This is a genomic window from Limosilactobacillus antri DSM 16041 (assembly GCF_000160835.1).
In the GTDB taxonomy this organism is placed as follows: domain Bacteria; phylum Bacillota; class Bacilli; order Lactobacillales; family Lactobacillaceae; genus Limosilactobacillus; species Limosilactobacillus antri.
Window position 1 is genome coordinate 325,409 of sequence record NZ_GG700732.1, and the last position, 44,135, is coordinate 369,543.

At 50.7% G+C, this 44,135-nt stretch carries 38 protein-coding genes, 2 tRNA genes and 1 riboswitch; of the genes, 26 read left to right on the top strand and 14 right to left on the bottom strand.

Going from position 1 to position 44,135, the window contains the following annotated elements; translation table 11 throughout:
• Window positions 1-66: 66 nt before the first annotated feature.
• From HMPREF0494_RS01550 to HMPREF0494_RS01565, 4 genes are all read right to left on the bottom strand, one after another.
• Window positions 67-864, bottom strand: a complete 798-nt coding sequence (locus HMPREF0494_RS01550; RefSeq protein ID WP_007123156.1) for an HAD-IIB family hydrolase — start codon at window positions 862-864, stop codon at window positions 67-69.
• A 39-nt stretch (window positions 865-903) separates the two neighbouring features.
• On the bottom strand, window positions 904-1,257 hold the full coding sequence (locus HMPREF0494_RS01555; protein ID WP_007123157.1) for a zinc-ribbon domain-containing protein: 354 nt from the start codon (window positions 1,255-1,257) through the stop codon (window positions 904-906).
• A 306-nt stretch (window positions 1,258-1,563) separates the two neighbouring features.
• The gene (locus HMPREF0494_RS01560) at window positions 1,564-2,463 is read right to left on the bottom strand and encodes an Abi family protein (protein WP_007123158.1); all 900 of its coding nucleotides are present in this window, start codon (window positions 2,461-2,463) and stop codon (window positions 1,564-1,566) included.
• 150 nt (window positions 2,464-2,613) lie between these two features.
• On the bottom strand, window positions 2,614-3,093 hold the full coding sequence (locus tag HMPREF0494_RS01565) for a hypothetical protein (RefSeq protein WP_007123159.1): 480 nt from the start codon (window positions 3,091-3,093) through the stop codon (window positions 2,614-2,616).
• A 131-nt stretch (window positions 3,094-3,224) separates the two neighbouring features.
• On the opposite strand from HMPREF0494_RS01565, the gene HMPREF0494_RS11440 reads away from it, so the two are divergent.
• Together HMPREF0494_RS11440 and HMPREF0494_RS01575 are read left to right on the top strand one after the other, a co-directional pair.
• Window positions 3,225-3,773 (top strand): hypothetical protein, encoded by a 549-nt coding sequence (locus HMPREF0494_RS11440; protein ID WP_007123160.1) that lies wholly within the window; start codon window positions 3,225-3,227, stop codon window positions 3,771-3,773.
• A gap of 205 nt (window positions 3,774-3,978) precedes the next feature.
• Entirely contained in the window at window positions 3,979-4,671 is a 693-nt protein-coding gene (locus HMPREF0494_RS01575; RefSeq protein WP_040458649.1) for a DUF3800 domain-containing protein, read from the top strand.
• Window positions 4,672-5,036: 365 nt separating this feature from the next.
• On the opposite strand, the gene HMPREF0494_RS01580 is transcribed toward HMPREF0494_RS01575, so the two are convergent.
• Window positions 5,037-5,109 (bottom strand) — tRNA-Arg (locus tag HMPREF0494_RS01580).
• Between the two features lie 134 nt (window positions 5,110-5,243).
• Here HMPREF0494_RS01580 and HMPREF0494_RS01585 point away from each other — a divergent pair.
• From HMPREF0494_RS01585 to HMPREF0494_RS01610, 6 genes are all read left to right on the top strand, one after another.
• Window positions 5,244-5,816 carry a TIGR01440 family protein gene (locus tag HMPREF0494_RS01585; protein WP_040458748.1) on the top strand — a complete coding sequence of 191 codons (573 nt, stop codon included), beginning with the start codon at window positions 5,244-5,246 and terminating at the stop codon, window positions 5,814-5,816.
• An 8-nt stretch (window positions 5,817-5,824) separates the two neighbouring features.
• Entirely contained in the window at window positions 5,825-6,520 is a 696-nt protein-coding gene (locus HMPREF0494_RS01590) for a hypothetical protein (RefSeq protein ID WP_007123163.1), read from the top strand.
• A gap of 452 nt (window positions 6,521-6,972) precedes the next feature.
• Window positions 6,973-12,270, top strand: coding sequence for a mucin-binding protein (locus HMPREF0494_RS01595; RefSeq protein ID WP_007123164.1), 5,298 nt, complete (start codon window positions 6,973-6,975; stop codon window positions 12,268-12,270).
• A gap of 187 nt (window positions 12,271-12,457) precedes the next feature.
• The gene (locus tag HMPREF0494_RS01600) at window positions 12,458-13,141 is read left to right on the top strand and encodes a DUF554 domain-containing protein (protein WP_040458650.1); all 684 of its coding nucleotides are present in this window, start codon (window positions 12,458-12,460) and stop codon (window positions 13,139-13,141) included.
• Window positions 13,142-13,165: 24 nt separating this feature from the next.
• Window positions 13,166-13,819, top strand: a complete 654-nt coding sequence (locus HMPREF0494_RS01605; RefSeq protein WP_007123166.1) for a nitroreductase — start codon at window positions 13,166-13,168, stop codon at window positions 13,817-13,819.
• A gap of 96 nt (window positions 13,820-13,915) precedes the next feature.
• Window positions 13,916-15,061, top strand: a complete 1,146-nt coding sequence (locus HMPREF0494_RS01610) for an ArgE/DapE family deacylase (RefSeq protein WP_007123167.1) — start codon at window positions 13,916-13,918, stop codon at window positions 15,059-15,061.
• Between the two features lie 141 nt (window positions 15,062-15,202).
• On the opposite strand, the gene HMPREF0494_RS01615 is transcribed toward HMPREF0494_RS01610, so the two are convergent.
• A complete protein-coding gene (locus tag HMPREF0494_RS01615) occupies window positions 15,203-16,144 on the bottom strand; it encodes a diacylglycerol/lipid kinase family protein (protein WP_007123168.1) in 942 nt (313 codons plus the stop codon).
• Window positions 16,145-16,312: 168 nt separating this feature from the next.
• On the opposite strand from HMPREF0494_RS01615, the gene HMPREF0494_RS01620 reads away from it, so the two are divergent.
• The 5 genes from HMPREF0494_RS01620 (at window position 16,313) to HMPREF0494_RS01640 (ending at window position 21,764) form a co-directional block, all read left to right on the top strand.
• Window positions 16,313-18,247: an amidase family protein gene (locus HMPREF0494_RS01620; RefSeq protein WP_007123169.1), complete on the top strand. Its 1,935-nt coding sequence runs from the start codon at window positions 16,313-16,315 to the stop codon at window positions 18,245-18,247.
• A 178-nt stretch (window positions 18,248-18,425) separates the two neighbouring features.
• Window positions 18,426-19,100, top strand: a complete 675-nt coding sequence (locus HMPREF0494_RS01625; RefSeq protein ID WP_244858919.1) for a Crp/Fnr family transcriptional regulator — start codon at window positions 18,426-18,428, stop codon at window positions 19,098-19,100.
• Window positions 19,101-19,105: 5 nt separating this feature from the next.
• Complete coding sequence (locus HMPREF0494_RS01630; RefSeq protein ID WP_007123171.1) at window positions 19,106-19,843, top strand: nucleoside phosphorylase; 738 nt, start codon at window positions 19,106-19,108, stop codon at window positions 19,841-19,843.
• Between the two features lie 2 nt (window positions 19,844-19,845).
• Complete coding sequence (gene pnuC / locus HMPREF0494_RS01635; RefSeq protein ID WP_007123172.1) at window positions 19,846-20,568, top strand: nicotinamide riboside transporter PnuC; 723 nt, start codon at window positions 19,846-19,848, stop codon at window positions 20,566-20,568.
• Window positions 20,568-21,764, top strand: a complete 1,197-nt coding sequence (locus HMPREF0494_RS01640; protein ID WP_007123173.1) for a phosphopentomutase — start codon at window positions 20,568-20,570, stop codon at window positions 21,762-21,764. Before pnuC ends, HMPREF0494_RS01640 begins: the two co-directional genes overlap by 1 nt.
• Before the next feature lie 253 nt (window positions 21,765-22,017).
• On the opposite strand, the gene HMPREF0494_RS01650 is transcribed toward HMPREF0494_RS01640, so the two are convergent.
• Window positions 22,018-22,326 carry a hypothetical protein gene (locus HMPREF0494_RS01650; protein ID WP_007123175.1) on the bottom strand — a complete coding sequence of 103 codons (309 nt, stop codon included), beginning with the start codon at window positions 22,324-22,326 and terminating at the stop codon, window positions 22,018-22,020.
• Between the two features lie 156 nt (window positions 22,327-22,482).
• Between HMPREF0494_RS01650 and HMPREF0494_RS01655 the strand changes: the two genes are divergently transcribed.
• Both HMPREF0494_RS01655 and HMPREF0494_RS01660 read left to right on the top strand, forming a co-directional pair.
• Complete coding sequence (locus HMPREF0494_RS01655; protein ID WP_007123176.1) at window positions 22,483-23,256, top strand: (S)-acetoin forming diacetyl reductase; 774 nt, start codon at window positions 22,483-22,485, stop codon at window positions 23,254-23,256.
• 80 nt (window positions 23,257-23,336) lie between these two features.
• Window positions 23,337-23,924, top strand: coding sequence for an MBL fold metallo-hydrolase (locus HMPREF0494_RS01660; RefSeq protein WP_007123177.1), 588 nt, complete (start codon window positions 23,337-23,339; stop codon window positions 23,922-23,924).
• A gap of 227 nt (window positions 23,925-24,151) precedes the next feature.
• On the opposite strand, the gene HMPREF0494_RS01665 is transcribed toward HMPREF0494_RS01660, so the two are convergent.
• The gene (locus HMPREF0494_RS01665) at window positions 24,152-24,685 is read right to left on the bottom strand and encodes a GNAT family N-acetyltransferase (RefSeq protein ID WP_007123178.1); all 534 of its coding nucleotides are present in this window, start codon (window positions 24,683-24,685) and stop codon (window positions 24,152-24,154) included.
• 157 nt (window positions 24,686-24,842) lie between these two features.
• Between HMPREF0494_RS01665 and HMPREF0494_RS01670 the strand changes: the two genes are divergently transcribed.
• The 3 genes from HMPREF0494_RS01670 (at window position 24,843) to HMPREF0494_RS01680 (ending at window position 29,184) form a co-directional block, all read left to right on the top strand.
• Complete coding sequence (locus tag HMPREF0494_RS01670) at window positions 24,843-27,764, top strand: YfhO family protein (RefSeq protein WP_007123179.1); 2,922 nt, start codon at window positions 24,843-24,845, stop codon at window positions 27,762-27,764.
• A 251-nt stretch (window positions 27,765-28,015) separates the two neighbouring features.
• Entirely contained in the window at window positions 28,016-28,873 is an 858-nt protein-coding gene (locus HMPREF0494_RS01675) for a 5'-nucleotidase, lipoprotein e(P4) family (RefSeq protein WP_007123180.1), read from the top strand.
• Between the two features lie 237 nt (window positions 28,874-29,110).
• Window positions 29,111-29,184: transfer RNA gene (locus tag HMPREF0494_RS01680), tRNA-Pro, on the top strand.
• A gap of 62 nt (window positions 29,185-29,246) precedes the next feature.
• Here HMPREF0494_RS01680 and HMPREF0494_RS01685 read toward each other — a convergent pair.
• Complete coding sequence (locus tag HMPREF0494_RS01685; protein ID WP_007123181.1) at window positions 29,247-29,645, bottom strand: ASCH domain-containing protein; 399 nt, start codon at window positions 29,643-29,645, stop codon at window positions 29,247-29,249.
• Window positions 29,646-29,888, bottom strand: coding sequence for a hypothetical protein (locus tag HMPREF0494_RS01690; RefSeq protein ID WP_007123182.1), 243 nt, complete (start codon window positions 29,886-29,888; stop codon window positions 29,646-29,648).
• A gap of 92 nt (window positions 29,889-29,980) precedes the next feature.
• On the opposite strand from HMPREF0494_RS01690, the gene xerS reads away from it, so the two are divergent.
• From xerS to HMPREF0494_RS01705, 3 genes are all read left to right on the top strand, one after another.
• Window positions 29,981-31,045 (top strand): tyrosine recombinase XerS, encoded by a 1,065-nt coding sequence (gene xerS / locus HMPREF0494_RS01695; protein WP_040458652.1) that lies wholly within the window; start codon window positions 29,981-29,983, stop codon window positions 31,043-31,045.
• 315 nt (window positions 31,046-31,360) lie between these two features.
• Entirely contained in the window at window positions 31,361-32,215 is an 855-nt protein-coding gene (locus HMPREF0494_RS01700; protein WP_007123184.1) for a patatin-like phospholipase family protein, read from the top strand.
• Window positions 32,216-32,232: 17 nt separating this feature from the next.
• Entirely contained in the window at window positions 32,233-32,880 is a 648-nt protein-coding gene (locus HMPREF0494_RS01705) for a site-specific integrase (RefSeq protein ID WP_007123185.1), read from the top strand.
• 74 nt (window positions 32,881-32,954) lie between these two features.
• Here HMPREF0494_RS01705 and HMPREF0494_RS01710 read toward each other — a convergent pair whose 3' ends face one another.
• Window positions 32,955-33,641, bottom strand: coding sequence for a zinc ribbon domain-containing protein (locus tag HMPREF0494_RS01710; protein WP_040458653.1), 687 nt, complete (start codon window positions 33,639-33,641; stop codon window positions 32,955-32,957).
• Between the two features lie 223 nt (window positions 33,642-33,864).
• Window positions 33,865-33,970: riboswitch (TPP riboswitch) on the top strand.
• Between the two features lie 55 nt (window positions 33,971-34,025).
• On the opposite strand from HMPREF0494_RS01710, the gene thiM reads away from it, so the two are divergent.
• The 3 genes from thiM to thiE are packed head-to-tail and all read left to right on the top strand — an operon-like array spanning window position 34,026 to window position 36,269.
• A complete protein-coding gene (gene thiM / locus HMPREF0494_RS01715) occupies window positions 34,026-34,790 on the top strand; it encodes a hydroxyethylthiazole kinase (protein ID WP_007123187.1) in 765 nt (254 codons plus the stop codon).
• 14 nt (window positions 34,791-34,804) lie between these two features.
• The gene (gene thiD, locus HMPREF0494_RS01720; RefSeq protein ID WP_040458654.1) at window positions 34,805-35,626 is read left to right on the top strand and encodes a bifunctional hydroxymethylpyrimidine kinase/phosphomethylpyrimidine kinase; all 822 of its coding nucleotides are present in this window, start codon (window positions 34,805-34,807) and stop codon (window positions 35,624-35,626) included.
• Window positions 35,616-36,269: a thiamine phosphate synthase gene (gene thiE / locus HMPREF0494_RS01725; protein WP_007123189.1), complete on the top strand. Its 654-nt coding sequence runs from the start codon at window positions 35,616-35,618 to the stop codon at window positions 36,267-36,269. Before thiD ends, thiE begins: the two co-directional genes overlap by 11 nt.
• A gap of 124 nt (window positions 36,270-36,393) precedes the next feature.
• Here the strand turns inward: thiE and HMPREF0494_RS01730 are convergent, their stop codons facing one another.
• From HMPREF0494_RS01730 to HMPREF0494_RS01740, 3 genes are all read right to left on the bottom strand, one after another.
• Entirely contained in the window at window positions 36,394-40,377 is a 3,984-nt protein-coding gene (locus tag HMPREF0494_RS01730; RefSeq protein WP_007123190.1) for a mucin-binding protein, read from the bottom strand.
• Between the two features lie 293 nt (window positions 40,378-40,670).
• A complete protein-coding gene (locus tag HMPREF0494_RS01735) occupies window positions 40,671-41,342 on the bottom strand; it encodes a hypothetical protein (protein ID WP_007123191.1) in 672 nt (223 codons plus the stop codon).
• Between the two features lie 157 nt (window positions 41,343-41,499).
• Window positions 41,500-42,750, bottom strand: a complete 1,251-nt coding sequence (locus HMPREF0494_RS01740) for a chloride channel protein (protein WP_007123192.1) — start codon at window positions 42,748-42,750, stop codon at window positions 41,500-41,502.
• A gap of 120 nt (window positions 42,751-42,870) precedes the next feature.
• Between HMPREF0494_RS01740 and HMPREF0494_RS01745 the strand changes: the two genes are divergently transcribed.
• Together HMPREF0494_RS01745 and HMPREF0494_RS01750 are read left to right on the top strand one after the other, a co-directional pair.
• Window positions 42,871-43,521, top strand: a complete 651-nt coding sequence (locus HMPREF0494_RS01745) for a phosphatase PAP2 family protein (protein WP_007123193.1) — start codon at window positions 42,871-42,873, stop codon at window positions 43,519-43,521.
• A 72-nt stretch (window positions 43,522-43,593) separates the two neighbouring features.
• The gene (locus tag HMPREF0494_RS01750; protein WP_007123194.1) at window positions 43,594-43,908 is read left to right on the top strand and encodes a hypothetical protein; all 315 of its coding nucleotides are present in this window, start codon (window positions 43,594-43,596) and stop codon (window positions 43,906-43,908) included.
• The last annotated feature ends 227 nt before the right edge of the window (window positions 43,909-44,135 follow it).

Below are 44,135 nucleotides of genomic sequence, written 5' to 3' on the forward strand. Positions count from 1 at the left end.
GAAAATAATGATAAAGGCTCTAAAATCCTTGAACTTCAGGGACTTTAGAGCCTTTATTTAACCTGGTCACAAAGAAAAGTGGGCTTCAATTGCTCTTAGCAGGCCGTTATGGTTATTATCCGCGGTCGTAACGGCATCCGCGACGGCTTGCAAATCTGGGCTGGCGTTCCTCATGGCAAGGCCGAGACCAGCCGCCGAAACCATTTCTAGGTCATTGGAAGTATCACCAACGGCAACGACTTGGTTCATATTGCCGCCGGTGTGCCGGACAAATGTAGCTAACCCCCGGGCCTTATTGACGCCCCGGGGAAGAATGTCAATGCCATAGGCGCCGCTGTACGTGGCATTAACTTCCGGGAAGGCCCGGTTAATCGTGTGGACAATCTGTTGGATCTGTGCTAAGGGCAGCTGATGCTGATACCAGTTAACATTGACGTTATAAACCGGCTCGCTAATTTCGGCCAGCCGTTCAAAATAGGCGTGGTGCGGATAGTAGGGGACCGGCATCGCCGCAAATTTCTGCGGAATCATTGTTTGACTGGCGGCGGATAAGGAGAGAAGGTCCGGCTGGGGAAGCTGCTGGATGTAGTCTAACAGCTTAGCAATCGTGGCCGGCTGATGGGCAACTCCGCGAATTTCGTGCCCGGCAACCATGACCCGCCCGCCGTTTTCGGCCACGAAGTTATTGACCAGCTTGCCGAACCGTGTTTGTAAGGCATCAAGGCTGTTTCCGCTTGCGATTAAAAAGGTGATGTTTTGCCGACGAAGGGCGCAAATATCTTTGGCAAGGCGTGCCCGGTCGTAACGGTCCTGATCGTCAAGCAGGGTCCCGTCAATATCCACGGCAACGTAACGATAACGCATAGCTATCCCTCCTTAAAGATTGATAGGGACTGGTCGCCTTTATGCTGTCATTACAGCGAGCGTAAAAAAGAACGCTATAATAGCGGTCCACAATACAACGTGAATCAAGGCACCTAAGCCCGCTGCATTGGCACTCTTGGGTTCACTGGTGCGCCAAACAATGTAGAGAACCAGGCCAGCAACCGGGATGAAGAAGCCGAGAACGCTCCACCAGTAGGAACCCTTCTTACCATTCGCAGTGGCCGGCACTGAACTTGCGGGGGTGAATGCTGGCAGCGCGACACCACAATGCGGACAAATTACCGCGTTGGCATCAATCTTGGCACCACAGTTTTGGCAGAACTTAAATTGTCTAGCATCGTTTTGCGACGCCATAGTACTTTGATTATCCATTACAACAATACTCCTTGAACAAAATTTCAGTATTTAAACCATCAGAGGTGGTTGCTAATAATTATACCAGACGATAAGTGGACATCCTATAACTGGGGGAGGAGGGGCGTTGTAGTCCCAAATATTTTAAAGAGATCGCGTGACCCCGGACGGTTGCTGCTGTCTGGAGGCTTTTGTTTTAAACGAAAAGAGCCGACCAACTTAATGATCGACTCTTTTCTACTAAACTGACTTCGGCAAATCACTGATTTCCCTAGTTCAGCCAACGGCCGTACCGCTGTTTCCTTGTTTACAAGTATACAGGATTTAATTTAAGTAGTCAATCATTGTATTTAAGACCGAAAAGAATGAATTTAATCGTGTATTATCTGCATACCACTCTTCATGTCGGTGGAATCGATCGATTAATCTATGGCCTTGCCGAACACGATGTTCGCTCATTTTCTTGCTTTGTATGATTTTATGCAAATAGAATGTTGAAACTAAATCATTAATTTTTAAGTCATTCAGATAGTTATTAGGGACTCCAATTACTCTAGCAGCTGATCTAACTGGCCCAGAGGGGTGTGGTAAAAATTCACGTTCAGAAAAAAGATTAAGCAACAACGGATTGCTATGTGCACATGCATTTCGAATGTTTTTGCTGAATTTCAAATGATTGTATACGGGCCTGATTCTCTTATATGGATGTTTAGAATAATAAAAGTCTACGAATTGAGAAAGAGTACCGAAAGTAATAATTTCCATGAATATCCAAACCGGGATATGTTCGTGATGTTTCAAATACATATCTTTCTCATAGCGGTTATTTTTAAGGTTAACTAAAGTATGAGCATATTGCTTTGGGAATTGTTTCTTGAATTCCTGAACAATTTGATAGCCATCTTCATTGGGGTCTTCTGACATTTGGTGTAAAAGCAACACTTTTATTCCGTGTTCAATATCAAGAGATAAATCAAGCAAGTAGTCTCGCAGTTGCATATCAATAGAAGCAAGGTCAGTCAAATATGCAAAATCAAGATTGATATATTTTCCATTGTTGTCCTTAGGGAAGTTAACTCTGTAAGACGCGACTTTAAAATAGTAGTTAATATTGTCTAGCATGTATTTGGCATCATTAGTATTTATGATTTCAAACTTGATACCTTTTTCTTGCATATGTTTAATAAGTTGAGCACTGTTTAGCATTGGTTTGTTTAATAACATATGTTACCTCACTTCTGTAAACCAGTCGAAATCGACGGGTTTAGAATCCGAACGATAAGCATTATTAACACTTATAAGTTTATTAATTTAACTTAGTGAAATTAATTCCAGCTTTTAACGTCTTCAGTGTTTGGACAATGAAAGCTATTTTTAGTGGAAACTATATGTGTGGTGACCAGTCGATGTGCCGATAAGAACATGGTGACATAGGATCTTCACATTTAGGCCTTTGATGAGGTCATCATCATTAACTTTCTTGTGGTCAAGCAATATAGCCGCCGCACTATTTTCAGCCTGTGAAATAGTATCTTTTTTAGTATCAGAATCAAGCGATTTAAAATCATTTGTTACTGATATTTCAATTTTAGTTTTACCAGTATATTTTATATTGGTAATGTAATTTGCCCAATTGAAAGCGTCATTAGGAGTACCACTATCAGTTGAACTGCCATTCTCATCTAGTTTGCCGGTAGCCCAACCTTTATTTTGCTGTAATGTATCAGTAATTTCTTTGTTAATACTTGCGTACTTGTCCTTTGTAGCATAAACATAGCTAATATTAGCTGATGAAATAATTGTCTCGCCGCAAATACCTAATAAACTAAGCGCAATAACATTCTTTAACTTCATAATAAATATTCCCCCAATAGTAGCTTTTAACGTCGATCACGTTTGGACGTGCTATCCTTATTTATAACTGTCTGTTTAATCACTATGTTATCCTTACCGATGACCCGGGGCACGAGTTTGCCCGGGAGAGTATGGCCTTGTCGCCACGCCCAGACGTGGCTAAGGCTTTCCCAGACATTTCGGGGGCCGGTCAGTCCGGCTTCAATGCCAAGTTTGACTACACGGCAGGCATGGCCGGCAAGAAGCTACGGGTCTACTTCCGGTACACGGACGACCCGGCAGGCAACGCCACTGACTACGTAAGCCTGGCGGACTTGTCCAAGTCGGCCGCTTACCTGGATAGCATGAGCGTGTCCTTCGGCAAGCAGCTACACATGGCCGGTTGGTTTGCATCTGACCTGTCTATCGGCAAGCCATACCGCTTCGTCATTCTGTTTGACACGGCTGCCAACCGGGAACTGCAACGAGTCAAGTTTGAACCTGCAGCCCGTCCCGACGTGGCCAAGGCTCAACCAGGAATCTATGGATCCGGGCAATCGGGCTTTAATGCCGCCTTTGACTACGATGCTAGCCTGGTTGGCCACAAGCTCCAGATTATTGCCCGCTACTCTGACGAAGAGCACGGTGAGGGCAAGTATGTTGACTACTGGTTCGACCCGTTTCAAAATACCAGTCCTTGACGGTAAGACGGAGCAAACATTTGCGGCTCATGACATTAGTGTAAGTCGTCAGCAGGATGTGACCCTGCTGTTAAATGCAAAATAAAAAAGAATGGAGATAAAAAATCTCCTTCAAAAGTTAACCGTGACCCGGGCCTGTGTGGAAAGCAGGTGCCGGGTCTTTTTTTGTTTCATGGTATAATTAAAATAAAAACGGGTTTAGATGATGAAAAACATATATTTTTACGTAGATGATTCTGGTGTTCTTCATAGGAATGCTAGAAATGAATATTTTATATATGCTGGTTACTGTTTTTTAGGTAAAGAGCATCGGGAAGACGCTCATAGAAAGTATCGGACGTTATCCGATAATATAAAAAAGGGTCTTAATTTACATGCGGAAGCAAAGGCATGCCGTTTAAAACCTAAGCAGAAAAATAAGTTATATAAGGTTATGCATGGCTATGACTCGTTTTCAGTTGCGGTTAGAATTTCAGAATTGCGATCATACATACTAAATGACAAAAATTCTATACATCGTTATAAAGATTACGTATTAAAAAGAGTTATTAAAGAAGAAGTGAAAAAGCTATTATCATTAGGTAAAATTGACAATCACGAGGAAATTCATATTCATATATTTGTAGACGAACAAAATACAGCGACAAATGGTATTTACGGATTGGGAGACTCTGTCGAAGAAGAACTAGCAAAGGGAATTAATAACTTTAATTACGGTACATTTTATAGGCCCATTTTGCATGGTAAATTGTTTGTTGATGTTACCTATTGCGATTCGTCAAAAGACTATCTAATTCAGGCATGTGATATATTAGCAAACCGTATATGGACTTCTTACTATGTACGAAATGAGAAACTAAGAATTTTAAATAATCATACTTCATTGATTTTACCTTAGCGAGATGGTATTATTATGTTGCAAGTACATGATAGTACATTTGCTACAGTAAGGGACCGATAATAGTTATTAAGCGTACTAAATAAGTGCGCCGGCCTTACTGGGAGGGTCTCCGTACATTGAGGCCTTTTTTTGTTGCCAATTTGAGATTATTATGACCCGGAGACGTGTGGAAAGCGTCTGCCGGGTCTTTTTTATTTGTAGTAAAACTATGGTGCATGGTTTTATTCATCGTGCACCATTCATGCACCATTATTGTTATTTTATGTGATTCTGTAAGATTTCTCTAAACACTAAAAAGCACCTAATTGACTGATATAACAGTGATTAGGTGTTTTTCGTGTTTTTCTATAATTCTTCCAAAATGCGCTCCCCGGGACTTGAACCCGGATCATGAGGACCGAAATCTCATGTGCTATCCAGTTACACTAAGAGCGCTCAATACAGTTAATTATAACCCTTTTGGCCTCAATTGTTAGGGGTCAGATAACTAGAATAGTTGTAAAAAAGGCCACCTAGTCCGAAAAAAATGCTAAACTGGTAGTGAAACTAAGGGAGGCTTTAGTATGACTATGAATATTGACACAATTAAAAAAGAAACTAAACAAGGACTGACCGAACTATTAGCAGAAGCCAAACTCACTAAGGGCGACATCCTGGTCGTCGGGCTCAGTACCAGTGAGGTCCAAGGCAAAAAAATCGGTAAGTTTCCCAGCATCGAAATCGGCCGGGCAATCATCAAAACGATTATTGAGGTTCTCAAGCCACTGGGAATCCACCTCGCAGTCCAGGGGTGCCAACACCTCAACCGGGCGCTGGTCGTTGAACGTACGGTAGCAAAAGAGCGGGGACTAGAAATTGTGATGGTCTACCCGCAAATCCATGCCGGCGGGGCTGGTCAAATCGCAGCCTTTGAAAACATGGACGATCCGGTTGAAGTCGAGCACATCCAGGCAGAGGCGGGGATGGATATTGGTGACACCTCGATTGGAATGCACGTTAAGTTCGTCCAAGTTCCCGTCCGAACTTCAGTTACCGAAATTGGCAACGCCCACACCACTTACCTGCGGTCACGGCCGAAGTACATCGGTGGCCCCCGGGCGAAATACAGCTGGGATCCCTTCAACGAACAAAACAATAATTAGGAGTTCATATGAGTATTTTTATCATTAGTGCAGCGGTTGCCCTGATTATCTTAATCATTCAATTCATCCGTCAAGTTCACCGAACTAAAAAAGGTAATAATGAGCTTAGCAAGGGCGTAATTTTCTTCAATTGGCTAGTATTGCTCGTGTTCCTGGTCGGCGTTGGCGGAGCAGTCTATACCGGCATCAACAGTCACCGGGCGGCCGCTAAGCCCACCCAACCAGTAAAAGCTGCCTCCAGCTCAACGCCAGTACGGTCAGCTGACCAGGCCATCCAGCTGGACTTTACCCCAGACGTCACAATGGATGGCAATGGGCAGGTTAACCTCAAAATCACGGTATCTCGTGGTAGCACAGTGATCATTAAGGGCCGCAATACCGGCCACGCCTACGATAGTTTTACGGTTGCCAAGGGTCATGGAACCACCACCAAAGTGATTACTTTAGACGCGGCGGGCCCGTACCAGGTAGTCGCACGGCGCAATGGCAAAGAAACCGTTAAAGACCTGATTGTTCGCCAAGCGAAAACAGCCACGGTTACTTCTACCCCGGCCCCAGCAAGCCAGTCCAGCACTAGGCAAGTAGTTGTCAACAGCAACACTACTACTGAAACCAGCAACATCAGGCGGGGGAGTGCCAACCCAGCTGCGGCTGCTAGCACCCCCGGCACTGCCAACACCAGTAGCCAGACAAATAATCAATAGTAAAATAAAAAAGACATCGGCGGAAAGAACCGATGCCTTTTTTTGTGAGATAGGGAGGTCTCACACTAAGTAACACTCAAATGGTTTCTAGGAAAGAGTATTATTTAGATTCTGGGGGAGTTAAGTAGCAAATCCATAAACTACCTAACACCATTTATTATATGATTATTAAAAATAATATCAAGTCAAAACAACCTAAATAAGCAAAATATTCTTAAAATAGTGCGCTTTTAGCAAGAAAGGTGGTAATAGCACGATAAGTGAATCGACTAATTGCCGCTTTTGAAATTCCAATTTCCCCGTCAATAAGCCAACTTGCGGGCTTACAAGTACTTTTTCTTTAGGCGAAATTCTAGTAAAATACTTTTTGTATTAGGGGGACGCTTTCCTTAATGTAACTAGCCCTGACCAGGTCAGCAGTCTTATCTACACTATCGGAGGTTAACATACTCATGGTTTCAAAAAAGAATCAAGCATACCGCCAGCAGCACATGGCAGAACAAACGCCGCACTACGGCTTGCGCAAGCTCAGCGTTGGCCTAGCTTCAGTTTTGCTAAGCACTAGTTTATATTTGGGAATTAGTGAAGCTGCTTCTGCGGATACAGTGCAACCAGACCAGGGAACGGCGGGTGCGGAGCAAAACGCTCCCAATAGCGGAAGCCACTTAACCGCAGGCAGTGTGCCGCTTTCTACAAGTTCGCAACCCGTAACCGCTACGCAGACAGCAAGCAATGCTAACCGGGAAGAGGACTTCCGCCTGAACGGTTCGGAACTGAACCCTAGCCAGAACAAGAACGTCTCGTTAAGCATTAAGGTTGCCAATAATCAGGCCGGCGATGACTACCGGATCCACATTGAGGGTGGGGCGTACCTGCCGAACCCTGTCGCAATGCCAAGCAACTATGGCCAGATGACGGTAAAGCAAAATGCTGATTATTCCGTTGACGTCGACTACAAGCTGACCTCCTCGGTAACGCTTTCCCAGGATATCGCATTCCTGTTCGACGGTAATTATAGTAAATATAACTTGACGACCGCGAAACTATTCAATGCCGGTACAAGCACTAAGCAGATTACCATCTTCCGCAACGATGAACTGATCAAGACATTAGCCTTTGAACAGATCATCACACCATCTCTGGCGCCGAGCTGGCAGCGGACTTTCCCAGACCCGAACGCGACGAAGAAACTGGCCGTAGATAACGACTATACCTGGACGCTGAACCTGGGTGAACGGACGGGGGTCACAAACCAAAGTGACAACGACCTGCTTTCTAAGATTAACCACCAAACTACCATTGTCGTTCCCACACCAGCTTCTTTTGTCCTTAATACGGCCAAGAGTAAGGAAAATAACCCGGCTGGGGTTACGATTAGTCAAGATGGGATCGGCCGTCCGGTAACAATTGTCATTGCTCCTGGAACGGACCTAAAAAATGTGGCAATTACCGGCCACTTCCAAATGACAGCGCCTAAAGCGGACACCACGGTTGCGGGGTCCAGTCCGATCACCATCAGTCAGGATGTTGGGGCCGCCCAGCCATTAACGGCAACTGCCGGGATCTTTCAGGAAATTATTTGGGGGACTGACAGTAACAAGCCAGTCGGCGAGCTGCTCCAAACTGACATTGGTGGTGCTTATGCTAAAAAAACCACCGATAACGTCAGTTATGACCACGAAATTCCCCAGACCAGCAGCCATGATATTTTAAGTCTGTATAACTACGCAATTGAAAACATTGCGCCAACCCCACTCAACAACGTCCACCTCCGCATCACCGTTCCTGATGGAGTTACGACCACGAGTTTTGATTTACCGACCATCACTGGTTTAGGGACGGTTGATTACCTCATTACACTCCGGAACGGACAAACCCAAACGGGGACGGTCGCCAATGGGGGCTCCATCGACCTCAGCAAACTTGGCGCCATCAGTCAAATTGAGCTGACCCTGTCGCAGCTCCCCGTTGGCGAGCCGCATTCTTACGGCTTCATCTGGTCCCAAAATGGTATCGTCGGGGTATTTAAGCTAAAGGGCTACGTTGCCGACAAGTATAGCAACGGAAGCGCCGTTCAAGTTGGCGATCACCTCATTTCCAAGCTTTACGCCGGCGTTGATGGAACCGTTGGGACCGTTGATCGTTCAGCTGACCAGGTTGTAGTAGCAACTGCCAAGGACCAGCTAATGTTTTCGGTTTCCGCTAGCAACTACAATCACAATCCTGGAGCAAATGGGGGAGCCATTTCAATCAGTGATTGGTATGCCCGCAAAGCCAAGGATCCCGTTTTCTATATTGTTCTCCCCAACAACGCCACCAGTACCGCAGCGCTTTTGACAGCCTCGCTCCGCGCCGGCGCCAGCAAGCCTCAGGTAACCGTCTTCCACGCTGATGGACGGACGATTGTCAAGCTAGACTATACCGGGATCCAAATTAAAGGGGAGAATGACGACCGCCTGAACCTGACCAACCTTCCCGACGTCGGGAACAGTACCCAACCCTGGTCCGTTTACGTTATGGCCAATAATGCCAAAATCATGGATTTCAGTGGGAAGGAACTGCCAACCGTCACTAATGCTGAGCTGCCCTTCGTAGAAAACAATTCCACCGCGGTTAAAATTGGTAGTGGGACCTGGACAACTCAGGTCGGTCAGGGGACGAGCACCATTGAAACTGCCCAGGGAAACCTCGACTATGGCTTACAAATCCAAGGGAACGCTGATGATAAGGGAAGTAGCGAGATGACCTATGCAGCAACGCTGGGCAACCATAGTAATCGCGACCTAACGAACGTTCGCTTTGCAATCAACCTGCCGCACAGCAGCGACAATTCGCAAAGTTTTACTTTCCAACTGACCGCACCAGCGCAAGTCATCGACCTGGCGACGGGACAACTGGTCGCTGGCGCCGTAATCTCTTATTCTAATACGCCTAGCGACCTCAATAATCCAACGACTGCCAACTATACCGACGGCTACAATGCGCAAACCCGTTCGGTACTTGTCACCCTGCCGAACGTTCCGCAGGGTAGCGACTACCGGGTAGTCCTGGCGGGAATTGACCCAACCTTAGCAACCGATGCGGGTAAAACGGGCGAACTGCATTCTGTTACTTGGACCGAAGGGAATGACGAGCTCAAGCCGTTTATCGTCAACTCCGCTGCAACCGGTGCTTCGCAAATCACGGTGACTGGAAAGTCCGTGGTGAAGGTCCAGTTCCACTATCACGACGCCAGCGGCGACCACTACGTTGACGCTCCCAGCTTAACCCAAACCTTGACCGACAACCAAGACCGGTTAAACCTGAGTGCGGGCCAGGTCAGTGCTGCACTGACCAAAGCACAACAGGCCGGTCAAATCAGCCCGCGGTACCAGCTCATTAATGCCAACGAGCCCCAAGCAGTGATTAACTTGCAGCACGGCGACTATGCCAACGGCGCTGAGAATGGTTCCGCCGCCCTTGGCCAGCTTGCCCAATACTACTTTGATGGCGATACCTTGGTATATGACCTGGCAACGGAACAACAGCAGGCCCGCCTTAAACTGGTTGATGATACTGACCCGGCCAACACAGTTAACCTGCCCGTGCTGCCGGTTGCAAAGGGCGAACAGGACACCTCCATTACCTTTGCCAACCTGGCGCAGACAATTGAGAACCTGGTCAACGAACGGCATTACCAGGTGGCAAGCGTCAATGATGATACCAATAACAAGCAGCTCAGCAATGGCAGTGCGGATTGGTCCACGGTCTTCGGCAACTATGACGCCATCAGCGGCAACCTGCAGGACTTTACCATTCACCTGGTCCACCAGACCAGTCAAGAGACGGAAAAGCGCACGGTTCACCTAACCGTTCACTACCAATACGGTGCGAACACGGGGAGCCTGCAGGGCCACCAGATTTATGATGACCAGTCCCCGGCCGCGGCCAGCTTCCAGCGGACGAAGACTACGGACCTAGTTACCGGGACTTCAACCGTGTCGGCTTGGACGCCAAGCAGTCAAACCTTTGCTAGTGTCACCAGTCCGACGACAATCAAGGGCTACACTCCTGACCAGGCACAGGTCAGCGGGATCCAAGCAACACCGGAAAGCCAGGAGCTTGAAAAGACCGTTTACTACACAGCTGATCCCCAGGCTGCCCAGCTCAAATTCTACGATGATACTACCGGACAATACATCCCCGGGGTGGGCGAATTCCAAGCTAATGGCTATACCAACGGTAAGATTGCCTTTGGAAGCCAGGTCACGGACACCTACCAGCAATTGACCGATAATACGAAGGGCGGCTATACCTACGTTGGCACCCAGGCCGGCACTGACCCGACGAAGGGGAGCCAGCCGGGAGGAGCTTTTGCCGACTACGACTTCGGTCAGTACGATAGCGTTGCTGATAACGGGCTGCCTAGTCAAACCTTCATTGTCCACCTTAAGCATACCCTTGTACCAGTCGACCACGAGCACCCGTTCACGGGAATCGTCACCGATAAAACCGTCCAGCGGGACGTTGTTTACCGCTTCAGTGACGGGAGCAACCATGACCAGGAGGTTCAGGACTTCTTCGCGACGCAGGGGAATGGTAAAACCACTAACCCAATTCAAACGGCACGGTTTACCGGCACTGGTCACATTGACCTGGTATTGACGAAGGCCCAGCAGGGGCAGCCCGCCCTGGTCAAAGTGGATAACCAGGGGAACGAACTGGTCGGCGCCGATGGTCAACCGCTACTTGCTAACGACTTAACCTGGTTTGCGGTGGAAGATGGCCAGCCAAGCGGAAAGCAGGCTCAGACGCTTCCCGCAATTACGTCCCCGACGATTGCCGGCTACCACGTGGCAACCGTTGAATCCACCAGCCAGGCTGACGGGACCAACGTTAAGGCCACCAGCGTCACTGCGACCAGTCCAAACGTCCACGTTACCGTAACCTATACACCGAATTCGCAAACTGCTGGTCTGAGTTTCTATGATGATACTACCGGCACGGTAATCCCTGAGATGCAGGATTTGGCAAAAGGAGTTTCTAACGGCAAAATCGCCTTTGCTAATGGCGATGCCTTGTACCAGCAGTTAATTAAGCAGGGCTACCGGTTTGTCAAGGCCGTTGATAACACCGACAGCAAGCAGCCGGTGACATTGACCAGCAACGCCGATGATTACCAAGGGATTGACTTTGGCTACTACGATCGCAACGATTCCCAGGACCAGGCCTTTGTTGTCCACCTGGTTCACGGTAGTCACCAGGTTACGGACCAGCGGACGGTAAGCGAAATGATTCATTACGTCTACGGAAATGGTCCCCAGCAGGGACAGACTGCCAGTGGGGATTACCTGGCAAAGCGGACATTTAGTCGAATTGGCACCGTCGATGAGGTCACGGGCCAAATCAGCTACGGTCCCTGGAACCTGGTTCCTGCGTTCAGCGCCGTCAGCAGCCCGGAAATTAGCGGCTACACTGCCGACCGTGACGAGATCCCCGAGCAAGAAATCCAGCCGGATTCTGCTGACATTGAGTTAACGGTCAAGTACCTGGCAATTCCGGTTCCAGCAACGGGCAGCCAGGGGAGTTCGGTTAAGGCAAACCTTAGCGACAGCACCGGCCTACAAGCTGGGCTGGCAGGCAGCCAAGCACCGACAAAGCAGTTGCCGCAGACCGGAAGTCAGCAGAGCTCAACTGCCCTTGGCCTGGCCTTCTTGTCACTGGGCACGATGCTTGGTGCTTTCGGCTTAGGCAAGCGCAAGCATGATTAAGCAGCTTACCACTACAATTGCAAAAGCGTTACGCAGCCTTCCGAGTTCGACTCTGCCGTCCTCGGAAGGCTGTTTATTATGTATGACTGTCCGGGCTTTTCCACTGGCGAATTTACCTAAACTAATTTAAACTGGTAGTGTATTCCAATCTGGATACGCTAGCTTTTGAATAGGGAGGATGAACGCAATGGTAGGCACCATTGTTAATTTTTTGGCGGTGCTAATCGGGACCCTTGCTGGTTGCGTGATTAAGGGCGGCATTAAGGAAAAATACCAGGAAGTGCTCTTTGCAGCCATGGGGTTAGCCGCGCTCGGGATCGGCCTGGAAAACGCAATCCTTAATATGCCCAGAAGCAATTATCCCGTGCTGTTTATCGTCAGTCTGGCGGTGGGGGCCGTCCTTGGCACCTGGTGGCGGATTGATGACCACTATGACCGACTGATTAAGCGTTGCGGCGGCCGCTCCCAGCTTGCCAAGGGGATTGCAACGGCATTGCTCCTGTACTGCATCGGTGCCTTATCAATTGTCGGGCCGGTAATGGCGGCAGTAAAAGGCGACCAGACGATGCTCTACACCAACGCCATGCTCGATTTTGTGACCGCCATCGTCTTCGGTGCTAGTTTCGGCTGGGGAATGCTCGCCTGTGCACCGATACTCTTTTGCTGGCAGGGCGGGATCTTCCTGGTCGCCAAGTTCCTGTCGGCTGATTTCTTTAGCAACGAGCTGATTACCGAAATCTCGATTGTCGGGGGCTTTTTGATTGCCACCACCGGCATTACCTTGTTGAAATTGCGGGACATCAAAACACTGAACTTTTTACCGGCACTGCTGGTTCCGATCGTGTTCTTCCTCGTCAAGGGATTGTTTTAATTTAAGTAAGGGGGATTTTCCACCATGGATTTTACCAAAGTCGTCAATAAACGACACTCAGTCCGGCAGTTTACCAGCCAGCCGGTCGCAACGGATATAATCAAAGAAATCGTCACCGTCGCCCAACGCACCCCTTCCTGGGTCAACTCACAGCCTTGGCAAGTCTACTGTGCCCGGGGGACGGTCCTGCAAAAGATCAAGGACGCATACCGCAAGGCCGACCAAACAGGGCAGGCCAGCCAGCCCGACCTGCCGGTAATGAGCAGGAAAGAGTGGGCACCACGCACCCAGGCTAACATGAAGCAGTGGCGGCACGGGATTGTCCACCACTTCCCGGATTTCGACGAGGCCCACGCCGCAATGACTACGGCGAGCGCTGAGCTGTACAATTCGCCGGTAATTCTCTACGTGACGGTTCCGCAGGCCGCTCCGGACTGGTCAATCTTTGATGCCGGGGCCTTCGCCCAAACCCTGATGCTGGCTGCCGCTAACCGGGGCATAGCTTCGATTCCAACCTACAACAGTGTCCGCTTCCCGCGAATCCTCCACCGGCTATTAAACATACCGGCTGATGAACGAATTATTATTGGCGTCTCCCTCGGCTATCCTGCGGACCAGCCGATCAATCACTACCACTCCCAGCGGGTTCCCTTGAGCACCGTCCTGCACTTTAGCTAACGGAGCAGGACCAGGGGAACGACCATGTTCGTGTTGACCGTCGGTTCCATGCGAAGGGGTGGATTAAAAGGTAAACATTAAGGAGGATTTGTCCTGATGAAACAAGAAGCGCAAGTTGCCATTCTAGCAAAGCTAATTTCAATTAACAGCGTCAACGGCAACGAAGCCCGGGTGGCCGACTTGATTGAGTCGCTCTTTCAACCCTATGGCGACCGGGTCCAAATCGACCGGGTTCCCTTTGCGCCCGGCCGTGACAACCTAGTCGTAACCATTGGGGAAGGCAAGCGAACGCTGGGTTTCTGTGGTCACGAAGACGTCGTCGCTACCGATAATCCTGACCAATGGACCAGCGATCCCTTCGTCGCCACCATCCGCAATGGGCGGCTATATGGGCGGGGAGCCAGCGACATGAAGAGTGGCCTTGCTGCCATGCTGGTCATGATGCTCGATATGCTCGCCACCGACTCAATCCCCGGCCGAATCCGGCTCTTCGCAACGGTCGGGGAGGAAACCGGGGAATACGGGGCAGCCCAGTTGACCAAGGCCGGCTACGCTGACGACTTAGCCGGCCTCATTATCGGGGAGCCGACGAACGGCCTCAGCGAAGTCGGCTATACTGCCAAGGGAGTGATTGATTACAGTGTCACTGCGCTCGGCAAGCAGGCCCACAGCTCCCAGCCAGAGAACGGGATTAATGCGGTTGACCAGCTGGTTGACTTTGCCAGCCAGGTTCGGCCATTAATGGCATCCTTCAACCGGGTTAACCCGATCCTCGGCAAACTAACCCATGTTCAGAGCGTTTTTCAAGGGGGCCAGCAAATCAACAGTGTTCCGGCGCGAGCGGTGGTCAAGGGAAATATCCGAACGATTCCCGAATACCCGAACCAGGTCGTCTTTGACGCTTTAAACCAGCTGGTTGACCGCCTGAATCAGCAACCACACTACCAGCTCAAGCTGCAGTTTTCCTACCCCGAGGAGGCCATGCCGGGCAGCAAGGATTCGGCCCTGGTTAAGCTGATTGGGAAGGTCCACGAAGAACTATTGGCCAGCCCCATCCGGCCGACGGGACAAACCAGCGCTAGCGACGGCTCCGAATTTCTGCATGCCAGGGGAAACTTCGACATTGCCCTCATTGGTCCCGGCAACGATAGCAAGCACCAGACCGACGAATATGTGGATTTGACGGCCTTTTACCAGGCGAGCCGTTTCTACCAGCAATTGGCCAGGGAGTTCTTCCAATAATTCTGGTTAAAAATCGAATAACGCGGCACACATAAATGAGGCCTAGAGTCCGGCATTGCCGATCTTTAGGCCTCTATTTGTCCTCTCTAAAGACTAACTGCGCGGCGAAAGGTGAAATCGTAACCAACTCTCAGCTCACTCCTATTTCGCTAACGGCTCCTGCCACACCGGGTATTCCTGACAAGCAAGCTCCAAGTCAAAAGCCCGTCGACCTGGTTCCTCGCCGTCAACCTGTCCGTACTGGGCCGACTGAATACGGTAGCGGAGCTGTTCTCCACGAAAGACGTGAGCGGCCGAAGACGTCGTGATTCGCCCGCAGGCAAAGGCCAGCATCGCGCCCAGCAGGGAAAGCCAGCCCCGTTTTTCCACCACTACTAGTTCCAATTGCCGTTCAGTGATTCGCTGGTCCGGCGCCACACAGATCCCACCACCAATGTAGGGGTGGTTACTGGCAATCAGCAGGAAGCCCCGGGGAAAGACGACTTCTTTTCCGCCGTCGGCTACCCGGACCGTGAATGCCGGCTGGGTGAAGAGGGCGTGCAGCGCCTTGGAAACGTAAGCAAAAGTGCCGAGATGGTGGTGGTTTAGCCACTCTTTTGCTCGCGAATGGTTCGTTGCGTGCACAATGGCGGCGTCGAACCCAATCCCAAAATTATTGAGAAAAATCCCGGTTTGTCCTGTACTAAGCTCCCGGTAACGGCCCACGTTGATCGGGTGGGACCGGCGATTATTTAAAATTTGCCGCAAGGCTTCAAGTGGGTCCGTAGAAATGCGGTAACCTCGGGCAAAATCGTTGCCAGTGCCAGCTGGAATATAAGCAATCGGACACGGTCGGCTGCCCGACATTATTAATCCAGTCAAGGCTTCATGGAGGGTCCCATCCCCGCCAATTACCACCAAGCAGTCACCCCTGGGCCGGCAGTCGGCGCAAGCAGCCGCCAGTTCACGCGGGTGGCCGGGATACTTGCTAACAACAGTTTGATAGTCAACTTGCTGGCCGGCCAGGTAGCGGTGAACTTTTTGCCAGGCCGCCAGCCCCTTACCGCTACCAGAATGGGGGTTAATCAAAAATAGGTACCGCACTTATTCATTCTCCGTTCCGTAAAATTAATACTCCCATTATACCGCAAAACGAGCGGCCCCTAATTGGCAGATTCTGGCTTGCTCACTAATAGACAATAGTTATTAGTTGTAAGCGGTCACAATTGTTTATATAATTACGGTAGTTTTTACAGGAGGAGTGAGTCAATCTTGAATGTTCATCGTAGAAAGTGGAGTACGTTAGCAACCGCGATCCTGCTGGCGGGAAACCTCAGTATTGCGGCACCGGCATTAGCTGACCAGCTACCGGCTGGCGGTCAACCAACTACTGTTCAAGCTACTAATCAGGGAGCCAGCAGTAATGCTAGTCAAACCGGGCAGCAAGGGAACGCCGGCACTTCGGCGGGTACTGGTCTGGCCGAAGCTGGGCAGCCAGCCGGCAACCAATCCGCCGGAGCACTTGCCCAGCAGGTTCGGGATGGCAAAATCAATGACCAGGACCTGATTAACGATACCTACCGTCAGATCGACCAGCAGAACCGCCAGCTAAATAACGTCATCTACACAAATCCAGCCGATGCTAACCAGCAATTGCAAGACCTACAAAAGGCGGGGCACAATGAGCAGCCTTTCTATGGGGTTCCGCTCCTCATCAAAGGGATTGGTCAGCCATACAAGGGCTATCCCAACACGAATGGCTTGCCTTACGAGCAGGGTGTTCAGTCACACTATACTAAAAATTTCGTCCAACGATTAAAGGACCTCGGCTTTATTATTCTCGGACAGACTAACTATCCCGAACTAGGGTTAATCAACGTTACTAACTCCAACCTCTATGGCCCCGCGCATAACCCGTGGAGTTTGGACCGCAATCCCGGCGGGTCCTCTGGTGGGGCAGCCGCAAGCGTTGCCGCGGGCATTGTTCCCATCGCGACCGGAAACGACGCCGGGGGCTCACTACGGATTCCTGCTTCATGGTCGGGGGTAATCGGCCTCAAGCCAACCCAGGGATTGATCATTGGCGATTCAACAACGCCATCCGTGGTCAACTTTGCGGAGACACGGGACATTAACGACACGGTGACCCTCTTAAAGGGTCTCTTAAATCCCAAACAGGCTGGGACCTTGAAGGAGCTTCCCCAAGACCTGCGTTCACTCAAAATTGCTTATTCCCTGGTTTCGCCAGTAGGGACCCCGGTTAGTCAGGATGCCCGGACCGCGGTGCTGAATGCCGTCCAATTCTTGCGCGCGCAGGGCTTTGATGTAGTCGAACAGGATAGTCCCGTCGATGGGGTTAAACTGATGCAAAACTACTACCTGGGGGCGCTGAGCGATGGCTCTGTTGCTAACTTCCTATTTCAGCAGAAGTACCACCGCAACTTGACTGCTGAGGATGTCAAAGCCGGGCTGGTTAGTCCAATGACCTACGCCCTGTATGAAGCCAGCCGCAAGGCACCGCAAACTGCCCGTCAGCAGTACCAGGAGGCGTTGGCTACCGTCCACCAGCAGATGACTGCCTTCCACCAGCAGTACCCCATCTACTTAACCCCGACAACCGCCACGACCGCTCCGCTGAACAGCGATCCTGCCTTTCTGCCAGCGGATGTGGCAAAATTACTGCAGATAAAAAAACTGGGCTTTAAGGACCAAATGAAGCTGATTTACGCGTCCTGGCTTCACGGCCTGAGTAAAACGCCCTTTACCCAGCTCGCCAACGTAGCAGGAGAGCCGGCACTGAGTTTGCCAATCTACGTCAGCGCAGCCGGTCTGCCACTTGGAATCCAGTTAGAGGGCGCCCCCGGCAGCGACCTGCTTCTCTTAGCACTTGGAAAAATATTTGAGGACCACCACCAATTCCACTTCCTCAATGACTACCGGGCACAGGTCCTGCCGCCAAAGCAGGCGGGCAACGCCGCACAAACTGCCTTGCCAGGCGAGCAACTGGTGTCGACAAGCAATAATCTGTTAAGCAGCCACGCAACCGGTCGGCTAGTACCAGCCAGCAATCCCCAAGCGGGGCAGGCTGGTGATTTGCAACCAGTGCTTCCCCAAACCGGCAACCAGTATGCACCCATGCTAACCGTCCTGGGAATCAGCGGTCTATTAACCCTAGTGGTAGTTGGTACTAAGCGCAAACAAAATTAATATATACTTAAACGTCCTCGTGTCCCCAACAACACGGGGACGTTTTTGACTAGTCGGGACAAATGTCCCCAATTTCTGTCCCTTAATAAACAAAAACCGCGAATTTCGTGTATATTAAGGGACAGGTGACATAGTCAACCGTAAGCGCTACCAACTATAATAATTCCATAGAGTGAGGGTGATACTCTTGAACATTAATGAAGTGGATGCAGCAATCAACTCTAACCAGCGTGTTCGCCAACTTGTCAAAACAGCGCCGCTGGGCATCGTTGAACGAATGCAAGTTCAACATTTTGATACCAAGCAGTTTCTCCTGCAACAGGGTGAGCAATACCAATTTACCTACTTGCTAGTCAAGGGCCGGGTCAAGGTTTTCCTTAATTCACCCAGTGGGAAGCAGGTCGTGCTGGATGTCTACGACGCGGGGATGTTTTTGGGTGAACAGGAAGCCATTATCAACCGGCCGTACAGCGCCTCGATCATCAACATTTCACCAATTACGGTGCTGGCAATCCGTAATGCTGATTTCGTCGAATGGTCACAAACGGACCACCGCTTCGCCGACCAGCTGATCAGCAACCTTTCGGAGCAAATCTACCACCTGACCAAGCGGATGGAACGGTACAGTATGCACTCCGCTTTACAGCAAATTGGTTTCTTCCTGCTCAATTGTGCTGCAGACCGTGTGCCAATTACCCGGGAACGCATCACCTATGAGGTAGATACTTCTTACCGGAACATCAACCGGGTGCTCAAGCGGCTGGCCGACCTTGACGTTATTAAGATCGACCACGCCACCATCAAAATCACCGATTATCAAACCCTACGCAAAATCGTGGAAACGGAGGATTAGCTACCATGACAGAAGAACAACAGCCACACACCCAGCTTACCAGTGCAATTGGGACCGACAGCGCCATCATCGTCGGTGACCCCGCCCGGGTGGATAAGGCGGCCCCGCTATTGGATGACGTCCAGGGATGGGCTTTCAACCGGGAGTACAAGTCCATCCTGGGGACCTACCAGGGTAAACGCATCCTGGTAATGTCAACAGGCATCGGCGCCCCGTCCGCCGGGGTCGGGGTCGAAGAGCTCCATAACGTCAACGTCAAGAAGGTCATCCGAGTTGGTTCGGCCGGGGCGATGCAAAGCGGCATCGGCCTGGGGGAGCTGATTATCGGCGAGGGGGTCGTCCGTGATGACGGGCTCACCCCAAAGTACGTGCCGGAAATTTACCCGGCGGTGCCCTCGTTCCGCTTAATGTCCCTGGCGCATAAGTACGCACCGCAGGCGGTTTACGGGATCATCCGGTCCCATGATGGTTTCTATATGGACGATAACGCTGAACACGAGGCCTTTTGGTCAGGGAAGGGAATCGTCGGCGCCGATATGGAATCCGGTGCCCTGATGACCATCGGCCGGCAGCGGGGGATGGAAACCCTGTCGATCTTAAACAACGTCGTCCTGTACGAGGGTGACTTAGCCGCCGGGGTTAATGACTTGGTCAACGGGGATGACCTGATGGCCAAAGGGGAAGTCGCTTCGCTCAAGCTCGCATTGGATATTTTGAGCGATCACAGTCTGGAGGAGGAATAACAATGACTAACACAAGCAACCACGGCTGGCTCTTTACCCAGCTATTCAGCAAATGGAAGAAGTTCGAAGTAATCTACGTGACAATCCTACTGTTATTACAGGTTGGGGTCTACCTCATCGCACCCGATAGCTGGATTGGGATGCTCTCCGGGGTCTTCGGCACCCTGGCCCTGGTTTACGGGATGAAGGGACGCAAGGTCACCTTTATCTTCGGCTTTATCCAGTGTATCGCCATGACCTACGTTGCCTGGCAGAGCCACACCTGGGGAACTTTCGTAATGGACATCTTCTACGTCATTTCACAACCAATCGGCTGGTTCATGTGGGGCCACGACGACGCTACCAAGCGATTTAGCCCCAAGGTACGGCGGTGGGTCTTCGCCGGGGTCGTGGTGGCCTACTTCATCGGCTGGTACTTTATCGGCCTGTTCAACGGCCAGTTGCCGTACTTTGACTCCTTTAACCTGGTGGTTAGCTTCATCGCCCAGTTGCTCTACATCCTAAAGTACCAGGAAAACTGGTCCCTGTGGATCTGGGTCAACACCGCCAACATCATTTACTGGATTATCCTCGCAGTTCGTTTCCAAATGGGGGTCCACATCGGGACCTTTGGCGGCGACCTGTCGCAAATTGCCTTGCAAGCCGCACTGCTGTTTAACTCCGTTTACGCTACCAAGGTTTGGGCAAGCGGTGAAGCGGATAACGAAGGGGGAACCGCTAAGTAATGAATTATCAAAAGTATAAACGGGTCTTTGGCATCGTCTTGGACTCGGTCGGGACCGGGGCTGCCGCAGACGCCGCCAAGTACGGTGATGTGGGAGCCGATACCCTCGGCCACGTCGGTGCGGCTTACCACGGTCGTTTGGCCCTGCCGAATCTTGGCCGCCTCGGCATCAGCAACCTCCGCGACCAGCCGCTCTTGGGGGTTGCACCAGCAGAATCCCCGCTTGGCTACTATGGCCGAATGGCCGAAATCTCTGCTGGCAAGGACAGCATGGATGGTCACTGGGAAATGATGGGGCTACCGGTTAAGCAATCACTGGCAACTTTCCCTGAGGGCTTCCCGGCAGAAATTATTCAAAAGCTGGAAGAGTTCTCCGGCCGGCGGGTAATTGTCAACCATCCGTACTCAGGTACGGCGGTCATCCACGATTACGGTGAACGGCAGCTGGATACCGGCGAGCTGATTGTCTACACTTCCGGCGACTCGGTAATGCAGATTGCCGCCCACGAGGACGTTATTCCGCTGACTGAGCTCTACCGGATTTGCGCGTATGCCCGCACCCTGTTGAATGGACCGGACATCGTTGTTGGCCGGGTAATTGCTCGCCCATACATCGGCCCCGATAAGGACCACTTCACCAGGACCGCCAACCGGCGCGACTTTAGCCTGGAGCCGACGGGGGAGACGGCGATTGACCGCCTTCACCAAGCCGGCTGGGATACGATCGCGATTGGCAAGATCAACGATATTTTCTCGGGACGGGGGTTTGTACGGGCCTACCACAACGAGAGCAATCTAGACGGGATGGATCACGTCGACGAGGTGATGGGGCAGGACTTTAGCGGCTTCTGCTTCGCCAACCTGGTCGACTTCGACACTATGTACGGTCACCGGCGCGACCCAATCGGTTTTGGCCGGGCCCTGATGGACTTTGACCAACGACTGGGGACCGTTTTGGACCGCCTGCACGATGATGACCTGCTGGTGATAACAGCCGACCACGGCAACGACCCTGGCTTTACGGGAACGGACCACACACGGGAAACGGTCCCGCTGCTCGTGTACTCACCATCGATGCACGGGCACGGAACACTCGGCACCCGGTCCACCTTTGCGGACTTTGGCGCCACGGTCCTGGAGAATTTTAACCTACCGACGGGGCAGTACGGAAGCAGTTTTCTGAGGGAGTTACAATAGTCTAAGCAGCTGTCATGCTGGTGGTTGCTTTACAGACGGGGACGGCAAAAGGCAGCACAAAATTGACGTTTGCTGAAGAAATCGGCCGTTTCCTGAACGGGAGCACTGCAAATCATAAAAGCGTGTATAATGAGTTTGCTTGGGAACATTTAGGGAGAGCGTTGCTAAAGCACTCATTTAGTTGGGAGAAAATGTGAAACCCGGCACCATTGTATCGTTAACAACTGGTGCCGGGTTTCCTATGTCTGCCGATTTATTTTTTATCGATGGTAACGTTCTGCTCCTGGTCCACGTTATATCGGGCTAAGAGAATTTGCTGGTACTTATCCTCAATGACGCTATTGAGGTCCTCATCGCTCTTGAGTTTCGGCTGCTCCTTCCTGATCTTTGTCAGCACGTCGTCAGCAAAGGCAAATTCGGGTTGAACCTTCTGCTCACCATTTAGGACCGCTATGGTTTCATCATAGTCGAGGGTTTGAAGGTCCCAGTCGGACCGGTCAGCATCTGGCTGATCCAAGGTCTCTAGTTCCTGCTCAGTATTCCGCTTGCTTTCTTCTGCCATGTTCACTGCTCCTCTACATTTATTGCAGGGCCTATTATAGCACGTCCACTAGCCAGTAGTGGGAATCAAACATTTACACATTGACATTCATTCGCCGGAAAGGGTATAATTACCAAAGTTAGTGAAATAGTAAACATAATAGAAGGAGAATTGATTATGGCAAATAAAGTAGCGTTAGTTACCGGTGCTGGTCAGGGAATTGGTGAAGCGATCGCCAAGCGGCTGGCTAAGGGCGGCTTCTCAGTTGCGCTGGTTGCTCGGCACATGGACAAACTGCAGGAAGTTGCTGACGAGATCAAGAAGAACGGCGGGGAAGCCTTCCCAGTAGTCGCCGACGTTTCCAAGCGGGAAGAAGTTTTTGCTGCGGTGCAAAAAACCGCTGATAAGTACGGTGATTTTAACGTAATGGTTAATAACGCTGGGGTGGCCCCAACGACACCTATCGACACCGTTACGAAGGATGACCTGGACTATGTTTACACGATTAACGTCTACGGCACCATCTGGGGAATCCAGGCTGCCCACGATATGTTCAAGAAGCTGGGCCACCCAGGCAAGATCATCAACGCCACTTCCCAAGCTGGGGTAGTTGGTAACCCGAACCTGACCGTCTACTCCAGCTCTAAGTTTGCCATCCGGGGAATCACCCAGGTTGTGGCTCGTGAACTGGCAGAAGAAGGAACGACGGTAAACGCCTTTGCTCCAGGAATCGTCAAGACGCCAATGATGTACGACATCGCCCACAAGGTTGGTCAAAACGCTGGCAAGAGTGACGAATGGGGAATGCAGACCTTTGCTAAGGACATCGCCCTGAAGCGGCTCTCCGAACCAGAGGACGTTGCCAATGCCGTTGCCTTCCTGGCTGGTCCTGATTCTGACTATATCACCGGACAAACCCTTGAAGTCGACGGTGGGATGCAGTTCCACTAGAATTAATACCACAGCAGCCCAGCGGCACATGTCCAGCTGGGCTTTTTTACATAATTATTGATAAGGGGGGATTGCAGCAAATGACTGAAGTAATCCGCTTAAAATATGGCAATACGGCTTGCTACCTCTTTCAGGGAACAAAGAAGATCTTGCTAGATACGGACTGGGCAGGAACTCTCCCGCGTTTTTTTCATGAACTAGGTCAACGGCGGCTGACGGTACAAGCGATCGACTACCTGCTAGTCACGCACTACCATCCCGACCATATGGGCTTGGCAGCAGACCTCATGGCTTTAGGAATTCGCTTAGTCGTTCTGGACTGCCAACGAGCTTATCTTCACCACAGTGACTACGTCTTTGAAAAGGAGCATAATCAATTTTTCCGACCGATCAATGACCAGGCGATTAAGCTCGTAAAACTAGCAAACAGTAGGACCTTTTTGCACCACTGCGGAATTAACGGAACCATCCTGAGTACACCTGGCCATAGTGCGGATTCAATCTCCATTGTCTTAGATGATGGCGAAGCATTTGTCGGTGACTTGTACCCCCTAGACCAGGTAGCACTTTACCACAAGCCAATCCTAACCAGCAGTTGGCGTAAACTTAAAGTTGCCAACGTCCATCAGGTCCATTTTGCCCATTATGCTGATGAGGTCATTAGTTAATCCTTCGATCATGGCAAAACAAAGTAAAAGTCAGCAATCGTTTTAATTACAATTGCTGACTTTTTAGTTTGAATGTAAAAACAGGGTAGTCGTCAATTCAAAAGTCAACCTGTCATTAAAATTATAGTTTTAGTGCTACTGATTCAGGAAAGCCCCTGAAGACGTCGCTGTTTCGTGCTTTGCCATCCTCGCTGATTAGCCATAATTACGCACGTTAAATTAACTTATTACAACTTTTTTGCCAACAGGAAATCCGTCTGCGGATCCGTGCCCACCATAAACATATGCTGATCGACACGTTGAAAACCAAAGTGCTGGTAAAATCCTTGGGCGTTTAAATTATGTTCATAGACGCCAAGCCAGACTTGATCGCGATTTTGCTGCTGAGCAATTTCTAATGCGCGCCGCATCAAAACGCCGCCAATATGCAGCTTTTGGAATGGTTTCCGGACATAAATCCGCTGAATTTCCAGTGCGTTATCAAATTGCTGCTCAGTCTGCGCCGTTGCCCAGTTAACCTTTAAATACGCTGCTGGCTGGCCATCGACCTCGTAAAAGAAGGTCTGGGAATTGGTATCCGCTAATTCACGTTTCAACACTGGCGGATTATAATTTTTATCTAAGAAAGCGCTTAAATCAGCTGCTGATTGCTCACCGCCAAAGGTGTCCGTAAACGTTTCCCGCATAATAGCCTCTAACTGGGCCAGGTCTTGCTTATTAGTGGTGACTTCACGGAAGCGGCCTTGTACTTGCTCTGTCATGACCTCATCTCCTTGATTTGCTTTGATTTCTCATTCTAGTTCGTTCCCAATTCCCTGTCAATTTGGTTCGGGAACTCGTCCTGAAACAAATTCGCAACGGGCCGGACATAATGCTAAAATAAGGATATTTGATTAAGTTAGGATGGGAAGTTAAACAATGAATTTCACCTTTACCCGCCGGCCGTTAAAACAGCTATACTTCAAATATACGGTTGTTTTTGCGCTTTTGGCAGTCTGTATTTTTGGTACCTACCTGCTGACCGGCCATACCTTTATCCTCAGCAAGGATGCCCTCAACCAGCACCTGCCGCTAATGGCAAACTACCGGGCCGCCCTAATCCACTTTTTCCACCACCCGGGGCAGTTTCAGTATTGGTCCTGGAAGATGGGCTTGGGTACTGATACCTTTCAAGTTTATTCCTACTATACAATTGGGGACGTCTTCGCCTACCTGGCCCTCCTCTTTCCAGCCGCCAAAATGACTCTCGCCTACCAGGTCATCACGGTGATCCGCCTGTACTGCGTCGGCTTGGCCTTCGTATACTTTGCCCAGCACTTCCGCTTCCGTGATAACGTTATTTTAGCAGGGGCGGTGACGTACATGGTCAATGCCTTCCTCCTGTACGCCTGCATTGCTCAGCCCTTCTTCACGACCCCCTTCATCCTCTTCCCGCTAATGGTGGTGCAGTTGGAACGGGTACTAAAGGGTGGCAGTGCCTGGCCACTGGTCGGCGCCTTTACCTGGATGCTGATCAGCAATTATTACTTCGCCTTTGTCCTGGGAATCGGCGCCGCCCTCTACCTGATCCTGCGCGTGCTCACACATTACCGGACAAAACTGAACTATTGGCAGACGCTTGCCAAGCTCCTTTTCGCAGCAGCTAGCAGCATCTTAGTTTCCGCAGTCATGCTGGTCCCGGAGCTGATTGCGGTCATGAATTCCACCCGGACCGGCTCTGAATTTGCCAATGGGCTCAAAACCTACCCGCTCTACTACTACCTGTTTCTGCCCAAGCAGCTGATTAACGGGGGCCAGTGGTCCTTTATGTATTGGACTGCCTTGGGGATCGTCTCCATCGGCTTTCTGGCACTGGTTTACCTTTACAGCCGGCCCAAGCAGTACCCGCTGCTGACGATTAGTCTGGCCTTAGCCCTAGTGATGCTGCTCATCCCCGCCGTCGGGGCCTTCTTTAACGGGATGATGTCGGCCTCCAACCGTTGGACCCTCTTAATCTACTTACCGCTGGCAATGGCGGTCTGCATCCTGGTCGAACACGCGGCCCAACTGAGCCATCACGACCTCTGGATCCTCAGCTGGGCCACCGGCATCTACCTGCTGGTCTTAATCGCCACCTTCTTTTTTGAGAATAACGACGATATCTTCATGCCGGTGCTCTTCCTCATCACTTCATTACTGGTCCTGTGGATGATTAACCTGCACCGCCCCCAGACCCCCGACCGCTGGCTGCTCGCCTTGGTTATCCTTAACGCGGGTTTTAACGCGGTTTACTCCGCTTTCCCCTACAAGGGAAACTTTACCGCGGATATGCTGAGCCGGGGTGAGTACCAGGCAATCACCGCCAACCGTTACGGTGGACTCGACCAGGGATTGACGGGAAAGCCATTCTACCGGGTTTCGACCGTCAGTCAGAACCAGATTATCAATAGCAACGGGAGTGCTGATGACCTGGGGCCCAACCTCGACAATGACCTTACCTCCGGGCTCAATAACATCGACTCCTACTACTCACTGCAAAATAAGTACCTGGGGCAGTTTAACACCAGCCTGCAGAACAACCAGTACCAGGCAAACATCCCAATCCGCCAGGCCGACGACCGGAGCGTGATGAACAACTTCTTCGGTGTTAAGTACCTCTTTGTACAGAGCGACGGAAAGAACGCAACCAAGATCCCCGCCGGCTACTTTATGGATAAGGCCACCGCCCCGGTCATCAACTACGATCATGGTCAGCCGAGCCCCCAGACCATTCAAAAGGGTAAGGAACCCTTCGTGCCGACCCAGACAATCCGCTACCGGAGCGAGCAAGCCTTCCCACTGCTCTATTGGCAGGGTGACTACATCAGTGCCAAGCGCTACCGGACCTTGTCACCGACCGCCAAGGAACGGGCCCTCGCGGCAGGGGTACTAGTCGACGGTTCGACTAAGGGGATGCAGCCGGCTAACCTCCACAACCAGGTTTACCCGCTCAAGAGCGTCCTGGTCTCTAACCGGCTCAACCGGGTTAACCCGCACCACCTCAAATACACCGACAGCGACGAAAGCTACCAGCTGCAATTCCCTGAACTAGAGAATAAGAAGTTTGCCAAACGGCTCAAACAAACGGAACTGCACATTGAGTTCTCCAAGATTAAGTACACACCCTTTAGTATGAAAGAACAGATCAAATACGATCAGGAACACCTCCGGCAAATGGCCTTAAATCCCGGCAGCGTTATTAACCAGCGCTTCACCAAGTACCAATACTGGCGCTACCACGTCCTCAATGGCGCACCGGACATCAGCTTTAAGTTGAACTACACGAGTAAGTTTGGGACCGCCAGCGTGGTCCAGGCGAAGCAGAACGTCCTCTCCCTGTTTAAGAAGGTTACTAACTCGACCTTAAACATCGGCTATTACCAGGGCGGGCTGCCCCAAACGCTGACCTTCCAACCATCCAAGCTGGGGACCTACCAGCTTGACTACCAGGTGGTAGCCGAAAAACTCGACAGTCATTACGACCAGCAGGTCCGGACCATCCAACAGCACGCCCTGACCAACCTGCAGTTCAAGCGCAACCAGGTCAGCGGGACAATTACCACGCCGCGAGCCGGGGTTTTGACTTCTTCAATCCCCTACTCAACCGGTTGGACGGTAAAAGTTGACGGGCAGCAGGCAAAAACGGTCCGCACCAACCAAGCCTTCCTCGGCGTCTGGCTCCCCCAGGGCCACCACCGGATCAGCTTTAACTATCAAACCTCCGGACTGGCTGCCGGTGCGAAAATTAGCTTGGCCGGTCTGGTCTGGCTTGCGTTAGCCGCTGGCATTACCATTATCTGGCGTTATCGATCCCACAAGTAAGCAAAATACGTCCCCAACCGGCTAACAAGCTGGTGCGGGGCGTTTTTCGCTGTAATCATGGCTGATTTCTCACGGCGACGACTGCACCGCGGAGCAGGGATAAATTAACTGGCTGGCCACATAGCTGTATACCGTTTGCGCCTCGGAATCAATTTTCTGCCCCGCTACAAATCCAGTGTTCCCTTTCCTGTAAGCGATTGCTATAATCTAAAATGTGTAGAATTATCGTTTTATTGAGAGGGTGTAACTATATGAACAAGTTGAAAAAAATGACGATGGAGGCCGGGGCAGCAACGTTAATGATGCTCAGCGTCTTCAGCTTTGGTGGAGCAACCACCGTTACCGCTGCGAAATCCGATATTGGCAATCAGAATACGATGGCGGTTGCCTGGTACCAGACATCGGCAGAATGTAAAGCACTCTATTTACAGGGGTATAACGTTGCCCGGCAAAACCTCGACCAGAGTTTGGCCCAGCCGAGTGCCCAACCCCGAGCAATTATTTTAGACATTGACGAAACAGTGCTTGATAATTCGCCGTACCAGGCATACAACGCTCTGCATGATGAACAGTTTCCTAACCACTGGAACGCCTGGGTCAACGCCGCCGAAGCAAAGCCGGTTCCTGGTGCCAAGGATTTTCTGAACTACGCTAACCAGAACGGTGTCCAAATTTACTACGTCAGTGACCGGGCCGCCAACCAGCTAAAGGCAACCAAGAAAAATTTAGCTGACCAGGGGCTGCCCCAGGCAACTGACGACCACATTATGCTCAAGGGCAAGAACGACAAGACCAAGGAAAGCCGGCGGCAGGCCATTGAGCAAAATAACAACGTCATTATGTTCTTTGGGGATAGCCTTACCGACTTTAACGATCCCCAAAGTGCCTCCGTTAAGGGCCGCTATAACGACGTAATGAAGAACGCCAACCAATTCGGCAGCAAGTACATCATTTTGCCATGCCCAATGTACGGTGGCTGGGAAGGCGCCCTCTACGGGAATGATTACAGCATCAGTGATGCCAAAAAGAGTCAGGCGCGCAAGTCCCACTTAACCTACTTTAACCCTAAGAACAACAAGGTTGAAAATAAGACCGTTACGGAACCATAGGTTGATTGCAAGTTATGGATATTTCTACACGCTAAAGTAACTAATTGATAAGGGGAAGCGCTCAAATTTGTACGCTTCCCCTTATCAATTTCTATTGTATAATTTTAGTTTACATAATTTCGACATGGTAAATTATCTCGTCAGTAAGCTAATTTTTTAGAAAATCACCAAAAGTGCTTTACGAACGCTAACGAGATTGGTAAAATAATAAATGTTCGTTAACGGACAAGTAACTTTCGGGAAATAGCTCAGCTTGGTAGAGCACCTGGTTTGGGACCAGGGGGTCGCAGGTTCGAATCCTGTTTTCCCGACTACTCAAAAGGGAGCTTGATGAAAGTCATTAATGGCTTTCGTCAAGCTCCCTTTTCTCTACCTACGATTGAATTAACGGCCGGTAAACCTTATCGAACCACTGCTCAGCCCGCTCCTCGTCGACCTGCCCCTGACGCTCCCAGTCTACTGGACGGATCAGGGCGTCGTCAACGTTAAACAAGCGTTGGCGGCCCTTCACCGGCACCGGCTCGATGTGGTAGGACCGCCCAGTCGGAAATGGTGAAAAGCGCCAACCGTAGCTGCCATCCGGGAAATGGTAGATTCCCTCCAAATTCATTACGCAGAGGGCGTAACCGGCAAGAAAGCCTGCTTGACGTTTGGCACTAGCGCAGATCAGGAGCGGCCCCCGGTAATTGGTCTGCCAAGTTCGGTATTCAACCAGCTTGTCGCCCCAAGCCACTGCCGCCGCGTTTTGGGGATGTAAAGAGAGGGCCTTCATCTACTCCTGCTCCTTGTGACTGCGCTTGACCAGCTGCATAATCAGGTAGTCGCGGGCATCCTGTTCGTTCATCCGGACACCATTAATGGTAAGCGGCCCCTCTGCCAACTGCTCACTATCTACTTTGTTAGTTAAAACTTTATCCGTCAGTTCCGGAGTCTGCTGGTAGTAACGGTCTAATAGTTCTGCGGTCGATAACTGCCGCAAGACTTCCGCGAAGGCGCGATCTTTTTCAATACTCATAATTTCTCCTCCTTTTGGTATCAGTTCTATTGTACACTTTTTCGCTAATTTCGTTTTATAATAAGACTATGACTTTCTTGAGGAGTGGAATAATGGAAGCAGATAAATACCTAACCCTGATTCAATCCGAACTGGCAAAGCTGCCGGACTACGTCAACGAATACTACCTTGGTACCAACCACGCCGTCACAACGACCTACCAGTACCTAACCGAAATTCGGCGCTTCTTTGACTGGCTCCGGTTAAGCGGCTTGACGGACGCCCCGGACAACGACAGTATTTCTACCAAGACTTTGGAAAAGCTCCGGCGGAACGATATCATGCTCTACATCGACCACCTCAAGCATACCCAGAATGCCCAGGGGCGGCTAAATTCGCCGACCTCCATTAACCGGTCGATCAACGCCCTGCGCTCCTTATTCAAGTACCTGACGGTTACCGCCGACATCAACGATGGGGAACCCTATTTCTACCGCAACGTCATGCTGAAAATTGATTCATTGAATGATACCCAGACCCTAAACTACCGGGCCCACACCTTGTCCTCACACATGTACCGGGGACAAATGAAGTTTGACTTCATCAACTTCATCCAAAATGAGTACCCGCACAAGTGTGATAAGCGCGCCCTCCCCGCCTTTAAAGTCAACCGGGAACGGGACATCGCGATCATCGCCTTAATTTTGGGAACGGGAGTGCGGGTTTCCGAGGCGGCCAACGTTAACCTCGGCGACCTCAACATCAACCAGGGATTGCTCGACGTCGTGCGGAAGGGTGGCCAGCGCGACTCGGTGCCGATTGCTCCCTGGTCAATCCAATACTTACGGGATTACCTGGCAATCCGGGCCCAGCGTTACCACGCACTAAAGAAAGATACCGCTTGTTTCTTGACGGTCTACCATGGCGAAACCCGGCGGATGACCGCTAATGCCATCGAGCGGATGGTCAAGAAATACTCCACTGCCTTTGGCCACCCCCTCACCCCGCATAAGCTCCGCCACACCCTTGCGTCGGAAATGTACGAAGTCACCAAGGACCAGGTTTTGGTTGCCCAGCAGCTCGGTCAGAAGGGAACGTCGGCAACCGACCTTTATACACACGTTGGCGTGACCCAGCAGCGGGAAGCATTAGACGAAATCAGCAAGGAAAAGAAATAGTTGACTGTTGGCATCACAGCATTTTCTGTGGTGCTTTTTATTTTGCCCTCAGGCACTCTTAGCGATGACTTACCTATCAACAACAATTTCAGAACGTCTGAGAGCTAATTAGCCAAATTTGATTGATTTACGCTGCTTTTGACGTTTAGTAAGACTCTTTTGATAAAAGAGTCTTACTTTAGCGGGCGACAAATACCGTTATCATAGGCTTTTAAATGGGTAACATTTTGTGTAAGACTGTTGTATAATTTTATTGAAAAACAGGCTTACGTTAAATGACCGCTTTTAACGTCAAAAAAGGAGACTTAGAGAAGAATGTTATACAATGCAGCACTTGTTCTTGAAGGTGGCGCCTTTCGCGGGCAATACACGGCCGGGATTGCCGACACCTTCCTCGCCCACCACATCGAATTTCGCAGCGTCATCGGGGTATCTGCCGGGTCGCTCAACGGAGTTAACTTCGTTGCTAAGCAGTATGGTCGCGCAGCCAGCATCAATATTAACTACCGGCATGACCGGAAGTACATTTCCATGGCCCGGGTATTCAAGAAAAAGATTATCAACCTGGACTACCTCTTTGAGGACCACGGCTACTCCTGGCGGAATTTCGATGAGCAGGCCTACAGACGTTCAGCAGCGCACTTTACCGCCGTTGCCACGTCCCTGAATACCGGAAAAGCGGTCCTCTTTACCGACCCCACCGGTGAAGAACTCAATCAGGCGCTCAAGGCCTCCTCGTCAATGCCCTTTTTGTCCGATCCCCAGGAAACCAGTCAGGGTCTCTGCCTAGACGGCGGCATTGCCGATTCGATTCCCTACGACATTGCTCAGCAGCAGGGTTTCGACAAGATTGTGGTTGTCCGCACCCGAGATGCTAAGTACCGCAAGAAACCATCCAGCCGGGCGGTCAAGGAACTTTACCACCGTTTTTACAAGGACTATCCGCAGTTTGCTGAAGCCGGGATTAACCGGCCCCTGGTTTATAACCGGCAAATCACCGAACTGAACCGGCTGGCTAACGATGGGAAAATTTTTGACATCGTGCCGAAGAAGCCGATCAAAATCAAACGGGTTGAGGGAAACGTCAGGAAGATTCGCAAGCTCTACGAACGGGGGAAGAAGGAGTGCGAAGAGTATCTTCCCCAAATGGTTGCCTACCTTGAAAAGTAATCAAAGGATATGAGATTATGTCAACTAAAAAACGGGAATATATTCCAAAAAACAAAACCAATGGCCAAGTTAAGGGCCGTCGAAAAATCTGGGTAGAAAACGTCAAATTTTTGACCCTCGCTGAATACGACCAGCTCCGGGCCACTATTAAGGCAGCATCCCGACCAGAGCTAGTCAACCGCAATCTCTTGATGATTGCGATTGCCCTTAACAATGGACTACGCGCCTCTGATGTCGTCACCCTCCGCGTTGGCCACGTTCTCAACAAGACCAAGACCCGGGTGATTGAGCAGAAAACCGGTAAGGCTAAGACCCTTTTTTGGAATAACTGCCTGGCCGAAATCATCAACTATCTCAACGACCTCGACTACCATGACGAAAACGACTACCTCTTCCCCGGCAACCAGGATGGTCACTTCTCCGTCCATGGCTTCTATGAGATGCTGCAGCGGATGGCACGCAAAACCGACAATCCACAGCTGGCCGCTAAACTGGGCACCCACTCCTTCCGCAAAACCTTTGGCCGTCAGCTTTACAAGAAGGGGGTCAACGTCGAAATTATTTCCCAGCTCTTCAACCACTCTTCCGAACGCAACACCCGGCACTACCTCGGGATTGAGCAGGAAGACTTGGATAAAGTAGTGCAGAATTTTAAATTCGAGTAATTCGCGTATCCGTAATTATGTAAACTAAAATGGGGCAGTGAGCTAACTTAGCAAGTTCACTGCCCCATTTGGGGTTACTCTTCAAGCTTAATCCCAATCTGGCGAACTTTGTCAGCGTCCCCATGCTGGTTAAGGTAGTTGGCAATCGCGGTCTTAGGAATCCGCTTGAGCGGCGTCACACCGGCACTAGCATCACCGCTAATCCGGTAAATATTGACCGTCCCGTCACTATCAAGGGTGTAAACCAGTGGTGTGGGTCCGGTTTGACTAGCAGCAGCAACCTTATAGGCGGTCCCCTGCCCCTCATCACTGAGTTTGCCAAGCGTCGGGTCCCCGGCGGCCTTCCCAATCCCAACAACGAAGTCCGTACCCGACAAACTGCTCCAACCGGCTAAGCCAGTAGTACGAGCATATTCAATCACGCTGGCCGCATCCAGTTTCGGTGACTCACCCGGAGAAAGCTTGGCGGTGGCACTCGTGTTAGCGCTTGGAGTTGCGCTACTATCCGTATCCGAATTGCCGGTACTCTGTGACGAAGAAGACGTTGCAATTGCTGGGTTGCTACTATCCTGATGGTGCTTTATAAAGGCAAACGTCAAGCCGCACACTGCAATCACTGCAATAACAATTGCCATAGCTTTCTTCTTGCCGCTCTTTTTAGCTGCGGGTGCCGGTTTATAATTCTTAAACTGGTAGCCGCACTTGGCACAAATGCGGCTACCGGGCCGCCGTTTGGCTCCACAATTTGGACAAAATTTCACTGGCCCCACCACCAATCGATAATCATTAGTTCCTGCATTTCAAAACCTCCCTTTGCATAATCATTGCTAATTATAGTAATAACTTCCCCTGAAATGGCTGACTTTCAGTTATCTAACAAAAGTTTCAGCTTAATGTGCTCTGCCCCAGGGTTATCGCGCTATCGAAAATTATATTAACTAGCCTTGCTGAAGTTTTCATTGTACAATGGACATAATTAAATCAATCATACATTAGGGGTGTCCGTTTGCCGGACTGAGATACGACCACAGTCGTGGACTCTAGAACCTGTCAAGTTGATACTTGCGAAGGAAAATGTGCGTAAATGCCAGTTGTGGCCGGGTTCAGTGTATCCTGGCCACTTTTTTTATTTAGGAGGAACTTTAATGGAGAATCATCTAATTGCAGCCGTTCGCCAACACCACCCGATTACGTTCACCGTCGCTAACACCGTCACCAGCGGGAAAGTCGCTGACGCCCTCAGCGCGATTGGGGCCTCCCCAATTATGTCAGCAGCACCAGAAGAGGCAGCTGACCTGGTAGCAGCAGCCCACGCGGTTACCCTGAACCTCGGTACACCGACGGCCGAGCTTTGCAAAGAGCTTACTGCCGTAGCAAGGGCGGCTAACCGTCTCCATAAGCCCCTGGTCCTTGACCCAGTTGCCTGCGGAGCCACCGCCTTTCGTCAGCAAATCAACCACGACCTGCTGACCAATCACCGGTTCACAGTGATCCGGGGAAACGCGGGCGAAATTGCCAGCCTGGCGGGAGTTGACTGGAACGGTCACGGCATTGATGCGGGCTCCGGTGATGGCGACCTAGTTACCCTTGCCCAACGGTGTGCTAACCGTTACCAGACCACGGTCGTCCTTTCCGGGCCAGTCGACGTGATTACTAACGGTCAGGCAACGCGGCACAACGACCGGGGAACCGAGTGGCTCGCCACCAACGTCGGTTCTGGCGATATCCTGTCCAGCATCATTGCCGCCCTCCTCGGCCAGGGAGCAGATCCCGTGACCGCCGGCTGGCTCGGTTGCCGGCTCGTAACAACTGCTGGAAAGAACGCCACCAAGGGCACCCACGGGCTTGGCAGCTGGCAAGAACACTTCCTTGATGAACTGACGATGATTACCGACGAAGATTTAGCATAGAAAGGATGAGCAAGATGACTAACGATTTCCCCCAAGCACTGACCATTGCAGGAACTGACAGCGGTGGCGGGGCCGGGATCGCCGCTGACTTTAAGACCATGCAGGAGCGGGGCGTCTTCGCAACGATGGTGGTGGTGGCGGTGACCGCCCAAAACACCCTGGGAGTCCAGGACGCCCTGCCAATGCCGCCCCAGCTGATTGACGAGCAGTGTGCCTCCCTAGCGGCCGACCTAAAAATTAGGGCTTGTAAGACCGGGATGCTGGCCGATCCAACCAGGGTCATGGCGGTGGTCAAGAACCTGCAAAAGTATGACTTTGGCCCCGTTACAGTCGATCCCGTAATGATTGCCAAGGGCGGCGCCAAGCTGCTTAGCGATGACGCCATCGCTACCGTTCGCGACCAGCTGCTCCCCCTCGCCAGTCTAGTCACCCCCAACCTGCCCGAGGCTGAAGAACTAACGGGGATGAAAATTCAAACGGAAGCCGACATGATCACGGCGGGCAAACTCCTCCAGGGAATGGGGGCCAAGAACGTCCTCGTCAAGGGGGGGCACTTTGCTAGCGCGGATGAAGCCAACGACTTTGTCCTGCTTGAAAACGGCCATAACTTTTGGCTGACCGCCAAGCGGATCCCAACCCATAATACTCACGGCACTGGCGACACCATCTCCGCTTGCATTACGGCGGAGCTTGCCAAGGGAAAGTCAATGGAAAAGGCGATTCGAATCGGAAAAGCCTATGTGGAGGCCACAATCAAAGATGGGATCAACGTCGGCCATGGACACGGTCCCCTCAACCACTGGGCCCAGATCGGCGGTGACCAGGATGAAATTTGACCCAACCATGCTCCGCGCCTACCTGGTCGGTGGTAGCCAGGATACCCACCACGACCCAGCAGAACTATTGACCAAGACCGAAGAAGCGCTCCAGGCCGGGATAACAGCCTTCCAGTACCGGGAAAAGGGCTCTTCTAACCTTTCGGCCGATCAGCGATTAAAACTGGCTCAGCAACTCCGGGAACTAACCCGGCACTACCAGGTCCCTTTCTTCATCGATGACGATGAGGAGCTGGCGTTAGCGGTCGGCGCTGACGGGGTTCACGTCGGCCAAAAGGATCAGCGGATTGAGCAGGTCATCCAGCGGGCCCAAGGGAAATTGATGATTGGTTACTCCTGCAATCGGCCAGCGCAAATTGAAAAAGCCAACCAGCTGGCAGCCGTCGATTATGTCGGTGCTGGCCCGGTCTTCCCCACCCAGTCAAAGGCGGACGCGGATCCGGCGCTAGGCCTAAAGCAGCTTGCACTGCTCAACCGCCTCAGTGAGCAGCCGGTCGTTGCTATCGGCGGCATTACTGCCGACAACATTGCGGCAACCCTTGCAACTGGCGTTGCGGGTGCCGCGGTGATTTCAATGGTTTTCCAGAGTGACGACATTTCTCAGACTGTCCACCAGATGTTGACGGCTGGTTCTCAATCGTAACTGTCATTATGTCAACTAAGCCCAGAGGAAAAGGGCCGGTTCCGTTTATGGAACCGGCCCTTTAGCTTCCTGCCCACTCACGTAATTGGGGGGGGAGAAGAGTGAGCAGTGAATTTAGGCTAAATTAGTTATCTTCCTTTTTCTTGAGGCCGAACATGCCGAGGGTAATCCCCATCAGGCCCAATCCAACTAAGGCACTGGAATTTTCGTCCCCAGTTTGTGGCAACTGCTGGTCATTAGCCTGGTATTGACCAGCAGTGTTAACGTTCGCCTGGCTACCGTCGTTTTCCAGACGCGTCCCATTGTAGTAACCGTCGTTAGACTGGCCGTTACCACCTCGATTATTACGCGTTGGAATCTTTTCAATTTCAACTTTGACGACCACCGGCTGACCATCGCCATTAAAGGTAATTTCAGTTGGGATAGTCTGACCCGGCACGAGTTCGTAACCCGCTGGAATTTGCGGCGTGAACGGAATCGTCTGGTCAGTAACCCCCTGGATCGGTATTTCGGCAATCGGGTTACCGTTCGGGCCAACGTAGATAATCTTTCCGCTCTGGGGGTTGGCCGTGTAATTCACTTCTACCAGGCGGTTCGGCGTGCCCGCGGTAACGTTGTTATCACCCTTGACCTTGACGGAGCCGTCAGGATTGACGACCAGGTCAGCGTCGGCAGGCTCATCGTCAGTTTGAGCAGCGAAGGACCGCAGTTCACTAGCAACATAGCTCCGGCGGGAGTGGGCCGTATAGCCCTGAATGGTCGGCACAACCACGTCAGCGAAGGACTGGGCCTGCGGGGTGTCCGCGTCAGCACTAGCTTCCGCCGCGGCCGGCTTCCAGTCACTGTAAGTAACATCCCCGGTAACCTCATCAATGTCCGCCTGGCGAACGTAATCGGCTTCTTGATCCTTCGTCGTCACCTCTCCGGTCCGCGGATCAGTAATCCGTACTGTGAAGTGGACGTTCTTGGTCAGCTCTTCTAGTTGCGGATAATCTCTGTCCTTGTCACCCGGTAGCGGTCCAGTTGGCTGATCATCCCCAGGGTTGACGATGTCGTGCTTGTGCTGGACGGTAACAATGGTGTCCGGAGTGTGGTCACCAGTAAAGGTGATTTCACTCGGCGCCGGCTTTTCGCCTGTCACGACCTCCCAACCAGCTGGAACGGTGGAGTTTATCTTGACAGTCTGGTCGGTCTTCCCGTTGACGGTATCCGTCTTGATGGTGTTACCATCCTTGTCCCGGTAAATGATGTTAGTCCGCTGGTCGTTTGCTGTATAAGTGATCGTGACGGTGGTGTCGTTGGTCTGGTCGGTAACCGTTTGACCGGCAACCGTGCTTTCGCTTGGTGTGTAGCCCGCAACGGCAGGAACGGCAAATTCATCCCATTCTCCAGTCGTCCAATTACCATAAGTGACCTGTCCAGTCACCTCGTCGACCGTTGCCTGCCGGGTCAGGTGGACAGTTTGCGTTGTGGTTGTCTTGCCGGTATGAGGATCAAGCACCTCAATGGTCCGGGTGATGGTCTTGTTCAAACTGTCAGAATCGACGCCAGTTGGGTAGCCCTGGCTAGGGTTATCCGGTAATTTGTCCTGGGGCGTCTTCGGTTGGTCAGGGTTAACAACGACTTTGCCATGCTTGATGTGAACATAGACCGTGGCAATCCCCTGATCAGTAACCGTCATCTTCTTCGGCAGGTTCTGTCCATCTTCTTTGACCCAGCCAGCCGGGACGCTGTCAGTATCAATGTCGATAGTTTGGTCCGTGTGACCTGCCAAGGCCGTTGCCGATTGCTCGTGACCCTGGTCGTCGATGTAGGAAATCTTGCCGGTATAATTATTTGGCGTGTAGGTGATCGTGATGGTAGAGTCACTATCACCCGGCTTAACGGTCAACGAATCAACATTTGATTGGCTCGGCGTATAACCGGGAACGACCGGAATATCAACTTTACTGAAGGTATGGTTACCATTTTCAGACCACGGTTGATACTTAACCTCGCCGGTAACAGCATCTACGGTTGCGTCCCGAGTAAAGGTAACAGTTTGCTTAATAGTTGATGTACCCTTATATGGGTCCGTAACTTTGACTGTCCGGGTAACGGTACTGTTTAAGTCGTTTTGTTTTACGCCACTAGGAAAATGCTTATCCTTAGTCCCCGGAATAAGCGCTCCCGGCTGCTTTGGTTGGTCATGGTCAACATGAACAGTGACATGTTCGATATTTACGATAGTATCAGGTGTCTTATCGCCCGTAAAAGTAACTTTGCTGGGGATTGTCTGCCCAGGAATTAGCTTCCAACCATCGGGAACAGAGGAATCCGTATTAACCGTCTCATCGGTTTTACCGTTGACCATATCTTTTTTAATAATATTGCCATTTTTGTCTTCATAAACAATGTTAGTCGTTTGATTATCGGCGGCATAGTTAACCACAATATTAGCGTTTGGGTTATCTGCAGTCACACTTTGACCAGCTAAAATATTATTCTTAACCTGGTCATCTGCCCGCTTCCCATTAACAATAACCGAATCAACGTGATAACCCGGAATGGTCGTTAACGTGAAATCTTCAAAACGATGTTCGCCACCCCAACCATTAGCGCTTTTGGTGAATTGATACGACTGATCAACCGGGGTAGTGGTAGTTTTCCCATTTGGCATATTAACTGTTACATGCTGACTACCGTTAACATGCAACTCAACATCATGGTAGGCAACTTTAGCATTGGAGTTCTTTTTTACGGGTGGCACTGGGTCATCGTAAGTTGGAATCACTGTTTGCACGATTGCCCACATACTTCCATTATTCCACTCATCTGGTGTCAGCTTATTCAAACTGGCTGCAACATCAGGGCTTATCTGAGTATAAAACCGCAGAGTTACATGGTTTCCAGAAACGTTAAAAAGTCCTGAACCATACGTCCGTTTTCCATGCGGGTCATCGGTCACTGATTGATCCCAGTCACCGTCATTAAAATGGTTAGAGTATTCATTATTACCATCAACAGCTACAGACGAACCCAACAATTGTTCAGCTTTACCATCAGAAAGCAACTCAACACTTTCAATGTTGACACCCTTTTGGCTTCCTTTATCATTCCCATGATTATTTAGCGATGCGGGAACAATATATGAATCTTTTGAGTTTAACGTAATTAATTGTCCATTCTCATCATAAAAACGATAAGTAACATCAATTGACGTTCCGGCAAACTCTAACCCCTTAGTCAAATTATCATAAATAACGACACAATGTTTGCCGAAATGGCTATCAGTCAGGCCATCACGTTCTAGATTGGAAAACGAGACTACAACTTTACTAATCTTTCTCCCTTCGTAGTATGAATTTTGAAGATTGGTAAATGTAAATTCTCCCAGTTCCCCTTCAACCGCTGTACTATTACCATCCTTAAACACAATTTCATGATAATTTCCCTGACTTGGAAACGTCGGGTGCTTGTAATTAATGTCATTTCCGGTTTCAATCATCAAACGATTATCCGTCACGGTTCCGTTTACCACAACGTTAGGCTCATCACCAAAAATTAAATTCTGTTGAATGTCGTTTCCTGTTAAAGCCCCATCTTTTACAGGATAGCCTTTGTCTTTAAGAGCCTGTTTATATGCTTCCAAGGCTTTATTGTACTCATCCTGACTTTGTGTATTGGCCTTTTGCTGCTCGTCAAAAGCTTTCTTTACTTGTTCGTTTTGACCCTGATAGTCTAAGGCGGCTTGATTCTCGGCATCATTGGCATTAGTACCATTAATCACCTTAGTCCCTGACTTTGTAACATTCACACCTGCTTCTTGGGCTTGCTTAATAGTGTCAGATAGGTGTTGTTTTGCGCTTTCATCCGTACTCTGTGCAGTTTCTGGATTTGCTTTCTCCCCGGTATTTGCCGTGGTGGTCGTTCCCTGGGCGGCCACCTGGCTGGCACTGGTCATCGCTGGCGTGACGGTATCGGCATGGACGGTTGTCATGTTTATCCCCATAAATGACAAGCCGAGCAATACTGACGATACGCCAACCGTTAGCTTTCGAATACCAAAGTGCGGCACCTGCTCCATTCCCTGTTGGAGCTTGTACCACTGATTATTTCTAGAAACCATTCCTAATCTTCCCTTCAAAAATTGTGAAACGTCAATAATTATATGGATTGACCATTTCCTAGTCAAATCAGTCAAATGCGTCTAATTTCAGGGAACGTTTTGGACTTATCAGGTGAATGGATTTACTCTCACCCAGATATTTTGACAATCGTGTTTATTTTATATTTTTCGTTATAAGTTAACCGAACAAATATGGAAATTTTTTTTGTCCTTATCAAATCATTAGTAAAAAGCAAAAAACGGCTATTCTCCCCGTCATTACGGGAAAAACAGCCGTTTCATTCAATCAATCTTTACTTTTTCAGTGGAAATGCTAGTTTAGTCACAATCCGGGCTGCAGTCGTTACATTTGGCCACCGGCTTTGCTCACCCGTAACGATAATTGTCACATTGAGCAATACGCACAATTCCGCAACCGACATCGTCGCCAAATAATCTGCAACTACCGCGCCATCCGGGCCCGCGCCTGACCAGCGGTAAAAATACCTGTCAAGGTCATCACGGAACTGTTCGATTGACTCCATTAGCCTGATTCGTTCCGTCGCGGTCCGGCCTTGCTTGCGAAAATACTTACGGTTAAAGAGCGCCCGCACCTCTGGAAAAGATTTGATTATGTCCATTTCCAAAGCGTGGTAAAGGCGCAGGAGGAGCACAACAACCTCTTCTCGCTCCCGACTGTCCGTAATTTGTTGCAAATCCGGACTAGTCGCTAGGCTACTGGTTGTTTCCAAAATGCTTAATAGCAACCGCTTCTCTGCCAGGAGCGGGTTAATGTTCAACGAATTACGCAGTTCCTGATCAGCGACAACTTCAATCGTACACAGAACCTGTCCGTTAAAGACGTAGTTGATTGTCTGTTCATGCATTTTGATTTGCAGGCGATTGACCTGGCCAGCGAGAACGTGGCGTCTATTCCACGTGTTAAAGAACTCCGCCAACCGAGCCAGCAGTTCTCTATATTCCATAATGGAACCCCCGTTAATGTGACACCCGTGTCTCTTCTTTATATTATACCTTGTTGCTGCTTACTTAGACAAAAAAGAGACTCGGGCTCGCACCCGCGTCTCTTCCGGTAGGCAATCACTCTACCACTATTAATGGTAGCAATAATTCCGCCTTTTCTCAATAGGTAAATCGTTTTTGGAGGGCCTTACTTGTGCTGATAGCCAACGCCACCCCTAGGGCCAGCGGCAGCAGTGCGGTATAGTCCAAGTGGCAAACTTCGAATAACATGAACATTGCCATCAAGGGCGCCTGCTGGGACGCCGCTAAAAAGCAGGCAGCACCGAGAACCGCCGTCTGAGCCAGGGTAATACCGGGAACCAGAGCGGTATAAACGACCCCGGCAAAGACCCCAATCACCGCCCCGGCAGCAATGGAAGGCGTTAGGATTCCACCATAACCCCCGCACTTAATGGTCCCGAGGGTAATCACGACCTTCGCAACCAGCCCAAAGAGTAGGAGCAGTAACGCCTGACGGCTGGTATTCGCGCTCATCGCCAGCTGGGCCAGCCCCCGGCCATTTCCCATCACCTGGGGATAGAAGCTGGCAACGCCCCCGGCTAGCACCGCTAACAGGGGGAGCTGGACCAGGACGTTTTTCGTGACTGCCCGGTGCTTGCTTGCCAGCTTGACGCCCGCCTTAAAGAACGTTCCGGCGGCCCCATTGAGGATTCCTAGGATTATTACCAGGGGAAGGAGTTGGAGGCCATAGTGCTGGCTCCCCACCAGGTAGTATGGTTCATAGCCCTTAACAATCGACCCAATCAAGGTCGCAATCACTGACATGGTCAGACTGACCGCCACCACCCGGGTGTTAACCTTCTTGTAGAGCAGTTCGATGCAAAAGACCGCTCCAGTAATCGGGGCGATATAGACCCCGGCGAACCCCGCACCCGCCGCGGCAGCAATCAGCATCTTTTGGTCTTCGCGGTTTAAGTAAAGCCAGGGGTAGCGGTGAGTAGCCCGGGTCCACTTCTGCGCAATGGCCGCCCCGGCTTCCCGTGGCGCCAGTTCGCGTCCAATCGAATTTCCCGTTCCCACGAAGAAAATCTGGGTGCAGACGTGGACGAACGTTTTCCCTAACGGCATCGTCTTGCCTTCCAAAGCCTTCGCAATGCTAACTGGGTGGTACTTGCGCTGGAGAAAGTACCAAATAACAGCCGCGATAATCCCCCCAACCAAGACCGACAAGAACCGCCGCCCAGGCCCCGCGCTGATGTCGACCGGCACCAGGTTACTTTCCCGAAAGTGGAGGAAAACGTGCTCGGTCAAATCCAGCAGCACGCTTAGGAGAAGCGAGCTGGTACCGACAATAGTTCCTAAGATGATTGTCGTCACCGCCAGCCCCCAACCACTGCTTTTCTCTTCCATCCCTCTAATTACCACCTTTCTATCAATCGCTTATCATTTTATCATGCTTCGGCAAAATCCCAAGCCTTTTCGCCGGGCTACGGGAGAAATCTGGTAGAATAAGGACGAAGGAGAATTACAATGACAAATAGTAAACGACTACTAATCGGCGGCAGTGTCTGCTGGCTAGGCTTCTTGATTTTCATGCTTGCCTACTTGCACGGCCGTGCTTGGCTCAAAAGCTACGATACATTCGGCTATCAACTCACCCAACCTGCCACCCCCGCCAAAACAGCATTCCTACGAGGGCTGACCACGCTAGGTGAACCAGCCGTCCTCGGTGGCGCTACGATTGCCCTAATGCTTTATTTATGGTGGCGCCAGCGGATTGGTGATAGCATGTGGTACGGGGCGGTCAATTTTATTGGCGGCTTGCTACTCTTCGCGGTTAAACATGCGGTCCTCCGCCCCCGGCCGTCCCACCAGCTGGTCAGCATTGGCGGTTACAGTTTCCCCAGCGGCCACACCTTTGGCATGACTGTCTTTGTCCTGACGGTGGTGGCCCTGCTCTGGCCACACCTCCAGCACCGTTGGGAGCGCTGGCTATTAGCTTTACTAGCCGCCATAATCATTCTGGCAATCATGGATAGCCGGGTCTACTTGCGGGTCCACTATGCTAGCGACGTCACCGCAGGCCTGCTCTTGGCAGCCAGCTGGTTCATGCTCGCCACAGCACTACGACCGCACTTACGCAAATGGCTAAGTGAACCAATCGCAACCTACCCGGATTAGGTTTGCTGAACAGCAGTGAAACGGGTAGAATGATGTTTAGGCTAATTATAATAATGGAATGGGGTGAAATTGATGGAAAATTTCTTTCTGATTGCACTAACCGCGATTTTCCTAATTGAAAGCGTTGTCGAGGTCCGCTTGTTTATGCAGGTTCGGGACATCTTTTATCGGTCCGGCCGGGCCCAACCGACGAAACGGGTAGCACGAATTATCAAGATTGAGAACCAATGGAGTTGGATCTCGTGGATTTTCCTGCTCCTCCTCTTCGTCCTGCCTGACGTGTATACGTTCCTCGTTATTTGTGTGATCACCCTGATTGAAACCTGGGTCGTCTACGAATTGCAAAATGCCCGGAACTATGCCGATAGTATTAACAAAAACGAATGAGACAAAGCGGAATTTGGTCCGTTCTCTCAATAACTTTAAAAAAGTGAGTGGAAAATAACCTCCTTGACAAGGCGTATGACTAGCCTAGGACGATAGTTGACACGGCACGGGTCGGCTATCGTTCGTAGCTAGACACTAGCCTTGTGGTTACGACACGAAGTTAGCCTGTAGGTTTTCCACGTTATCTTTATAATAGTTAAGAACTAGCAAGAGGCTGGTGAGAAAAC

Bases quoted from the DNA above. Each gene is read 5' to 3' on its own strand.
- HMPREF0494_RS01650 (WP_007123175.1), bottom strand. From the start codon at position 22,326: ATGGCAGAAGAAAGCAAGCGGAATACTGAGCAGGAACTAGAGACCTTG.
- HMPREF0494_RS01735 (WP_007123191.1), bottom strand. From the start codon at position 41,342: ATGGAATATAGAGAACTGCTGGCTCGGTTGGCGGAGTTCTTTAACACG.
- HMPREF0494_RS01560 (WP_007123158.1), bottom strand. From the start codon at position 2,463: ATGTTATTAAACAAACCAATGCTAAACAGTGCTCAACTTATTAAACAT.
- HMPREF0494_RS01630 (WP_007123171.1), top strand. From the start codon at position 19,106: ATGACAGAAGAACAACAGCCACACACCCAGCTTACCAGTGCAATTGGG.
- HMPREF0494_RS01640 (WP_007123173.1), top strand. From the start codon at position 20,568: ATGAATTATCAAAAGTATAAACGGGTCTTTGGCATCGTCTTGGACTCG.
- HMPREF0494_RS01575 (WP_040458649.1), top strand. From the start codon at position 3,979: ATGAAAAACATATATTTTTACGTAGATGATTCTGGTGTTCTTCATAGG.
- thiD (WP_040458654.1), top strand. From the start codon at position 34,805: ATGACTAACGATTTCCCCCAAGCACTGACCATTGCAGGAACTGACAGC.
- HMPREF0494_RS01685 (WP_007123181.1), bottom strand. From the start codon at position 29,645: ATGAAGGCCCTCTCTTTACATCCCCAAAACGCGGCGGCAGTGGCTTGG.
- HMPREF0494_RS01590 (WP_007123163.1), top strand. From the start codon at position 5,825: ATGAGTATTTTTATCATTAGTGCAGCGGTTGCCCTGATTATCTTAATC.
- HMPREF0494_RS01610 (WP_007123167.1), top strand. From the start codon at position 13,916: ATGAAACAAGAAGCGCAAGTTGCCATTCTAGCAAAGCTAATTTCAATT.
- pnuC (WP_007123172.1), top strand. From the start codon at position 19,846: ATGACTAACACAAGCAACCACGGCTGGCTCTTTACCCAGCTATTCAGC.
- HMPREF0494_RS01555 (WP_007123157.1), bottom strand. From the start codon at position 1,257: ATGGATAATCAAAGTACTATGGCGTCGCAAAACGATGCTAGACAATTT.
- HMPREF0494_RS01665 (WP_007123178.1), bottom strand. From the start codon at position 24,685: ATGACAGAGCAAGTACAAGGCCGCTTCCGTGAAGTCACCACTAATAAG.
- HMPREF0494_RS01700 (WP_007123184.1), top strand. From the start codon at position 31,361: ATGTTATACAATGCAGCACTTGTTCTTGAAGGTGGCGCCTTTCGCGGG.
- HMPREF0494_RS01690 (WP_007123182.1), bottom strand. From the start codon at position 29,888: ATGAGTATTGAAAAAGATCGCGCCTTCGCGGAAGTCTTGCGGCAGTTA.
- HMPREF0494_RS01670 (WP_007123179.1), top strand. From the start codon at position 24,843: ATGAATTTCACCTTTACCCGCCGGCCGTTAAAACAGCTATACTTCAAA.
- HMPREF0494_RS01740 (WP_007123192.1), bottom strand. From the start codon at position 42,750: ATGGAAGAGAAAAGCAGTGGTTGGGGGCTGGCGGTGACGACAATCATC.
- HMPREF0494_RS01660 (WP_007123177.1), top strand. From the start codon at position 23,337: ATGACTGAAGTAATCCGCTTAAAATATGGCAATACGGCTTGCTACCTC.
- HMPREF0494_RS01585 (WP_040458748.1), top strand. From the start codon at position 5,244: ATGAATATTGACACAATTAAAAAAGAAACTAAACAAGGACTGACCGAA.
- xerS (WP_040458652.1), top strand. From the start codon at position 29,981: ATGGAAGCAGATAAATACCTAACCCTGATTCAATCCGAACTGGCAAAG.
- HMPREF0494_RS11440 (WP_007123160.1), top strand. From the start codon at position 3,225: ATGGCCTTGTCGCCACGCCCAGACGTGGCTAAGGCTTTCCCAGACATT.
- HMPREF0494_RS01750 (WP_007123194.1), top strand. From the start codon at position 43,594: ATGGAAAATTTCTTTCTGATTGCACTAACCGCGATTTTCCTAATTGAA.
- HMPREF0494_RS01565 (WP_007123159.1), bottom strand. From the start codon at position 3,093: ATGAAGTTAAAGAATGTTATTGCGCTTAGTTTATTAGGTATTTGCGGC.
- HMPREF0494_RS01605 (WP_007123166.1), top strand. From the start codon at position 13,166: ATGGATTTTACCAAAGTCGTCAATAAACGACACTCAGTCCGGCAGTTT.
- HMPREF0494_RS01600 (WP_040458650.1), top strand. From the start codon at position 12,458: ATGGTAGGCACCATTGTTAATTTTTTGGCGGTGCTAATCGGGACCCTT.
- HMPREF0494_RS01745 (WP_007123193.1), top strand. From the start codon at position 42,871: ATGACAAATAGTAAACGACTACTAATCGGCGGCAGTGTCTGCTGGCTA.
- HMPREF0494_RS01655 (WP_007123176.1), top strand. From the start codon at position 22,483: ATGGCAAATAAAGTAGCGTTAGTTACCGGTGCTGGTCAGGGAATTGGT.
- HMPREF0494_RS01550 (WP_007123156.1), bottom strand. From the start codon at position 864: ATGCGTTATCGTTACGTTGCCGTGGATATTGACGGGACCCTGCTTGAC.
- thiM (WP_007123187.1), top strand. From the start codon at position 34,026: ATGGAGAATCATCTAATTGCAGCCGTTCGCCAACACCACCCGATTACG.
- HMPREF0494_RS01730 (WP_007123190.1), bottom strand. From the start codon at position 40,377: ATGGTTTCTAGAAATAATCAGTGGTACAAGCTCCAACAGGGAATGGAG.
- HMPREF0494_RS01705 (WP_007123185.1), top strand. From the start codon at position 32,233: ATGTCAACTAAAAAACGGGAATATATTCCAAAAAACAAAACCAATGGC.
- HMPREF0494_RS01675 (WP_007123180.1), top strand. From the start codon at position 28,016: ATGAACAAGTTGAAAAAAATGACGATGGAGGCCGGGGCAGCAACGTTA.
- HMPREF0494_RS01595 (WP_007123164.1), top strand. From the start codon at position 6,973: ATGGTTTCAAAAAAGAATCAAGCATACCGCCAGCAGCACATGGCAGAA.
- thiE (WP_007123189.1), top strand. From the start codon at position 35,616: ATGAAATTTGACCCAACCATGCTCCGCGCCTACCTGGTCGGTGGTAGC.